Here is a 57,178-nt window from a genome sequence, read left to right on the forward strand (position 1 = left end):
GCGTCCAGGCGGGCGGCGAGCTCGGTGGTGGTGGGGCGGTCGGCGGGGTCCTTGGCGAGGCAGCCGGCCAGGACCGGGAGCAGGGCCGGGGGGACTCCGGTGAGGTCGGGGTCGGCGTAGCGGACCCGGTAGAGGAGGTCGGCGTGCTGTCCGCTGCCGAAGGGCCCGTGCCCGGTGGCCGCGTACGTGAGGACGCCGGCGAGGGCGAAGACGTCCCCGGCGGAGGTGTGTTCCCGGCCGGTCGCCTGCTCGGGGGACATGAAGGCGGGCGTGCCCGCGGCGGTGCCGGTGCGGGTGAGGCGGTCGTCGCCGATGGCGCGGGCGATGCCGAAGTCGATGACCTTGGGGCCGTCCGCCGTGATCATGATGTTGGAGGGCTTGAGGTCGCGGTGGACGACGTCCGAGGCGTGGAGCTGGGCCAGCGCCGCGCAGAGCAGGGAGCCGAGGGCGCGTACGGCGGGCTCGGGGAGCGGTCCCGCGGCGGAGACGGCTTCGTCGAGGGGCGGGCCGAGCACGTACTCGGTGGCCAGCCAGGGGGTTTCGGCGACCGGGTCGGCGTCGAAGACGCGGGCGCCGTGCACGGGGCCGATGACGCGGGCCGCGTCCACCTCCAGGCGGAAGCGGGTGCGGACGGCGGGGTCGGTGGCGATGTGGGCGTGCATCGTCTTCAGTGCCGCCGTACGGCCGGTGGCCGAGCGGGCGAGGTAGACGGTACCCATGCCGCCGCTGCCCAGGCGGGCGATGAGGCGGTAGGTGCCGAGCCCGTGCGGGTCGTCGTGGGTGAGCGGGGAGAGCATCAGCCGTCAGTCCAGGTGAACGGGAACGGGCGGAACGGGAAGAGGAGGAACGGGAACGGGGCGTGCAGAAAGCGGGAGTTCGGCCGCGAGCACCCGCGCCGACCGGCGTGCGAGCTCGGCGACCACGGGCGCCGGAAGCGGCATCGGCGCTGCTGGGTCCAGGACGGTGGCCCGGTGTGCCGCGGTCGTGCCCGTGCCCGACTCCAGGAGGGCGAGGACCTGGTGCGCCTCCGGACGCCTCCCGGAGTCGTGGGAGAGGCACGCCGTGACCGGTTCACGCAGGTAAGGGGGGAGTTCGCCGCTTTCGGGGACGGTGTGCCCGGTTGCCGCGTAGGCGAGTACCGCCCCCAGGGCGTACACGTCACCCAGCGGGCGCGGGCGTCCGCCGGCCGCCTGTTCCGGGGCGAGGCAGCCTGAGTCGAGGCCGGGCAGGCCGCTGCGCGGCTCGCCGTCGGGGGCGGCGGCCCGCACCGCGCCGAAACAGCTCAGGCGGGGGCCGTCGAGGGTGAGCAGTACGGCGTCGGGGGACAGCCCCGCGTGCGTCACGCCCTGGGCGTGGGCGCCGGCCAGCGTCCGGGCGAGGGCGGCGCCCAGGCCCCGTACGAACGGCTCGGGCAGCGGCCCGCCGTGGGCCCGCAGGGCGGCGGGGAGCGGGAGGAGGGGCACGTACGGCGCCGTCCACCAGGGGAGTTCGGCAGTGCCGCCCACTTCCTCGACCGCCAGGAACCCGGGGAGCGACAGTCGCCGGGCCCCTTCCGCCTCCACGGCCCAGCGGGAGGGGTCGACGTCGGCGCGCGGCAGGCAGGCGAGGAACGTACGGTCGCCGTCCGCACTGCGGGCGATGAACCGGCGCACGGGTACGGCCCGTTCGGTTTCGGCGTCGAGCCGGCCCAGATTGACGTGGGGCCCGGTCCGCAGGGGGTCGTCGTGGCGCAGCGGCTCCATGCCCGCCCTCCCCTCCCCCGGTCCGCGATGATCCACCGGCAGCCTACGCGGAATCCCGGAAACGCCCGAGCGGAGGGGTCCGCCGGCCCGTGTCCCCGGCCCCCGCCTGCCCCCTTCCCCGGCCTCCACCTCCCCTTTCCTTGGCCCCCGCTTACCGCTTCCTTAAGCGGACCCTAAAGATCCTCCGCAGCCCCCCGGATCCGGCGAAAGCCGTGGTCCGGGGGGCTAGCTTGGCGGGGCCAGGACAGGAAGGGCCCGATGTGGCGCCGCCGGGGGGCGGCGCCGCCGAGCCCGATTCCGCCGGCGCATCCCTGCCTTGTGCCCTAAGGAGGCCCACCCATGCCCGCACGCCCCCGTACCGTGACCCGCATCGCCGGCGTCGCCCTCGTCCCGCTCGCGGTGGCGGCGTACTCGGCGGTTCCCGCGGCCGCGCACGGCTCGATGACGGACCCGGTCAGCCGGGTGGCGGCGTGCTACGCGGAGGGGCCCGAGTCGCCCAAGTCGGCGGCGTGCAAGGCCGCCGTCGCGGCGAGCGGGGCCCAGGCGTTCTACGACTGGAACGCCGTCAACATCGCCAACGCGGCCGGTAACCACCGGGCGTTGATCCCCAACGGCCAGCTGTGCTCCGCCGGCAACGACAAGTATCAGGGCCTGGACCTGGCGCGCGCCGACTGGCCGGCCAGCCCGATGACGGCGGGCCCGCACACCTTCCGCTACAAGGGGACCGCCCCGCACAAGGGCTCCTTCGAGCTGTACGTGACGAAGGACGGGTACGACCCGTCGCAGCCGCTGAAGTGGTCCGACCTGGAGCCCGCTCCGTTCGCGAAGGTCACCGACCCCGGCATGCAGAACGGTGACTACGTGTTCTCCGGCACCGTCCCGAAGAAGTCCGGCCGTCACCTGATCTACAGCATCTGGCAGCGCTCGGACAGCCCGGAGGCCTTCTACACCTGCTCGGACGTCGTCTTCGGCAAGGACGACGGCGGTGACGGGGGCAACGGCGGTAACGGCGGCAACGCAGGCGGGGCCACCGCCAAGCCCACGGCCAAGGCCAGTGCGAGCGCCACCGCGGCCCCCTCGGCGCCGACGGACCAGCAGATCGCGGACGGGGCGGACAAGTCCACTGTGGAGCACAACGGGCACGGCGACAACGACCCGAAGACGAACGGGAACTCGACCCCCGTCCCCGCCTCCGCCGCACCGGTCCCGACGCGCGCCGCCCACAACCTCGCGGAGACCGGCGGCAACAGCGCCACCCCGGTGATCGCGGTCGTCGGGGCCGGTGTCCTCGCCGTGGGTGCGGCCGTGCTGTTCGGGCTGGCCCGCCGCCGTACTTCCCCGACGACGGGCCGCCACGGCCGCTAGTCGAAGACCGAGGCGCAGGTGGTCCGTTCCGCGTGTGCCGGGTCGAGGGCGTTGGCCGCCTCGTGCCAGGCGATCCGGTCGGTGAGTCCGATGGCGACGTGCTCGGAGAGGTCCAGGAAGCAGAGGTCCTGGAGCACGACGTTGCGGACGTTCGGGCCGCTCAGGAACTGGGTCTGGTACGGGGTGACCACCTCGTCGTACTTGGTGGCGATCACCGTGTACTTCACGCCGGGGACCGTGTCGCCGCCCTCGTTCAGCTTCTGCTGGAAGGCGGAGCCGGCGATCTGGTCGGCGAGGCCCGGGGTCGCGGTGGTGATCAGGTCCTCGGCTCCGGGGAAGTACGGGAGCAGCTTGGTGAAGCCGAGCAGGTCGGTGCCGTGGTTGTCGGGGGCGAGCCCCACCAGGGCGTTGACCTTCCCGGCCCCGCCGAGGAACTTCAGGTAGTAGCGCGGCATCATGCCGCCCTGCGAGTGGCCGATGATGTCGGTCTTCGCGGAGCCGGTGGCGGCGAGCACCTTGTCGACGAAGACGGCGAGCTGCCCGGCGGACTTGTCGATGGGCCCGAGCCCGTTGAAGAGGGGTACGCCGGGCAGCTGCCCGTAGTCGAGGGAGTAGACGCAGTAGCCGCGGTTCACCAGGTACGGGGCGAGGCCGAGCCAGTTGTCCCAGGAGTTGCCGAAGGTGCCGTGCACGAGCACGACGGGGCGCGGGTGCGCGGCGGAGGGCTTGCAGGACCAGTTGTTCCAGCCGCTGGTGGGAGCCGTCGAGGCCTGCGCGACGCCGGTGGGGCCGACGAGCGCGGCGGCGGTGAGGGTGAGGACGGCCAGCTGGCGGAGCAGTCGTCTCCAGGGCAGCATCGTGTGATCTCCTTGCGTTCGACTCAAGGGGATGGGGCGTGGGGGTTCGTCCCGTGATCCGGATCACAAGGGGGGAGCTGCTGCCGCTAAATTACGGGCGAGTAGCAAGAGTTGGAAGTTACGCGTCGGTAAAAATTCGCGTGTCGAACGCCCTTCTGTGGCAGCGCCGTCACGCCACCGTCATGCCGCGAGCGTGCCCCGCGCGATGACGTGCGGTCCGAAGCGTGCGCGGAGCCGGTCCGTGACGGCCTCCAGCCGGCGGGCCTTGTCGTCCTCGGGGTCGAGGCTGAGCTGCCGCGCGGCCCCTTCGGCCGGGCCCAGGTCCTCGGCCCGCAGGGACAGCGCGCGGACCCTGGCCCGCTGGAGGCCGAGGCCCTCGTAGAGGGCGTAGGCGGTGGCGGTCAGGGTGGGGGTGTGCGCGGTGGGTTCGCCGAGGGTTCGGGTGCGCGTGAGGGTGGTGCGGTCGGCGCAGCGGACGGTGAGCGAGAGGGTCCGGCAGACCTGGCCCCGGCCCCGTTCCCCCGGCCCTTGTGTACGAAGCCGTGCGCCGAGCTCCTCGGTCAGCGAGAGCAGCGCCCGCCGGTGCCGTACGGGATCCAGCTCGTCCAGGTCGAAGGCCCGCTCGGCGGCGACGGTCCGGGCGGCCGACCCCGGCCGGACGGGGGTCGGGTCGATGCCCAGGGCACGCTCGTGCACCTCACGCCCGAGCCGGGCCCCGAGGATCCGCCGCAGTGCCGCGGGCGGTGCGGCGGCGACCCGGCCGACGGAGTCGAGACCGTAGGAGCACAGCGTGCGGGCGACCTTGGGGCCGACCCCGTCGAGGGCGCCGACGGGTTTGCCGGCGAGGAACTCCCTCACGGCGGCGGGTTCGTCGGGGATCAGCAGGGTCCCCCCGGGCCGGGCCTCGCGGGCCGCCGCCCGGGCCAGCATGGGATTGCCGGCCACGCCGACGGCGACGTCCACCCCGTACAGCGCGAGGGCCCGCACCCGGATCACCGCGGCCAGTCGGTCGGCGTCACAGCCGAAGTAGCGCAGCGCGCCCCGGACATCGGCGAGTGCGGCGTCGGGCGGCAGCGCCTGCACGGCCGGGGTCAACCCGCCGAGCAGCGCGAGCACACCGGCGTACGCCTCGGCCCCGAGCGGTCCCCCGCCGACGGGCCGCAGCCGCAGGCACATGACGGCCCTGCCGACCGCCGCCCGCCCTGCCGCCGCCCGCGAGGAAGCCGGGGATGCGGCCGGGCCCGGCGCCGCGGCCGTGCCGGGGCCGCCCCGCGCACCCGCGCCCCGGCCCGCCGTCATCCCGCGCTCCCCGGGCTGGAGTGCCAGAGCTTGCGGCCCGTCGCCGGACCCTCGCCCGGCGGCTGGAGGTCGGCCCAGGGGTTCATCTCGTACCCCGTGGACATGCGGATCCGACGGCCGGAGCCCTGCCCGCCGACCGCACCGTCGCCATCGCCGTCCCCCTCGGCCGCACCCGCACCCGCACCCGCAGCGGCCTCGCCGGACGCGGCCAAGTGGGCCGCCACCGCGTCCAGGCCGCCCGCGGCCCGCAGTTCCACCAGTTCCGCCAGGTTCCACGCCGCCGCCCCGACCACGCTCAGGCTCTGCGGACCGCGCCGCTGCACGACGCCCCGCACCAGCAGCAGGAAGGAGTGGAAGACGGTGTGCGCGCAGCGCTCGTGGCTGTCGTCGAAGAAGGCCAGGTCGACCAGGCCCGTACCGTCGTCCAGGGTCGTGAAGATGACCCGCTTCCCGGACCGGATCGGCGGGGTCTGGGTGGCCGCCTTGGCGCCCGCGACCAGTACGGTCTGCCCGTGCCGGGTCTCCCGCAGCCGCCGCGCCGGGATCGCCCCCAGCTCGGCCAGGAAGGCGTGGTGGTCCGCCATCAGGTGCCGCGAGGCGTCCATGCCGAGGACGCCCAGCTCGGCGCTGAGCCGTTCCGCGTCGGAGAGGTCCGGCAGCCCGACGGAGGCCGTGGACCGGCCGCCCTCCAGCGGGAGTTGCGCCCCGCCCCGACTGCCGCCCCGGCCGCCACCCCGCACCCCGGCGGCCCGTTGCGCGCCGTGCAGTTCCGTCAAGTGCAGCAACAGATCACGCCGGTTGGCCCCGAAGGCGTCCAACGCACCGACCTGCGCCAGCCGTTCGGCGACCGGCCGCCCCGGGTGGGCCCGGTCCCAGAAGTCGCGCAGGGAGGCGTACGGCTGCCCGGCCTCGATCCGGTCCGCCTCGGCGCCGCTGATGCCGTGGACGTCGGACAGGCCGAGCCGCAGCCCCCACTCCGCCCGAGAAGAAGAAGGAGAAGAAGCATCGGACACCAGTTCGATGCGGTGGGCCACCGCGGACCGGTTCACGTCCAGCGGCAGCACCGGCACGCCCCGCCGCCGCGCGTCCGCCAGCAGCAGCCGCTTCGGGTACATCCCCGGATCGTGCGTGAGCAGCCCGGCGTAGAAGGCCGCCGGGTGGTGCGCCTTGAGCCACGCGGACTGGTACGTGGGCACGGCGAAGGCCACCGCGTGCGCCTTGCAGAAGCCGTACGAGCCGAAGGCCTCCACGATCTCCCAGGTCCGGTCGATCACCTCCGCCGGATAGCCGCGCTCGCGCGCCGTCGCCGCGAACCACGCCTTGATCCGCCCCTGCGAATCGGGGTCGGACAGCCCGCGCCGCACCCGGTCCGCCTCGTCGCGCCCGCAGCCGGTCATGACGTGCACGATCTCGATGATCTGCTCGTGGAAGACCACCACCCCGTACGTCTCGCGGAGCGCGTCCGCGAGGTCCTCGTGCGGGAAGCGCACCGGCGCCCGCCCGTGCCGGGCCTCGATGAACGGCCGCACCATGTCGGCGGCCACCGGCCCCGGCCGGAACAGCGAGATGTCGACGACCAGGTCGTGGAAGGTCGACGGCTGGAGCCGCCCGACCAGGTCCCGCTGGCCCGGGGACTCGATCTGGAAGCAGCCCAGCGTCTCGGCCGAGCGGATCAGCTCGTACGTGGGCCCGTCGCCCGGCGGGACCTGCGCCGGGTCGTCCAGGTCGAGCTCCTCCCCCGTGCCGCGCCGGATCTCGGCGACCGCGTGCGCCATCGCGGACTGCATCCGGACGCCCAGCACGTCGAGCTTGAGCAGCCCGAGCGCCTCCACGTCGTCCTTGTCGAACTGGGACATGGGGAAGCCCTCGCCGCTGGTGGGCACGACGGGCGTACGGGCGAGCAGCGAGGCGTCGGACAGCAGCACCCCGCACGGGTGCATGGCGATACCGCGCGGCAGCGCGTCCAGGGATTCGACGAGCTCCCACAGCCGCCCGTACGACTTCCCCCGTACGTCGCGCAGTTCGGGGAGCTCTTCCAACGCGGCGCGGGCGTCGCGGGCCCGGATGTGCGGGAAGGCCTTGGCGAGCCGGTCGACGGCGGCCGGGTCCATGGACAGGGCGGCGCCGACGTCGCGGATGGCGTGCCGGACCCGGTAGGTCTCGGGCATGGAGACGGTGGCGACGCGCTCGGCGCCGAACCGGCCGATGATCCGCCGGTAGACCTCCAGCCGGCGGGCGGACTCCACGTCGATGTCGATGTCGGGCAGGACGCGGCGGCGCTTGGACAGGAACCGCTCCATCAGCAGGCCGTTCTCGACGGGGTCCGCGTGCGCGATGCCGATGAGGTGGTTGACGAGAGAGCCGGCGCCGGAGCCGCGGGCGGCCACCCGGATGCCCATCTCCCTTACGTCGTCCACGACTTGAGCAACCGTCAGGAAGTACGAGGCGTAGCCGTGGTGGGCGATGATGTCGAGCTCGTGGTGCATCCGCTCCCAGTACGCGGGGTCGTCCGCGTAGCCGCGCAGCACCATGCCGGCCGAGGCGCGGGAGGCGAGGACCCGCTGGGCGGTGCGGTGGGCCGCGCCGACGAGCCGGGCCTCGGGGAAGTGCACGGAGCCGATGCCGAGGTCGTCCTCGGGGTCGACGGAGCAGGCCTCGGCGGTGTGCCTGGTCTCCGCGAGCAGCCGGCGGGCGTCGGCGGGGCGCAGTCCGGCGGCCCTGGCGATGCGGTCGGCGGCCTCGGCCATGGCGGCGGGCGCCTTGAGCCAGCGCTCGCCGGTGTCGAGGGGGCCTCGGGGGTCGATGGGAACGAGCCGGCGGGCGGCGTCGAGGACGTCGGCGACCGGACCCTGGCCGGGGTCGGCGTACCGGACGGCGTTGGTCAGCACGGCCGGGACGCCCTGCTCGGCGGCGAAGCCGACGGTACGGGCGGCCAGCCGCAGCGAGCCGGAGCCGGTGCCGGTGCGGCCGTGGTGGACGGCCTCCAGGCGGACCGCGTCCCCGAACACCTCCCGCCAGGGCGCGAGCAGGCGCGCGGCGCGGTCGGGCCTCCCGGCGGCGAGGGCCCGCCCCACGTCGGAGCCGGGCCCGAGCAGCACGAACACCCCTTCCCCGCGCAACGCCTCCCAGGGCACGACGGGTTGCCGCCCCGCGTCCCGCACGACCCCGGCGCCGCCGGAGCCCGCACCGGGGAACCCCTCCCCGGCGGAACCCGCACCGCGGAGACCCGCCCCGGCCGAACCCGCGTGCGCGGCCGTGATCATCCGGCACAGCTCGGACCACCCGGTGGCCCCGTCCCGGGCCAGGAAGACGGCCCGCGCGGCGGACTCGTCGACGAAGGCCCCGCCCTTGACGGGGTTCCGCCGCCGGTACGAGACCTCACGATCCCCACCCGCCCCGAACCCGGAGCCGGACCCGCCCGCACGGAGGCCGGCCGAGCCCCCCGACCCGGCCGACCCCGCACGGCCACCCCCGCCCGCACCGGCACCGACCGAGCCCGCCGAGCCCGCCGAGCCCGCCGAGCCCGCCGAGCCCGCCGCAGGCGACACGGCAGGCGACACGGCGAGGTCCGCGCCGAACAGCGGCCGGATCCCCTCCTTCGCGCACGCCTTCGCGAACCGCACCGCACCCGCGAGGGTGTCGCGGTCGGTCAGGGCGAGGGCGTCCATGCCCCGCTCTGCGGCACGCTCCGCCAGCCGTTCCGGGTGTGATCCTCCGTAGCGCATGGAGAACCCCGAAACGGTGTGCAGATGCGTAAAACCAGGCACCCGCGGCCTCCTGCTTCGCTCGTAGAACACCTCCCCCGTCTCCACCATAGAGCAATTCGAATACCCGTGCGAAACACTTGTTCGACCATCCGGGCGGGAGATCATCCGTTCGGCCCGCCCCTGCTGCGCCCCACACCCGCCCCGCCGAGCGTGGGGGCATGACCCAGCGCACCGAGAGCACCGACGCAGGCCCGTCCGGCGGCTTCCTCGCCGAGATCAAGGACGCCGTGACCATCCGGGCAGCCCTGCTGGTCGTGGGGGTGCTGGCCCTCCAGCTCGCCTTCATCACCTCGTACATCGGCGCCTTCCACCACCCGAAGCCCAGCGAGATCCCGATCGCCGTGGCCGCGCCCGTGCAGCAGCTCACCGAGCGGACCGTGAAGCAGCTCGACGCCCTGCCCGGCACACCGCTCGACGCCCGTGCGGTGGAGAACAGGGCCGTGGCCGTCGAGCAGATCCAGAACCGGGACGTGGACGGAGCGCTGATCGTCAACCCGGCCGGCACCACCGACGAGCTGTTGGTCGCCTCCGGGGCCGGCGCCTCGCTCTCCCAGGCGCTGGAAGCGGTCGTGGGCCTCGCCGAGAAGGCCCAGGGCCGCACGGTCAAAGTCACCGACGTGGCCCCGGCCGATCGGGGCGACGCCCGCGGCCTGAGCTCCTTCTACCTGGTCATCGGCTGGTGCGTGGGCGGCTACCTGTGCGCCGCGATCCTCGCGATCAGCGCCGGCGCCCGGCCCGCGAACTCCGCCCGCGCCATCATCCGGCTCGGCGCGCTGCTCCTGTACTCGATCGCCGCGGGCCTGCTCGGCACGCTGATCGCGGGTCCGGTCCTGGACGCCCTGCCCGGCAACATCATGGCCCTGTGGGGGCTGGGCACCCTGGTCGTCTTCGCGGTCGGCGCGATCACCCTGGCCTTCCAGGGGCTGGCCGGCGTGGTCGGCATCGGCCTCGCGATCCTGCTGGTCGTGGTGCTCGGCAACCCGAGCGCGGGCGGCGCCTACCCGTACCCGCTGCTGCCGCCGTTCTGGAGCGCCATCGGCCCGGCCCTGCCGCCGGGCGCCGGTACGTACGCCGCGCGCTCCATCACGTACTTCAAGGGCAACGGCGCGGGCGGCCCGATGCTGGTACTGGCCGGCTGGGCGGTGCTCGGCTCGGCGGTCACCCTGGCCTGCGCGGTCTCCCGCAAGGGCCGGCCGGGGGCCGCGGTGGGCAGCGGCCTCCCCGACGACGACCCCTCCGTCCCCGGCTCCACCGGCGACGGAACGAAGGCGTGAGACGCCCTAGCGGAGCGGCCTCAGCAGCGGACCGGCCCCGCGCAGGGCGTGCCGGCCGACGGCCTGGCCGAGGGTGACGCCCGCCTCGTCGGCGGAGCGGCTGTGGATCCCCGAGAAGACGCGCGCGTCGACGTTCTCGCGCGTCAACTGCTCCCAGCTCGTGTACGTCCGCCGGACGCCGGGCGCGGTCGGGCTGGTGAGGGAGAACGGCTCGGTACGGGGCCCGGCCAGCGCGTCCAGCACCGCCTCGGCGGCACCGGCGTACGTGCCGTGGCCGCTCGGGTAGTCCGGGTGGGCCGGGGTACCGTGCAGCGGGCTCCAGGTCGGGTCGGTGTCGATGGAGCCGGTACGGATCGCCGTGACCGGGCGCCAGCGGGTGTACGCGTACTTGCTGTCGGAGGTCGCGATCTGCGTGTCCACCAGGGCGGCGTGGAACAGCGCGACGAGCCCGGCCCGGTCGGCGACCGATCCGTGCGAGCGGGTCAGGGCCACCCGCAGGGGCTCGGTGTAGAGGGTCAGCGAGGAGCCGTACCAGAAAGTGGCGGTCTCCGTCTGGCGCGGGGTGCGCACGGTGCTGTCCGACTTCCCGTACGCGCGCACCTCGGCCAGGTCCGTCCGGTAGCGCTGCGAGTCGAGCGCGGGCGGCGGGCCGACCCGGTACTGGGACGGGGAGTCGAGCAGGAAGGGCTCGGCGACGCGGTTGCCGTACTGCGCGGCGGGGGCGTAGCCGTCGGGCGTCGGCTGCCACACGCCGGGCGCGGCGGCCGGCACGGCGAAGGGCGCGTTCACCGACGCGGGGTCGAGGCCGTCGCCCTGCCGGTCGGCGAGCGCGAGCCTCGCCTGCCGGGCCCCGGCGGCGACACCGCGCCGCTCGGCGGGGCCGTCGGGGATCCGGGCGAGGCTCCCGGCGAGCGCGGCGTCGAGCTCCGCCTTCCGGGTCGGGGCGAGGGCGACGAGCGCGTCGTGCACGGCGGAGGCGACGGCCGCGTCCTGGAACGCGACCCGGCCGCGCCCGCCCGGGGCCTCGCGGGTGGCACGGGCGGCGGCGAGCCAGCTGATCGCCCAGGTGCGGCTGTTGGTGACCTGGGTGGGCGCGCCCGCGGCGGCGACGGTCTGCGCGGTGGTGTCGTACCACTCGCGCACCACCTCACCGGCGGGGGCCGGGACGGCGGCCTGAGCGGAGGGCAAGGCCACCGTGGCGGACAGCACCAAGGCGGACCCGAAGGTGAGCAGGGCAGAGCGGGACGGCTTCACGAACACTCCTGGCTGGCGGAACGACTGCGGGACGGCGGTGACGGACCTCACCGACACATCGCGCCGGCGACCCTCATCAGGTCGATCGCGCGCCGCTTCGTCAGACCGGGGGTACGTGCCATGCGGCGAAGCTAGGGGGTACCGACCCCGACCCGCAACGCCCTTTGCCGCCCACGGCCGTTCGGACACGGACCTGTCGTCCGCCCGTAACACGCGGCCGCGCCCCGAACCCCTGGGGCTCCGCCCCGGACCCCGCGCCTCAAACGCCGGCGAGGCTGGAGCCGCCACGTTCCCGGGACGGGGACACCGCCCCGCCGCAGCGGACCGGCACGCGCTGCCCCCGCCGGGGACACTGCCCGGCGCAGCCGGGGAAGTCCGCCCGCGCGGCCGGCTCCCCTCGCACCCCGCCGGGGAAAGCCTCCTACGCGGCCGGGCCCCCGGCCAGGGAACCGGCACCGGTCCGATGGACCACCTCGCCCGCCACCACCACGGTTTCCGCGACCGTGCCCGGGATCTGCTCCGCCGGGACGGTGAGGATGTCGCGGGACAGGATCACGAAGTCCGCCGCCTTGCCCACCGTCAGGGAACCCCGCTCCTCCTCCAGGAAGTTGGCGTAGGCCGAGCCCATCGTGTAGCCGTGCACGGCCGTCTCCACGTCCACCGTCTCGCCCGGCTGCCACGCCTCGCCGCCCCCGTCGAGGGACCGGCGCGTCACGGCCGTGTAGATGCCGACCATCGGGTCCATCTCGGCGACGTTCCAGTCACTGGAGAACGCCAGCACCGCCCCCGCCTCGTGCAGGCTCCGCATCGGCCACGCCTTGTGCCACCGCTCCTCGCCCACGTTCTCGGCCCAGTCCTGCCCCGGCCCCGCGATCTCCGGTGCGCAGTGCCTCGGCTGCATGCAGGCCACCACGTCCAGTTCGGCGAAGCGCGGCACGTCGTCGGGGTCGAGGCACTCCACGTGCACCACCTGGTGGCGGGCGTCGCGCGGGCCGTTGACCGCGCGGGCGTGTTCCACCGCGTCCAGGACGGTCCGGATGCCCCGGTCGCCCGTCGCGTGCACGAAGCACTGGAAGCCCCGCGCGTCCAGCTTCGCCAGCAGCTCCGCGAACTCCTCGGCCGGGTAGAAGGTCTCGCCCCGGTGCTTGCCGCAGCCCGCGTACGGTTCCAGCAGCGCGGCCGTGCGCGGCTCCACCACGTCGTCGATGTACAGCTTGAGCGGCCCGACCCGCAGCCGCTCGTCGGAGAAGCGGCGGGCGGCCTCCTCGAAGTCGGCCAGGTCTGCGTCGCCCGTCCCCCTGGGGTGGAACAGCGCGGCGACGATCCGCGAGCGCAGCCGGCCCTCCGCGCGGGCCCGTTCGTACAGTTCCAGGTCGTCGAGGGAGTTCTGCGGCTCCACCACCGTGGTGATGCCGAAGCCGATCGCGTCGTCGAGGCTCTTGGCGAGCCGCCCGTACTGCCGGTCCGGCGAGGCCCACGGCACGCCCAGGTCGCGCAGGGCGCGGTGGCCGTCGCGCGAGAGGCCCTTGACGGCGAAGTCCTTGACGAACCCGGTGGGTTCGCCGGTCTCCGGGTCCACCGCCGCCGTTCCGAAGGGCAGGTCCGTACGGTCGCGGGTGACGCCGAGGCGCCGCATCGCGGCCGTGTTCAGCCAGGCCGTGTGGACGTCGTACGAGAGCACGAGCGCGGGGGTGTCCCCGGTGACCGGGTCCAGGTCGGCGGCGGTGGGCATCCGGCCGTCCGGGATCGCGGAGTAGTCGAACGCCTCGGCCTCGATCCATTCGGCGTTCGGGTTGGTCTCCCGCCAGGCGAGGATCCGCTCGTGGATGCCTTCCAGCGTCCGCACGCCGGCGAGCTGCACGCAGGCGTCGTCGGAGCCGAGCCGGACGTGGTTGTGCGCGTCGACGAAGCCGGGGAGGACCAGCTTCCCTGCCGCGTCGATCCGCTCGGTGTCCGGGCCGGCCCAGGCGGCGGCCTCGGCGTCCGGGCCGATCCAGACGATCACCCCGTCGCGGACGGCGAGGGCTTCGGCCTCGGGGAGGTCCTGGTCCACGGTGTGGATCCGGGCTCCGGTGAGCAGCAGGTCGGCGGGGAGGGGGTGGGACATCGGGGTGTGCTCCATTGCGGGTGCGGAGGGGATGCGGATGTGGAGGGGGTGACGGGCGGCGGCCCGGTGTCAGGCCGCCGGAACGGCCTCGGGAACTCGCGGCGCCCGCACCGCGCGGCGGGCCAGGACCCAGTACGTGAGCCCGGAGACGACCGAGCCGAGCAGGGTGAGGTCGGCGCCGCCGAGCGGGGCCACGAGCGGCCCGGTCCACAGCGCGGAGTCGCAGGTCAGGGCGGCGAAGACCATGCCCGCGACGAGGGCGGCCATACCGGCCGGGTGGTAGCCGGCGCGGTACCAGTAGGCGCCCGTGCTCCCGCCGTGCAGCGCGTCGGCGTCGTAGTGGCAGCGGCGCAGCAGCATGTCGGCGAGGAAGACCCCGCCCCAGGGGGCGAACACGATGATCAGGAGGGAGAGGAAGGAGAGCAGGGAGGTGGTGAAGTCGGTGAGGAACAGCGCGGCGAGCGAGCCGACGGCGGTGACGGCGGCGCTGATGCCGAGGGCGCGGGCGCGGCTCCACGGGATGCCGAGGACCTGGAGGTTCAGGCTGGACGAGTAGAGGGTGATGATCGAGTTGGTGACGGATCCACCGAGTACGAGGGCCAGGAACAGCGGCCGGAACCAGCCCGGGAGCAGTCCCTGGGCTCCGGCGACCGCGTCGGTCATGTCGGTCTGGGTGGCGGCGGCCACGCCCGCGACGCCGAGGGCCACGGAGGAGACGAGCCCGCCGAGGGCGCCGGTCCAGGTGATCGACTTCAGCGAGGTGGTGCGGGGCAGGTAGCGGGTGTAGTCGGCGGGCATCGGCAGATACGAGAACGGCCCGGCGAGCATGACCACGAAGGCGAGGCTCCAGCCGGAGAGCCCGGGCGCCGAGGACGGGGCGGAGGTGTCGGCGCCGGGCAGGACGAGGACGAGGAGCACGCCGAATCCGGCGGCCAGCACGTACGCCGCCCAGCGCTCGGCGAACTGCACGGTGGCGTGGCCCCACATGGCGACGGTGAAGGTCAGCGCGAGGGTGATCAGGAGGGCGAGGGCGCGGGCCGGCTTCCCCTCCGCCAGGCCGGTCTGGGCGAGGATCAGCTCCAGCGCCAGGGTGCCCACGACGGTGTTGACGATGGTGTAGCCGATGCTCACCACCCAGTTGAGCACCCCGGCGGGGAAGTTGCCCCGGACGCCGAAGGCGGCGCGGGAGATGACCAGGGTGGCGGTGCCGGTGCGGATCCCGCTGAGCCCGGCGGCGCTGACGGCGAAGAACGACAGTCCGCTGACCACGACCACGGCGGTGGCCTGCCAGAAGGAGAGTCCGAAGGCCACGGCCAGGGCGCCGTTGATCACGTAGGTGAAGGTCAGGTTGGAGCCGAACCAGAGCCAGAAGAGGTCCATGGCACTGCCGTGCCGTTCCTCGTCCGGGATCGGGTCGATGCCGTGCGTTTCGACCTTGAAGACCTCGTCGCTCATCCGCTTACACCCCTGACTGATCTTGAACGGCGTTCTAAGTTGTTGAATGGCATTCAAGATGAGGGGTGGACCACGCGCACGTCAAGACCCTGCTCGGGATAAGGTCTGGCCAGGGCAGACGGAGGGCGGGACCGGTGGCAGGAGCGGCACGGCGGCGCGACGGGCAGATCGCCCAGGAACGCATGCTCGAAGAGGCCATGGCGGCGATCGCCGAGGACGGACTCGCCGCGCTGACCATGTCCAAGCTGGCCGAGCGGCTCGGCACCAGCGGCGGGCACATCCTGTACTACTTCGGCAGCAAGGACCGCCTCCTGCTGGAGGCGCTGCGCTGGAGCGAGGAACTGCTCACCGGGGAGCGCCGGGCCCTCCTCGGCCGCCGGGTGACGGCCGCGCGCAAGCTCGACCAGTACCTGGAGCTCTACCTCCCCGAGGGGCCGCGCGACCCGCGCTGGACCCTGTGGATCGAGCTGTGGGCCCGTACCGCCTCCAACGAACCGCTGAAGGCGGCCCAGGAGGAGATCGACGACAGTTGGCAGCAGGACCTGGAGACACTGCTGGTCAAGGGCGTGGACCAGGGCCGCTTCGCCCCCATGGACGTCCCGGCCCGGGCCTCGGAGCTCCTCGCGCTGCTGGACGGCCTGAGCACCCGGGTCGTCCTCGGCCAGCGCGGCGCCGACCGCACGAGGGCCCTGGCGCAGGCCCGCTCGGCGGCGGCGCTCCTGATCCCCCGCGCATAGCGGAAGGCCCGCCCGGACGTGCTGCCCGGGCGGGCCGTTCCTCGTGCTCGGCGGCTCGGCGGCTCAGCGGTCGGCCGGCGCACCCTCCGCGTTGCCGTAGTACGCCTGGAGCATCAGCCGCTCCATGTCGTCGATCATCGGCATCCGAGGGTTGGCGGGGGCGCACTGGTCGGCGTAGGCGTTCACGGCCTGGACCGGCAGGGCCTCGACGAAGGCCTGCTCGTCGACGCCCGCTTCGGCGAAGGAGGCGGGGATCCCGCACTCGGTGCGGAGCTCCTCGACGGCCCTGGCGTACGACTCGACGCCCTCGGCCGGGGTCGCGGCCGGCAGCCCCAGCGTCCTCGCGATCTCCTGGAAGCGCTCCGGCGCCCGGTAGACCTCGGCCTTCGGCCACGGGGTGGCCTTGTGCGTGACCGTGCCGTTGTGGCGGATCACGTGCGGCAGCAGGATCGCGCTGGTGCGGCCGTGGGCGACGTGGAAGGTGTTGCCGAGGGTGTGCGCCATGGCGTGCACCAGGCCCAGGAAGGCGTTGGCGAAGGCCATGCCGGCGACCGTCCCGGCGTTGTGCATCTTCTCGCGGGCCTCGGGATCGTTCGGCCCGTCGACCACGCACCGCCGGAGGTTCTCGAAGATCAGCTTGATCGCCTGGAGGCAGAGGCCGTCCGTGTAGTCGTTGGAGTACGCGGACACGTACGCCTCGGTCGCGTGCGTCAGGGCGTCGAAGCCGGAGTCCGCGGTCACGGCGGGCGGCAGCCCCATCGGCAGGACCGGGTCGACGATGGCGACGTCCGGGGTCAGCGCGTAGTCCGCGAGGGGGTATTTCCGGGCCGCGGCCGGGTCGGAGATGACGGCGAACGGGGTGACCTCGGAGCCGGTGCCCGAGGTGGTCGGGATGGCGACCATCCGGGCCTTCCCGCCGAGCGGGGGGAAGGTGTAGGCGCGCTTGCGGACGTCGAAGAACTTCTCCTTGGTGTCCGCGAACTCCACCTCGGGGTGCTCGTACATCAGCCACATGATCTTCGCGGCGTCCATCGGGGAGCCGCCGCCGAGGCCGATGATCGTGTCGGGCCCGAAGTCGCGCATCATCGCGGCACCCGCCCGCACGGTCGACAGCTCCGGGTTGGGTTCGACGCCGTCGATGACCTGGACGGCGACGGAGCCCTCGCGGGCCTGGAGGATGTCGGTGACCTTCCGGACGAAGCCGAGGGCGACCATGGTCTTGTCGGTGACGATGGAGACCCGGCCGACGCCCTCCATCTCGCCGAGGTGGCGGAGGGAGTTGCGCTCGAAGTAGATCTTCGGCGGGACCTTGAACCACTGCATGTTGGTGTTGCGCCGTCCGATCCGCTTGACGTTGATCAGGTTCACCGCGGTGACGTTGTCGGACACCGAGTTGTGGCCGTAGGAGCCGCAGCCGAGGGTCAGCGAGGGCAGGAAGGCGTTGTAGACGTCGCCGATGCCGCCGAAGGTGGAGGGCGAGTTGGCGATGACGCGGACCGCCTTGACCCGCCGACCGAACTCCTCGACGAGCTCCTCGTCCTCGGCGTGGATGGCGGCGCTGTGGCCCAGTCCGTGGAACTCGACCATCGCGGCGGCGAGTTCGAGTCCGTGCTCGGTGTCGGACGCCTTCAGGGCGGCCAGCACCGGGGAGAGCTTCTCGCGGGTCAGCGGCTCGCTCTCGCCGACCTCGTCGCACTCGGCGAGGAGGATGGAGGTGCCTTCGGGGACGGTGAAGCCGGCGCGTTCGGCGATCCACCGCGGGGACTTGCCGACGACCGCCGGGTTCAGCTTCGCGCCGGAGACGTCCGCGGCGTGGGCCGTCGTGCCGAAGACGTACTGCTCCAGCTTGGTCTTCTCGGCGGCGGACACCACGTGCGCGCCCAGCCGCCGGAACTCGGCCATGCCCTGTTCGTAGACCTCCCGGTCCAGGATGACGGCCTGCTCGGAGGCGCAGATCATGCCGTTGTCGAAGGCCTTGGAGAGCACGATGTCGTGGATCGCGCGACCGAGCCTGGCGCTCTTGTGGACGTACGCGGGGACGTTGCCGGCGCCGACGCCGAGGGCGGGCTTGCCGCAGGAGTAGGCGGCCTTGACCATCGCGTTGCCGCCGGTCGCGAGGATGGTGGAGACGCCCGGGTGGTTCATCAGCGCGGCGGTCGCCTCCATCGAGGGGGCGGTCACCCACTGCACGCAGTGCTCCGGGGCGCCGGCGGCGACGGCCGCGTCGCGGACGATGCGGGCGGCCTCGGCGGAGCAGTTCTGCGCCGAGGGGTGGAAGGCGAAGACGATCGGGTTGCGGGTCTTCAGCGCGATCAGCGCCTTGAAGACCGTCGTCGAGGTCGGGTTGGTGACGGGGGTCATCGCGCAGACGACGCCGACGGGTTCGGCGATCTCGGTGATGCCGCTCGGCTCGTCGCGGCGGATGACGCCCGCGGTCTTCAGGCCGCGCATCGAGTTGACGACGTGCTCGCAGGCGAAGAGGTTCTTGACCGCCTTGTCCTCGAAGAGGCCGCGACCGGTCTCCTCGACGGCGAGGCGCGCGAGTTCGCCGTGTGAGCCCAGGGCCGCCAGGGAAGCCTTCTTGACGATGTGGTCGACCTGCTCCTGACTGAACGACTCGAACCCGCCGAGCGCGCCCAGTGCCCTCTCGACCAGTTCGTCCACCATCTCGTTGGCCTGCATGGCAGGAACTCCTTCATTTCGAACCCGCCCCGGCCACAAGGCCTGCGCGGGCCTGTTTTCCTGATGCCTCAATTCGACACCCGAAAGCGGAATCGGTGGCGCCGAAAAAGCCCTTTCATGGCGGACCGAAGGTCCGTTCACGCCCGTTCACGCCCCCTGGGGCATCTCCTTGACCTGGGCATATGTGGGAGGACTAAAGACCCGTGGGCACTTGTGAAAACTTTCACAAGAATTTCGCGCGAAGTGCGCCCTACCGCGCTCCTCCGCCGGCGAGCACAATCACGGTGACCAGTCGAATCGACCGCGAGGGAGGCAGTGCGTGCGCAATCAGGTGCGGGCCGCGGACGGGCGGGCGCTCACGGTGGAGCGCTGGGGCGATCCGGACGGCAAACCGGTGTTCCTGCTCCACGGCATGCCCGGCAGCAGACTCGGGCCGGCCCCCCGGGGCATGGTCCTCTACCAGCGCCGCATGCAGCTCATCGCATACGACCGGCCCGGCTACGGCGGCTCCGACCGCCACCCGGGCCGTACCGTCGCCGACGTCGCCCAGGACGTGGCCGCCATCGCGGACGCCATGGGCTTCGACACCTTCGCGGTGGCCGGCCGCTCCGGCGGCGGCCCCGGCGCCCTGGCCTGCGCCGCCCTCCTGCCGGACCGGGTGACCCGCACGGCGGCCCTGGTGCCGATGGCCCCCCGGGACGCGGAGGACCTGGACTGGTTCGCCGGAATGGCCGCGTCGAACGTGAAGGAGTACACCACCGCCTCCAGCGACCCCGAGGAACTGGCGGCCCGGCTCATCCCCCGCGCGGCCGGCATCGCCCGGGACCCCGGGCGGCTCCTCGACGAGCTGCGCCGCGAGTTGACCGCCAGCGACCGCATGATCGTCTCGGACGCCGGCCTGCGGTCGATGCTGCTGCGCAACTACCGCGAGGGGGTGCGGACTTCGGCCTGGGGGTGGATCGACGACATGCTCGCCTTCAGCAGCCCCTGGGGCTTCGACCCCGCCGACATCCGCTGCCCGGTGCTGATCTGGCACGGGGAGCTCGACGTGTTCTCCCCCGTCGGCCACGCCCGCTGGCTGGCCCGCCGGATCCCGGGCGCCACGACGACCTTCGACCCGTCGGCCGCGCACTTCGCGGCCCTGCGCGCGCTGCCCGACGTACTCACCTGGCTCCTGCGCGACCTCCCCGCACCCCCACTCAGCGAACAGCAGCCGGCCTAGGGTTCGTTCGGCCTTCCCGTGCGCACCCCGGGCGCTTCGCCCGGTTTCGGAGGATTGTTGACCGGACGTCATGTCTCGGATGCTCACTGGAGTGTTGCCCAGTAAAGTCCCCGCGAACGGAAGGGCCCGCACTCCACTGGGCGGGCCCTCACGAGCCGCGGAAGGTCCACCCCATGACCCTGCACATCGACAACATCGGCATGGCGATACTCGGCGTCGGGCTCCTCGTCGGCCACGCCGTCCACAAACACACGAGGTCCTCCGGCGGCCCCGGGGCCAAGGGCGACGTCGTGGGCGCGATCGGCGCCGCCACCGCGGTCGTCACCGTCCTCTTCCTCCTGTTCGGCGGAGGCGACCGGCAGCCGGCCGCCCCGGAGTCTCACCCGGCCGGCCGAGCCCTCTCCACGAGCGCGCCGAGCACCTCGGCGAGCCTCGACCTGACCGCGGGATCGGCGACCGTGCCGTCCGGGCCGACCGGCTGCCCGCTCGCCGGGATCCGTACGCAGGCCTCCTCCACGACCGCGGCGCCCGTGTAGCCGAGGACCGTGCGCAGCGTGGCCTCCGCGCCGCCCCCGCGGCCCGGGGCGGCGGCGTTCACCCAGGCCACGGGCTTGTCGCCGATCTCGGTGCCGCCGACCGTCCAGTCCAGCAGGTTCTTGAAGGAGCCCGGCAGGGTGCCCGCGTACTCCGGGGCGCAGATCAGGATCGCGTCCGCCCGGTCGATGGCCGCCCGCAGCGTCGCGACCGGCTCCGGCAGGGGGTCGACGTCGTCGTCCGGGTTGAAGTGCGGAAGGGTCGCCAGCCCCTCGTAGAGGATCGTCCGCACCCGTACGGGGCCCTCGGCGGCCACGGCGTGCGCGGTGCGCAGCACCGCCTCGTTGGAGGAACCGGCGCGCAGACTTCCGGACAACAGCAGGATCAGCGGTGTGGTGGTCATCCGGCCAACCTACCGACCGGACTCCGCGCAGGTCAGACCCATTCCGTGCACGACTCCCGACCGTCCCCGGACCGCCGGAAAGAGAAAAGGATCTTGACGTGCGGCGAACGGGCGATGAGACGACCTCGGGTAATGCCGCGCGCTTTCTATAGAACGGGTGATCAGGCGTCATGTCTCGGTCGCTCAATGGAGTGTGGCCGAGTAAAGTCCCCCTTGACATCAGCACTGGCTGCTGTCATTCACATGACCATTCAACATGGCTTCCCCGAGGACGGTGTCGTGAACACTTCCGCAACCCCCCCGACCTGCACGGTCAAGGCCGACCGGGTCCCCCTCGACCGGATCGACGTCCGCAGCGCTTCCGCGGCCGCCGCACTCGGTCGGGTGCTGAAGACGGAATCCGGCCGCGCCGTCCAGGCCCCCATCTTCAACTCCGCCCTCTGACGGTGGAGTAAGCGCTCTAGACTGGTGGAATGACCGGCCTGATCGCTTTTCGCGAGATCGTCCTGAAAGTTCACAGCAGATGCGATCTTGCTTGTGATCATTGCTACGTCTACGAACACGCAGATCAGAGCTGGCGAGCCCGGCCGAAAGTGATCTCCCCCGAGGTTATCGCGACCACCGCGTCCAGGCTCGCCGAACATGCCCGTGACCATGCACTCCCCTCCGTCACGGTGATCCTCCATGGAGGGGAACCCCTGTTGGCGGGCCCCGCCCGACTCCGCCTCGTGTGCGAGGAGTTCACGCGGGCCCTCGCCGGGACGGCCGAACTCGACCTGCGGATCCACACGAACGGCCTCCAGCTCAGCACCCGTTATCTCGACCTCTTCGACGAGTTCGGCGTACGGGTCGGCATCTCCCTCGACGGGGACCGCGCCGCCAACGACCGCCACCGCCGCTTCGCGGACGGCCGTACGAGCCATCCGCTGGTCCTGGCCGCCGTCGCCCTCCTCCGCTCCGCTCCGTACCGCCACCTCTACCAGGGTCTGCTCTGCACCGTGGACGTGGCCAACGACCCCGTCGCCGTACTGGACGCGCTCGTCGAACTGGAGCCGCCACGGGTCGACTTCCTCCTCCCCCACGCCACGTGGGAAGCGCCTCCGGCCCGCCCCGACGACGCCCCCGACGCCTACGCCCGCTGGCTCCTGCGGATCTTCGACCACTGGGAGCGGCTCGAACGGCCGGTCCCCGTAAGGCTCTTCGACTCCCTGCTGTCCACCCTGCGCGGCGGGCCCAGCCTCACCGAGTCCCTCGGGCTCGCGCCCACCGACCTGGTCGTCGTCGAAACCGACGGGACGCTGGAGCAGGTGGACTCGCTCAAGAGCGCCTTCGATGGCGCCGCGGCGACCGGCTTCAACGTCTTCGACCATGCGCTTGACCAGGTCGCGGCCCATCCCGGGGTCCGTGCCCGGCAGCTGGGCCTGGCGGGCGTCAGCGACGCGTGCCGCCGGTGCCCCGTCGTACGTTCGTGCGGGGGCGGGCTCTACACGCACCGCTACCGGGACGCGAACGGCTTCGACAACCCCTCCGTCTACTGCACCGATCTGCGCGAGCTGGTGGACGGGGTCGAGGGCCGCACCGCCGCCGCCACGACCGCTCCGCAGCTGACCGACCCCGGCCGGCTGGCCCGCTCCCAGGAGGAGCTGACCCGGGTCCTGCTGGCCCGCCTGCACGCCGACCTCGCCGCCGAACCCGACTGGGCCCGCGCCTGGGAGCTGCTCGGCGCGGCGGAGCGGGCCGGGGAGGCGGGCGCGCGGGCGCTGGACGCCGTACTGGACCACCCGTTCACCCGTACCTGGATCCTGGCGGCCCTGGACGGCGACGGCGCACCGGACGGCCCCGAGGCCGCCCGCAGGCTGACCGCGCTCGCGGCGGCCGCGGTGCTGCGCGGCGGACTGGACCTGCCGGCCGAGGTGGCCTTCCGCGACGGCGAGGTGTACCTGCCGACGCTCGGGCTGCTGCGGCTCGGAGAGCCCGGCACCGAGGGCCGGGCCGTGCTGCGCGTCGCCGACGCGGGGTACGTCGCCCGGGACGGCCGCACCGAGCACCGTTTCGGCCCCGCCGCGGGGGACGCGCGCTGGCAGCCCGTACGGACCTGGTCCCCCGGGCCGGACGAGGCCCCGGTCGCGCTGGAGGACCTCGACCCGTACCGCAACTGCTTCGCCCGCCCGCCCCGGCTGCGGCTCGGCGCCGGGGAGGCCGAGGAGTGGCGCGGCCGGCTCGACGGGGCGTGGGCGCTGCTGCGCTCCGCCGCGCCGGAGTTCGCCCGGTCGGCGGCCGGCGGGCTGACCACCCTGACCCCGCTCGCGGGCGGCCCGCGGGCCGGCGACTGGGGCGAGGCGGGCCGGCACGGGCCGGGGGCGCTCGGGGTGCCGTACACGGCGGGGGTCGCGGAGACCGCGCTGGCGCTGCTCACCGGGCGGCGCCGGGCCCGGCTGCGGGCGCTGACCGAGGTGGCCGACCTGTACGCGCTGGACGGGCAGTGGCAGCACCCGTCGCCGTGGCGCTCCCGCCCCGTCCCGGTGTCCCTGCTGCTGGCGGACGTCCACGAGCGGGTGGCGGTGGAGGCCTACCGGCGGGCCGTGAAGTCCCCGGAGCCGGGCGGCTCGGACCACATCCACCAGGCCCTGGACCGGCTCGCGGGGGCGGCGGAACTGACCGTCACCGGCAAGCGGCTGGTCGAGGAGCTCCGCTGGGAACTGAAGGCGGTCGACGCGTGACGGCCCCCGTCCCGGGCAACGGGGGCGACACCGGCCCTGCACCGGCCGCGGGCCGACGACAGGACCCCTCGGCCGACGGCCCCGGCAGGGCGGGGGCGGCCCTGACGTCCCCCGGCGAGCCGCGAGGCGTACTCGCCCACGCCGTGCAGCTGCGGTTGCTCGGGGTGCGGCCGGGGACGCGGCTGCTCGTACACGCCTCGCTCGGGGGGACGGGGCTCGGCGCGGAGCCCTTGCGGGACGCCCTGCTGGGCGTGCTCGGGCCGCGCGGGACGCTCGTGGTCCCCGCGTTCACCCCGGAGAACTCCACCACCTCCGCCGCGCACCTGGCGCGGATCGCCGGGCTGTCGGGCCCCGAGGTGGCGGCCTTCCGGGAGCGGATGCCCGCCTTCGACCCGGCGAGCACCCCCAGTCAGGGCATGGGCGCGCTGGCCGAAGCCGTCCGTACCGCGCCCGGAGCCGCGCGCAGCGCCCATCCGCAGACCTCTTTCGCCGCGGTCGGCGCCGACGCGGAGCGGCTCTGTTCCGGGCACCGACTGGAAAGCCACATGGGCGAGGAGTCCCCACTGGGAAAGTTGTGCTGGGAGGGGGCCCAGGTACTCATGATCAATGTGGGATTTTCCGTCTGCTCGGCGTTCCATCTCGCGGAGTATCGAATTCCGAAGCCCCCCTTGCGCATGTACGAGTGTGTGGTGAAGGTGAACCTTCCAGGGGAAGGGCAGGGGCACCTGCGGGACCGGCAGGGGCACCTGCAAGAGGGGGAGTGGACCTCGTACGAGGACGTCGCGCTGGACGACAGCGATTTCGCCGAGATCGGCGGCGCGTTCCCGGATTCCGGGGTGCGCAGGGGACGGGTGGGAGGGGCTTCGGCCATGCTCTTCTCGCTTCCGGATGCCGTTGATCACGCGCTCGAGTGGATGACCGAAAACCGACGCTGATTGACTGAACGATGAGGGGATGCGGCGAAGCAGCTCCGGAATGATGTTCCTTCGCTCGCAATCTTCGGGACGGGGGTCGTGTGCCCGCAAAAAAAGGGGAGCCGTACTTTTTTCTCAGCTACGCGCATACGCCGAGATTCGGGGCGGGGGGACCCGACCCGGACATGTGGGTGGAGCGCCTCTTCCGTGATCTCTGCGGTCATGTCATGGCGATGACGGACCTGCCCGCCGGATTCCCGGTCGGCTTCATGGACCGGGACATACGCAGCGGTGAGGGCTGGTCGGAACGGCTCGCCGAGGCGCTCGCCAACTGTCGTGTCTTCGTTCCCCTGTTCTCACCGCGGTACTTCACCAGCCAGATGTGCGGCAAGGAGTGGTACGCCTTCGCGCAGCGCGCCATTCACCACGGGGCGGTCAGCCCGGGCGGCCTGCCGCCCGAGGCCATCGTGCCCGCGTTATGGGTACCGGTGCCGCCCGCCCAACTGCCCGGCCCCGCCGAGCGGTTGCAGTTCAACCACAACACCTTCGGCGAGCGCTACGTCACCGACGGGCTGTACGGGCTGATCAAGCTGCGCGGTTACGCGGAGCAGTACGAGAAGGCCGTGTACGAACTCGCCCGGCGCATCGTCCACGTCGGCAAGAACGTCGACCTCGCCCCCGTCCGACCGGTGGACTACCGGGTGGTCCCCAGCGCCTTCGGCACCACGGGGAGTCCCGCCGGCGGCCCCTCCCGCACCCTCCACGTGACGGTCGCGGCAGCCTCCCGGCACGACCTCCCGGAGGGCCGCAGCCCCGAGTACTACGGGGAGAGCGCCCTGGAGTGGAACCCGTACCATCCGGTCGCCCAGCGACCCATCGCGTACGTCGCCGAGGACCTGGTCAAGAACCTCAACTACCAGACCACGGTGGCCTCCTTCGACGACGAGGCCGGCCACTTCGACAGCAAGCAGCCGCCGACCCGCCCCGAGATCCTGATCGTCGACCGGTGGGCGGTGGAGGACGAGCACCGGCGCCAGCGCCTGGCCGCCTTCGACCAGGAGCACCGCCCGTGGATCAACGTGGTCGTGCCGTGGAACCGCTACGACAGCCAGTCCCGCGCCAAGGAGGCCGAACTGGCCCGGCGGCTGGAGGAGACCCTGCCCGTCAAGATGCGGCAGGGCCGGGCCGCGTGCCGGGCCGCCGCCAACGGCGTGGCCAGCATGGAGACGCTGGGCCAGATCCTCCCGCAGGTGGTCGAGGCCGCCGCCCAGCAGTTCCTGAGACACGCCCAGGTGTACCTGCCGGCCGGCAACACCCAGATCGAACGGCCGCGGCTGCTGGGGCCCATGGGAATGAGCGGACCGCCCGCCCCGCCGAGAGTCCCCTTCCCGACCGGGACGCACGACGACGCACACGAGGACGCACACGACGGCGAGCACGAAGAAGACAGCGACGACAGCAACGACACCGATCGGGGGGACGCGGATGACAGCGAGTCGTGACAGCGAAGACAGCCGTGACGGACGCATCGTCACCTTCTACTCGTACAAGGGCGGCACGGGCCGCACCATGGCGCTCGCCAACACCGCCTGGATCCTCGCGGCCAACGGCAAGCGGGTCCTCGCCGTGGACTGGGACCTGGAGGCCCCGGGCCTGCACCGCTTCTTCCACCCCTTCCTGGACCCCTCCACCCTCGGGGCCACCACCGGGGTCATCGACCTCATCAGCGAGTACGCGTGGGCCGCCACCAGTCCGGTGCAGCGCGCCGACGACTGGCACCGGGACTACGCGCGGATCCAGCCGCACGCCGTCTCCCTCACCCCCGAGACCCTCGGCTGGGAGTTCCCGGACGGCGGCACCCTGGACTTCGTCTCGGCGGGCCGGCAGAACCGCGAGTACTCCGCGACCGTCTCCACCTTCGACTGGGACAACTTCTACGACCGCCTCGGCGGCGGGCTCTTCTTCGACGCCTTACGGGAGGACATGAAGAGCAACTACGACTACGTCCTGATCGACAGCCGCACCGGCCTCTCCGACATCGCCGACATCTGCACCGTCCACCTCCCCGACATCCTGGTGGACTGCTTCACCCTCTCCGACCAGTCCATCGACGGCGCCGCCTCGGTGGCCCGGCAGATCGACGAGCGGTTCAACGACCGGGGCATCAAGATCTACCCCGTTCCGATGCGCATCGACGAGGGCGAGAAGGAGAAGGCGGACGCGGGCCGCGCCCTGGCCCGGATCAAGTTCGACCGGTTCCCGAACGGTCTGGTCGGTGACGAACTCACCTCCTACTGGGGCGCGGTGGAGATCCCCTACCGCCCCTACTACGCCTACGAGGAGACCCTGGCCACTTTCGGCGACGAGGCCGGGCTCACCAACTCCCTGCTCTCCGCCTTCGAGCGGCTCACCACCGTGGTCACCGAGGGCGCCATCACTTCCATGCCGGTCATCGGCGAGGAGGTGCGCCTGCGCATCCGGGACGCCTTCACCCGCCGCCGCCCCGCGCTCCCCGCCGACCTGTTCCTCTCGTACGTCGCCGAGAACCGGATGTGGGCCGACTGGATCGAGTCGGTGCTCACCCGGGCCGGATTCCGGGTCGTCCCGAGGGACGTGTCCGCCGAGCGGACCCCCGGCCCGGACTCCGGGGACACCATCGGGGGGACGGGCATCAGCATCGACAACGCCGCCCGGACCGTGGTGCTGCTCTCCAGCGCCTACCTCAAGTCGGCCCGGGCCGTGGACGTGTGGGAGCGGGCCGCCGCCGAGGACCCGACCGGGGGCCGACGCCATCTGGTGGCGCTGCGCGTGGGCGACGTACGCCTCGCCACGCCCTACATCGACCGCAATCCGGTGGACCTCTTCCGCCTCGACGAGGTGCACGCGACGAGCGCGCTGCTGCGCGCGGTGGAGCGGCCGGCGGCCCTGACCGACACCGTGGCCAGTGCCTCCCAGCCCGGCCCGCGCTTCCCGGGGACCGTCCCGAAGATCTGGAACGCGCCGCCCCGCAACCCCGGTTTCACGGGGCGTTCCATGGTGCTGGAGCGGATGCGCGACCAGCTCGGCGGCGGGATCTCCGTGGTGCTGCCGCAGCCGCAGACCCTGTTCGGTCTCGGCGGCGTCGGCAAGACGCAGGTGGCGCTGGAGTACGTCCACCGGTTCATGGCCGACTACGACCTGGTCTGGTGGATCTCCTCGGAACAGACCGACGACGTGGTCGCGGCCCTCGCGGAGCTGGCCGTGCGCCTCGGCGCGCAGACCGGCGAGGACATGGCGGCCGCCTCGCAGGAGGCGATCGACCTGCTGCGGCGCGGGGTGCCGTCCTCGCGCTGGCTGCTGGTCTTCGACAACGCGGACGACCCGGAGACGCTCAAGCGGTTCTTCCCGCCGGGCGGGCCGGGCCACGTGCTGGTGACCTCGCGCAACCAGTCCTGGTCTCAGTACGGCGACGCGCTCCCGGTGGACGTGTTCCTGCGCGAGGAGTCCATCGAGCACCTCCAGCGCCGGGCCCCCGGGCTCAGCAAGGAGGACGCCGAGCAGGTGGCGATAGCGGTCGGAGACCTGCCGCTCGCCGTCGAGCAGGCGGGCGCGTGGATCGCGGAGACCGCGACCCCGGTGTCCGCGTACATCGAGCAGCTGGCCCAGCAGGCGGCCCGGGTGCTCGGGCTGAACCAGCCGCCGGGATACCCGGAGCCGGTGGCCGCCACCTGGAACATCTCCATCGAGCGGCTGCAGTCCCGCTCCCCCGCCGCCGTACGGCTGCTCCAGCTCTGCGCGTTCCTGGCGCCGGAGCCGATCTCGGCGAACCTGCTCTACAGCAAGGAGATGATCGACGCCCTCAAGCCGTACGACTCCTCGCTCCAGGAGAAGCTGGTGCTGGGCCGGGTGATCCGGGAGATCGGCCGGTTCGCGCTGGCCAAGGTCGACCAGGTCAGCAACAGCATCCAGGTGCACCGCCTCGTGCAGGCGGTGATCCGGTCGCAGATGACGGAGGAGGAGCAGCGCGAGGCCCGGCACGCCGTCCACCGGATCCTGGCCGGCGCCCGCCCGGACGACGACGAGCCGATCGACAACCCGGAGACCTGGCCGCGGTTCAACACGATCTGGTCGCACCTGACCCCGTCGGAGGCCCGGTACTGCAAGGAGCCGGAGACCCGCCGCCTGCTGATCGACAGGGTCCGCTACCTGTGGAAGCGCGGTGACTTCAAGGCCGCGTACGCGCTCGGCGAGGAGCTGCGCGAGGCCTGGAAGGAGATGCTGGGCAACGACGACCTCCAGTACCTGTACCTGCGTTTCCACCTGTCGAACATCCTGCGCTCGCAGGGCCGGTTCGTGGAGGCGAAGGAGCTGGACGAGGTCACGCTGGAGCGGCAGAAGGCCGTCCTCGGGCCCTCGCACCCGCACACGTACATGACCATGAGCGGTCTCGCCAACACCCTGGGCGCGCTCGGCCAGTACGGCGAGGCGATGGAGCTGGCGACCGACGCGCACGAGGGCTTCAGCCAGATCTTCCACGAGGCGCACCCGCGCACGCTGGCCGCGGCGAACAACCTGGCGCTGAACCTGCGGCTCGTCGGGCAGTACACCAGGGCCCGCGAGATCGACCAGGAGGTGCACGACCTGCGCACGGAGGTGCTGGGGCCGGAGCACCCGTACACCCTGTCCTCCGCGCAGAACCTCGCCCGCGACCTGCGCGAGGTGGGCCGGTACGAGGACTCGGTGCAGCTGCTCAGCCGGACGTACGAGAGCTACAAGCGCACGCTGGGCCGGGCCTTCCCGGGCACCCTGGCCGCCGCGAAGAACCTCGCGGTGTCGCTGCGCCGGGCGGGCCAGCTGGAGGACGCGCTCCGGCTGACCACGGCCACCCGGGCCCGCTACCGGGCCAAGTACACCTCGGTCAACCCGGACCTGCTGTCCTGCGAGCTGAACCTGGCCTCGGACCTCTTCGCGACCGGGGAGCCGGGCGCCGCCCGGGACCTGGCGCAGGAGGTGGTGGACGAGTACATGAAGGTGCCGGGCGAGCGGCACCCGTACACCCTGGCGGCCGTGAACAACCTGGCGGTCTTCCACTGGGGCACGGGCGCGGCCGAGACGGCGGAGACCATGCTGCGGCAGACGATCCGGCTGATGCGGGACGTGCTCGGCGACAACCACCCGCACACGGTCTTCGCCAACCTCAACCTGGCCAACACCCGGGCCGACCTGGGCGATCCGGAGGGCGCCCTGGAGCTGGAGCGGTTGGCGGTGATGCGGCTGCGCGAGGCGCTGGGGGCGCACCACCCGGAGACCTTGGCGAGCGCCTCGAACATGGCGGTCAGCCTGGACTCGATGGGCCGCAAGGAGGAGGCGGCCCGGCTGCGGAACGAGGCGGTCGGCGAGCTGACGCGGCTGCTCGGCGAGGACCACGGTCTGACCCGGTACGCCCGTGACGAGCGGCGGGTCCACCGCGACCTGGAGCCGCTCGCCGTGTGATCCGCGGGAGGGCGGCGGGGACCGGTGCGGTCCCCGCCGCCCTCCTCCGGATCGATCCGATCGATCCGATCGACCAGGGGGGCGCTGTGCCCGACACCATGACCTTTCGAAACGAGGACCTGCCGGCCCTCTTCCACCACACCGACCAGGCGGCGATCTCCCGGCAGCGCGAGTCCACCCAGGCGACGCGCGCCCAGCTGCTGCTGCTCGTCGCGGCCGCGGCGGCCGCCGCGCTGCCCACGGGGCCCCGGCTGGGCTCGTTGTACCTGTTCGGGCTGCTGAGCGTGCTCGCGTACGCCGGGGTGCTGGGGGTGGGCGTGCGGGCGACCCGGCGCCGGGCCCGCCCGCAGTGGCAGCTCAACCGGAGCGCGGCCGAGTTCATCAAGTCCCTGGCCTGGCGGTACGCCGTGCACGGGGCGCCGTTCGGCAGCGACGGGGCGGGGGCGGAGGCCACGTACCGGACGCGGCTGGAGGCGGGGCTGGACGAGCTGAAGAAGATGGGCTGGGAGGATCCGCGGACCTCCGGGGCGCTCCCGGAGGGCGGGGAGATCACCGGCGCGATGTTCAGGCTGCGCGGTCTGGACTACCAGGTGCGGCGGGAGACGTACGTCCGGGACCGGTTGATCGAGCAGCGCAACTGGTACCAGCGCAAGACGGAGGTCTCGCGGCGGGCGACGGCCCTGTGGTCGTGGACGATCGTGCTGCTGACCTGTCTGGCGTTGCTGTTCGCCGCGTTCGGGGCGTTCGGCTCGGGGCCGGGGCCGAAGCTGACCGGGCTGCTGAGCGCGGCGGCGGCGGCCGGCATCGCGTGGAACGAGGTGCGCCGCCACCATCCGTTGATCGAGGCGCACACCCTGATCGAGCAGGACCTGGCGGCGATGATGGTCGTGATGCAGACCACCATCACCGAGTCCCAGTGGCCGTCGGCGGTGTACGAGACCGAGCGGTACGTCTCTCCGCAGCACACGGACTGGCTCGCCCGACACAGCAGTTGAGGCGGACGCACGGGGGCGTGGCGCGCGGGTTCAGTCCCGGGTCACGCCCTCGCGCCAGATCACGGTGACCGGCTTGCCCAGGGCGCGGGCGTAGGCGACGATCTCGGCGGTGCCGCCGTGCCCGCGCGCGGGCAGCCCGTCCCAGACGGCGACGAGCCGGTCGCAGGAGTCGGCGATGTAGGTGCCGGCGGCGTAATAGGCCTCGTCGGTGGAGCGGGCGAAGTCCATCCGGACCTCCTGCGTGGCCCGCCGTTTGAGGCCCCGGTAGCGGGCGAGGGACGCGGTGTCCTCGAAGGCGTCCTCGTAGTCCCCGCTGGGGATCACCACGGTGAGGCCCGCGCCGTATTCCAGCGCGATGGCGGCGAACATCTGGTCCGCTCCCTCGGCGAGGCTGGAGAGGGCCTCCAACGGGCCTTCGTGGCCGCCCAGTACGTCGCGCAGGCCGCTCTCCACGTGGTCGAGCACCTCGTCCGGGATGCACCGGTGCCCCGTCACGCCGATTCGCTTCATTCGGAACCCTGCCTCCCCCGTGGACACGGACACCCTGGACATCCTCCCAGAAGGCGGGAGGACGTCCAGGGGTGTGGCGGGGGCGCGTGGGTCACCCGTCAGTAGACGCTGACCCCGTAGGCGTTGAGGGCTTCGACCACGGGCTGGAAGTAGGTGGTGCCGCCCGAGGTGCAGTTGCCGCTGCCTCCGGAGGTGAGGCCTACGGCGCGGGTGCCCGAGTAGAGCGGGCCGCCGCTGTCGCCGGGCTCGGCGCAGACGTTGGTCTTGATCATGCCGTAGACGACGTCGCCGCCGCCGTAGTTGACGGTGGCGTTGAGGCCGGTCACCGAGCCGCCGTGGGTGCCGGTGGTGGAGCCGCGCCGGGTCACGGACATGCCGACGGTGGCGTTGACCGCGCTGGTGATGTCCTGGCTGCCGACCGTGCCCGGGTGGGCGAGCGAGGCGTTGTCGTAGCGGATCAGGCCGTAGTCGTTGGTCGGGAAGCTGGAGCCGACCGTCGCACCGATCGTGGTGGTGTGGGAGGAGTTGGTCCACCAGGTGCCCGCGCCGTCGGTGCAGTGCCCGGCGGTCAGGACGTAGTACGTGCTGCCGCTGCGCACGTTGAAGCCCAGCGAGCAGCGCCAGCTCGACGCGTAGATCGCGTCGCCGCCGGAGATCAGCTTGGAGAGCTTGCCGGGGGTGCGCTCGATGCGCAGGGCCCCGGCGTCGGCTCCGGCCTCGCGCTTGATCCTGGCGATGTCGGCGGCGGAGACCGTGGAGTCGGCGGAGACCACCAGGGTGCCGGTGGCGGTGTCGGTGTACCAGGCGGTGCCCGCGACGTCGGCGCGCAGTACGGATGCGCCGGCGGAGGCGAGCCTCGCCTCGCCGAACCCACTGTCCTGCGGTTTGGCGCTCGCCACGGTGGGGGCCGCGAGCGCCGCGACGGCGGCCAGGCCGGTGGCCACCGCGAGGAGCCTGGTACGGGTGATGCGCTTGATCCTCACTTCTCGTCCTCCTGGAGAGGGTTCGGGGGCCCGGCGGCTGTGGGGGTGCCGGCGCCCGTGAGGCGCAGTCGGAGGCATGACGGGCGCGTGAATTTTGGCCGTGCCCCTGACAAGCGCTGTCGGGAGTGTCCTGTCGTCAGATACCGGTCGCAAGGGCGCCTTTCAGCCGCCGCTCGCCGGCCGCCACCTCGAAGGGCAGCGTGTTCCCGGGGGGTGGGAAGGGGCAGATGAAGTGGTCGGCGAAGGCGCAGGGCGGCAGCAGGGACCGGTTCAGGTCGACGGTGACCGAGCCGTCCTCGCCCGGGACGCCCGGCTTCAGGAAACGGAACCGGTAGCTGGAGCGTCCGCCGGTGGCGTCGCCGAAGACGGCCCAGAGGCTTCCGTCGTCCTCGTCGACGGCGACCTGGAGGGTGTGCTCGACCCCGCCGAAGCGGAAGGCCAGCTCGCCGCCGAGGCCGAGTCCGCGCGCCTGCCCGTCGACGTTGTCCACCTGGACGGTCCGCTGTTCGCCGTACGGCGTGAACCGCCCGGGCAGCACGAATGCGGGGTCGTACGGGGTCGCCTCGATGCCGCCGAAGGCCCTGCGGGCCTCGGAGCCGGGGTCGAAGACGCGTACCGCCCACTCCCCTTCGCGACGGATCACGACGAGTCGCATGTCCCCGGCGGTGAGCCGGGAGCGCGAGGGCGGGCCCTCGTCCGCGGCGAGTTCCGCGTCACCGGTGAAGGGCTCGCCGTCGAGCTGAAGGGAATCCCCGGGGGCGGCCGTCAGCGCCACTCCGGCGCCGGTCGTGCGCCAACGCCCCGGAACGGCCGGAATTCGACCTTCCGGGTAATCGGCGAGCCAGTGGGTTCCGATCAGCGCCAGGGGACCGTACGGGGCGGACACGATGGCCACCCGATGCTCGTGCCAGGCGTGCCAGGCGGCCTGCGGATCGTTTTCGTCATCGCTCATGCCGCTCAACCCTTCCACGCCGGTCCGGACGGAAACCCCTGGTGGAGCCGGGGTACGCCGTCCGGACCTGCACGTGCCGGAAGGAGGGCCGATCCTGACCGTGCCTCAGCCCGAGGGCTCAGCAGTCGCAGCCGCAGCCGTCGCAGCAGCAGCCGTCACAGCAGCCGCCGTCACCGCAGCAGTTGCTGCAACAGTCACAGCCGTCGCAGCAGTCGCCGGCGTCGCACCACGGCTCCTTGCGCTCCCGTGACCACGGCCCCTCGTGCTCGGCACAGCACAGCTGGCAGGTGCAGAACAGCCCGATCGCCACCGCGCAGCCCGCCAGCAGCCCGCGCCGCGGCCTCTGCGGGGGCAGACCGCCCCAGCCGCCACCGCCGCCACCGGGCCCCATGGGCGGGGGCATGCCCGGCCCGCTCGGGGCCTGCGGCGCGCCCGGGGCGTACGGGTTCGAGCCGTACGGGTTGCCGCCGGACTGGGGGCTGCCCGCGTACGGGTTCGCGACGTACGGCCCGCCGCCCTGCCCGGCGGAGTTCGTCGCCGCGTGCCCGTGCCCGCAGCTGCTCGTGCCGAAGGCCCGGTCCACCGAGGTGCGCAGCTCGTGCACGAGCAGCCGGTGGGCGAGCCCCGCGTCCGTGAACTCGACCTCGCGCAGTGCGAGCCGGATGCCGTGCAGCGCGTCGTCGCACAGCCTGCGGGCCTCGGTGAGGGAGGTGCCGGTGGCCGTGAGCGGGTTCCAGGCGCCCGCCGCGGCGTCCGCGGCCCGGTCCTCCACCGCGTCGAGCAGGTGCGCGAGCCGTCCGAAGTACCGGCCCGCCTCGGCGAGCGCGGGGGCGTTGCCTGGCCGTCCGGCGAGCTGGGCGGTATGGGCGAAGGCGGCGGCCGTCGCGGTCTCCGTCGGCTCGGTCACGACGAGCACGGGCGTGCCGATGCCCGCCAGCGTCTCGATGCCGGCCTGCCGGTCCACGGCGTCGACGAGCACCGCCGTGTCGAAGCCGAGCGAGGCCCCGGTGCGGGCGCCGGCCCGGTCCCAGCCGCGGGCCACCTTGCGGGCGGCCATGGCGATGGGTGCGCGGGCCAACAGCCCGTCCCGGTCCGCGACGTGGTCCCGTACCTTCGCCGAGGCCAGTACGAGCGAGACGGCCGCGGCGAGCCGCGCGCCCTCGCCGTTGGCCACGGAGGCGGTGCGCATCCCGCGCAGGGGGCAGGGGCCCGCGGTGCGCCGGGAGCCGGCGGCCGGAGCCGACTGAGCGTCCGTCAGAACGGAGACGAGCAACCCGTCGTAGTTGGTGACGATCCTCGCGAACTGGCCGTGGTCACCCCGAAGTGCCAGGCAGAGCCCGCAGAGATGGGCCATCCACTCCGCCTTGAACCGCTCGCCGAGCCGGTGCGTGCAAGGTCTGACAATGCCGAACAAACCGCTTCCCCCGTGAGTCGTACGCGTGCCTGCGGGGCATCGTACCGAGCCCGCGCCGCCACCCGAACGCCGCAATAGCTCACCCATTCGGAGGTAGCAGTCGTATTTTCACTCAGACAGCAGCGGTAGCTGCCAGGATCCTTGACCGTGCAACGGATGTTCTGCACCAGTACCGTCACGAAACCTCTGCGCGGCGGCTATCCACTTGGCGCGTTGTCAGCATCATGGACGAGCATAGGGGCAACGGGGAAAAGACAGACTGGCCGCGATGAAAGGAGGCAGTCCATGGGTTCGGTACGCAAGGCGAGTGCCTGGCTGGGTCTCGTGGAGGACAGCGACGACGAGCGTTACTACGACGACGACTACGCGGAGGCGGTGGAGCGCCAGCACGGTTCGGTGGCCGGCCCCGGCGACGCTTGGGTCACCGACCCCCGGGTCAAGGTGGCTTCCGAGTCGGCGGTGGAGCACGGCCGGCGGATCGCGACGGTCACCCCGGACGGCTTCCGTGACGCGCGCGGCATCGGCGAGCTGTTCCGCGACGGCGTCCCGGTCATCGTGAACCTGTCCTCGATGGACCCGGGCGACGCGAAGCGCGTCGTCGACTTCGCGGCCGGACTGACCTTCGGGCTGCGCGGATCGATCGAGCGGGTGGCGACCAGGGTCTTCCTCCTGACCCCGGCCGACACCCAGATCGTCAACGGCGAGCCCGCCGGCCGCTCACGCGACTTCTTCAACCAGAGCTAGGCAGGGCCCTCACCGGAAGGCGTCGAGCCCGGTGAGCGCCTTGCCCAGCACCAATTGGTGCATCTCGACGGTGCCCTCGTAGGTGAGGACCGATTCGAGGTTGGTGGCGTGCCGCATGACGGGGTATTCGAGGGAGATCCCGTTGGCACCGAGGATGGTCCGCGCGGTGCGACAGATATCGATGGCCTCGCGGACGTTGTTGAGCTTGCCGAAGCTGATCTGCTCCGGCCGCAGGGTGCCCGCGTCCATCCGCCGGCCCAGGTGGTGGGCGAGCAGGATGCCCTTGTGGAGTTCGAGGGCCATGTCCGCGAGCTTGGCCTGGGTGAGCTGGAAGCCCCCGATCGGCTTCCCGAACTGCTCCCGCGTCCTGGCGTAGTCGAGGGCGGCCTCGAAGCTGGAGCGCGCCGCGCCCATGGATCCCCAGACGATCCCGTACCGCGCGTGGCTGAGACAGCCGAGCGGACCCTTGAGCCCGGTCACTCCCGGCAGCACCGCGTCGGCGGGCAGTCGCACGTCGTCCATGACCAGCTCGCTCGTCACGGACGCCCGCAGGGACCACTTGTGCTTGATCTCCGGGGCGGAGAACCCCGGGGTGTCGGTGGGCACCGCGAACCCGCGGATCCCCTCGTCGGTCTGCGCCCACACCACGGCGACCGCGGCCACGGAGCCGTTGGTGATCCACATCTTGCGCCCGTTCAGCACCCAGTCGGTGCCGTCGCGCTTGGCGTGGGTCCGCATCGCGGCGGGGTCGGAGCCGACGTCGGGCTCGGTCAGCCCGAAGCAGCCGATCAGCTCACCGGCCGCCATGCCGGGCAGCCAGCGCTGCTTCTGCTCCTCGGAGCCGTACTTCCAGATCGCGTACATGGCCAGCGAGCCCTGCACGGAGACCAGCGAACGGATCCCGGAGTCGGCGGCCTCCAGCTCCAGGCAGGCGAGCCCGTACTGCACGGCACTGGCCCCGGCGCACCCGTAACCGGTGAGGGACATCCCGAGCGCCCCGATGGAACCGAGCTCCCGCGCCAGCTCCCGGATCCCGGGCAGCTCGCCGCTCTCGTACCACTGGGCGACGTACGGCAGGACCCGGTCGGCGGCCCAGCCGCGGACGGTGTCCCGAATGGCGAGGTCCTCGGGCCCGAGGAGCTCGTCGAGCCCGAGCGGATCAGTGGGTACGAAGGACACGGGGCCTCCCGGCGGGCGGAACGGAACCTAGCAGCGCAAGTTTTTGCACGGCACCGCTGACGCTAGCGACCCCGACGGACCGAATCCAGCCCCGACCGGCCGATGCGGACCCGACCGGCCAATCCAGCCCCGCCGGCGTTTGAGGCGCGGGGTCCGGGGCGGAGCCCCGGCGGCGGCGCCGCAGCCCGCAGACTCAGCCCGCCTGCTCCACCACCGGAGAGGGGCACGGCTCGGCCTTCGCCTGCGCGGGAAGCCGCACCGGCTCTCCGGCCGCCGAATCGGCACCACACTCCATGACCCTCGGCAGCTTCAGCGCCATCACGGCCCCCGCGAACAACAGCCCCGCACTCACCACGAGAGTGACGTGCAGCCCGTGCACGAACGAGTGCCGCGCCGCCGCGTACAGCGAGGCCCCCGCCGGCCCGCCGAGGTGCGCGGCGATCTGGTAGGCCTCGCCCAGAGAATTGGCCGCGCCCGCCGAGTCCGCCGCCGGAACCCCCGGCACGTCCGCCAGCCCCGGCCGGTACGCCGCGTTCATCACGCTGCCCAGCAGCGCGATGCCCATGCCCGCGCCGAGCTGGTACGAGGTCTCGCCGATCGAGGCCGCGCCGCCGGCCGTGGCCACCGGGGCCTCGCTCAGCATCGACTCGTACGCCGCGAACAGCGTGGTCTGCAGCCCGAAGCCGAGGAGCACGAAGCCCACCGTCAGCAGCACGGGCCGGTCGTTCTGCCCCATCAGCGTCAGCAGCAGCACGGCGAGGGCGGTCAGCACGAAGCCCAGGGACACCATCATCCGCGGCCCGATCCGGGCCAGCGTGTACGAGCCGGTGGCACCCGCGGCCATGGCGGCGAAGGTGAGCGGGAGCAGCCGCAGGCCGGTCTCCAGCGGGCTCAGGTGCAGCACCAGCTGGAGGTACTGCACGGCGATCAGCTCCAGGCCGACCAGCGCCAGCATGGCCAGCACGATGCAGCCGACGGAGGTCGAGAAGGCCGCCCGGGAGAACATCCGCATGTCGATGAGCGGGTGCTCGCGCCGCTTCTGGCGCCGTACGAAGAGCACGAGCAGCAGCAGGCCGAGCGCGAGCGGGACCAGCGCCTGCGGGTCGAGCAGGTGCCGCTCCGCGCCGAGCCGCTTGATCCCGAGCACCGCGCCGAGCACGCCGGCGGCGGCCATCAGCGCGCCCAGCACGTCCCACGGCCCGTCCGAGGCGCCGCGCGACTCCGGCAGCAGCCAGCGGCCGAGCGGCAGGATCAGCGCCATCAGCGGGATGTTGATGAGGAAGACGGAACCCCACCAGTAGTGCTGGATGAGGAACCCGCCGAGGACCGGCCCGCTCGCGGCGCCTATCGCGGCGACCGCGGTCCAGATGCCGATGGCCAGCGCCCGCTCGCGCCGGTCGGGGAAGACCTGGCGGAGGATCGACAGCGTCGCGGGCATGATCATCGCGCCGCCGATGCCGAGCAGGGCGCGCGCGGCGATGAGCACCTGGGCGTTGTCCGCGAGGGCGGCGATGGCCGAGGCCACGCCGAAGAGTCCGTACCCGAGGAGGAGGATCCGCCGCCGGCCGACCCGGTCGCCGAGGGTGCCGAAGAGGATCAGGAGCGCGGCGCAGACCAGCGGGTAGGCGTCGACGATCCAGAGGAGTTCCATCGAACCGGGGCGCAGGTCCTCGGTGACGGAGGGCACGGCCACGTGCAGGATCGTCGCGTCGAGCGCGACGAGGACCAGGCTGACGCAGAGGACGGCCAGGACGACCCAGCGGTTGGTTCCGCCGGAGGCCGCGCAGAGCCGCTGCCAGGGGGAAGGGGCCTTGACCCCGGCCGCGTTCGTCCCCGACATGCATGTACCTCCCAGGTGATCCCTCGGGCTCGGCGGACCAGCGTCTTGTGGAGCCACGGGGGGTGGTGCGCTGTGCGGCGTCCAACGGGGTCCGGCATCGACACGCGAGTGAACGATCAGCGTACGCGAGTTCGCCTGCCGGGCACGTGGCCAAGCTCTCATCCCGGCGGGGCCCTCCGTGTGGTGTGCGCCACTCCTTTCCACCCCCCGCCTCCCCCGCGTACACGCGCGCTCACGGTCCGCAGTTCCCGTCGGATCCGCTCCCGGGCCGGCGGCCCGGCCGACCGGCCGCCGCCACCGATAATCATGCCCGTGAAGGATCTTGGATTTCGCCGGGCCGCGCCCGCGCTCGCCGTCTTCGCCGCCGTCCGGTCGCTCGGGCTGGCGGTGCTCGCGGCGTGGTGCGCGGCGGTCGACAGCAGCCCGCACACGCTGCTGTCGGCCCGCTGGGACTCGCTCTGGTACGCCCGCATCGCCGCGGAGGGGTACGGGTACGAGGTGGCCCTCCCCAACGGGGACGTCCACTCGAACCTGGCGTTCTTCCCGCTGCTGCCCTGGCTGGAGCGGCTGGTGTCGGCGCCGACCGGGCTGTCGTACGGCTCCGCGGGCCTGGTGGTGTCGGTGGTCGCCGGGCTCGCCGCGGCCTGGGGGATCTTCGCGGTGGCCGACCTCGTCCACGGCCGGCGCGCCGGGGTGTTCGCCGTCGGGGTCTGGGCGGCGCTGCCCGTCGGGATCGTCCAGTCGATGGCGTACAGCGAGTCCCTCTTCACGGCGCTCGCGGCCTGGGCCCTGTACGGGGCCCTGCGGGGCCGGTGGCTCACGGCGGGGGTGCTCGCGGCGGCGGCCGGGCTCACCCGCCCGGTCGGGGCCGCGGTGGTCGCGGCGGTGTGGGTGGCCGTCGCACTCGCCCTGCGGCGCGGGGAGCGTTCGTGGCGGATGGCGGCGGGCGCGCTGCTCGCCCCGGCGGGTGCGGCGGCGTACGTGCTGTGGGTCGGGGCGCGCACCGGGGGCGGACTGCTCGGGTACCTGGACGTGCAGGGCGGCTGGGGCAACGGCTTCGACGGCGGCTGGGCCTTCGCCCGGTTCATCGGGGGGAAGCTGACCTCGTCCGCCTTCCCCGCCGGGGTGGGGCTGATCGCGGGGGTGGTGCTGGTGCTGTGGCTGTACGCGAAGTGCGTGCGGCAGCGGCAGCCGGCTCCGCTGCTCGTGTACTGCGGGATCGTCGTGGCGCTGGCGCTGTGCGCCTCCGGGTACTTCGGCTCGAAGCCCCGGCTGTTGCTCCCCGCCTTCCCGCTGCTGCTGCCCTTGGCATTGGCCCTGGCCCGGTGGCGGACCGTGCGGGCGTCCGCGGTCCTGGGCGCGGCGGTGCTGGCCTCGGCGGTGTACGGGGCGTTCTGGCTGAACGGCTCGGGACCTCCCTAGAAATGGAAACCACCCGCCGATATAAAACCTGGATAAGCGGGGGAAACAATAACCGGAACGGCCGATCAAGGAAGCCTCAACCGCTGCCGAAATAACCGGAATTAAGTCTCGCGTGAGACCAACTCCACATCACATGGTCATCACAAAGCCCGCGATTCGCCCGGCCTGAGCATCGGCGCGCGGTAACGTCGATTGAGTGCGTACCGATCAAATCCTGACCCGTCTGGAGCGGGTGTTCGCCCGGCTGGACCGGGAACCAGAGCGACCGGCTCATCTGCAAACACCGCAGATGAGCCGGCACCGCGTCGTACTCCTGGGATCGACCCTCGCCTTCTACCTCGCGATCGTGGTGGCCGTACTGACCACGTCCTGGCTCGTCCGCCTGGACTGGCAGGTCATGTTCTTCCGGCCCTACGAGCAGTGGCCGCAGGTGCACGCGTTCCTCGACTACCTCGTCGTGCTCGGCCAGCGCGGGCCCACCGCGGTCATGGTGGCCGCCTGGCTCGGCTGGCGCTCTTGGCGGCAGCACACCCTCCGCCCGCTGATCGCCCTCGGCGTGGCGCTGCTGCTGCTCAACATCACCGTCGGTTCCGTCAAGCTCGGCCTCGGCCGGCTCGGTCCGCACTACGCCACGGAGATCGGCTCGGCCGAGCTCTTCGCGGGCGGCGATATATTTCCTTCCGGCCACACCGCCAACGCCGTTGTGACCTGGGGAATCCTGGCCTATCTGGCCTCCACGGTGGTCACCCGGCGGGTGCTGTCCGTGGTCTCCGCGGTCGTCTCGCTGAGCGTGGGCGCCACCACCGTGTACCTCGGCACCCACTGGGTCAGCGACGTACTGCTCGGCTGGTCCGCGGGTCTGCTGATCCTGCTGGCCCTCCCCTGGTTCGAGCCGCTGATCGCCCGGTCCGAGGCGTACGTCTTCGAGCTGCGCGAGCTGCTGCGCCGCCGCGCCGAGACCGGACGGATGCCCGCGCCGGTCGTCACCGCGCTCACCCCGCTGCTCTCCGCGGGCGGCAAGTGGCAGCTGCGGCCCGTCGGCGACCCGGGCGTGGAGCCGGCCGCCGGACCCGTCCCGCAGCCCGCCGCGGCGGCGACCGCCGCGACGGTCGCCGCGCACTCCCCGGCGCCCCGGCCCGCCGCGCACGTGTCCGGACGGCAGCACGTGATCCGCTCCGAGCGGACGCCGGTCACCCCGGTCGGCAGCCGCCGCCCGGCACACGGCGAGCGGGCTCCCGCCCGCGGGACGACGGCCGCCGCGGCCCGTCCGGTCGCCGGCGGCTGATCGCCCCGGCGCGGGGCGGTACGCACCACCTCACCCCGCAATGCGAAGGCGGGCCGGGTCCAGGACCCGGCCCGCCTTCGCCGTTCGTCAGCGCCACGCCCGGACGTTCGTCCGTCCCGGGTCACGCTTGTGTCACAGAATATCTACAACTCCCAATTGTTTTACGACCCTCGACGCGCCGGCCGTGCAGACCTTCCCGAATTCCTCCCGAGAGCCGACGTATTTCCCCGGGCATTGCCGCCGTCACCGTGACCCCGGCCCTGGACCAGACCAACCGAATGCCCCTCGGGACCGCTACATATCCTTCACTTCTCCCGCGCCCACGGCCCGTCCGAGGAGATCCCGCGCGGCCCTGATCCGGTCGGTCAGCTCCGGCGGCTCGACCACTTCGAACTCACAGCCGAGCAGCATGACGTGAATCACGAGAACGTCCAGGTTCACGGCTCCGGTACGGAGCAGACAGCTGTTCCCGTCGACCGGTTCCAGGGCTCCGTCGCTCGGCCCGATGATCCGTGCCGCGTCCTGCGCCGACACCTTCAGCCGCACCACGGCGCGGGCCGCGTACGCCCGCTGTGCCACCCCCTGGGAGACGTAGGCGGCCAGGTCCTCGGAGGGCGGACGGCGGGGGGTGAACCGCGGGCCGTGCGGGGGTCTGGGCTCGATGCGGTCGGCGCGGAAGGTCCGCCAGTCCTCCCGATCCACGTCCCAGGCGACGAGGTACCAGCGGCGCTCGGTGCACACCAGCCGGTGCGGCTCGACCGTCCGGCGGGTGGCGTTGCCCTCGTGGTCCCGGTACTCGAAGCGGAGCCGCTCGGCGTCCCGACAGACGGCGGCCAGCTCGGCCAGCACCGAGGGGTCGACGGTGGACCGCTCGGCGCCGCGCAGCATCGGCACGGTGAACTCGTTCAGCGCCGACACCCGCCGCCGCAGCCGCGAGGGGAGCACCTGCTCCAGCTTGGCCAGGGCCCGTACGGAGGCCTCCCCGATCCCCTCGACCCCGTTCCCCGCGGCGGTGCGCAGCCCGACGGCCACCGCCACGGCCTCGTCGTCGTCGAGCAGCAGCGGCGGCAACTCGGCCCCCGCGCCCAACTGGTAGCCGCCGCCCGTGCCGGGGCTGGCGTTCACCGGGTACCCGAGCTCCCGCAGCCGGTCCACGTCCCGCCGGACCGTGCGCGGCGTCACCCCGAGCCGGTCCGCGAGGTCGGCGCCGGTCCATTCGCGGTGGGCCTGCAACAGGGACAGCAGGCGCAACAGTCGTGCGGAGGTCTCAAGCATGCCCAGAGTGTGCCGGCGGGCCGTGCGGGCCGTGTGCGACGGGATTCAGCAGGGCGGCGACGGGACCGACGTCCCGCTGAGCTCGATCAGCCCGCACAGGCTCTTCAGCGAGACCTTCCAGACCCCGTCGTCGAGCACCGCGATCCCCTTGTTGCCGGACATCGCCGGCGTACCGGAGACGAGCAGGTCGTAGGTGACGGTCGCCTGGGTCGGCGAGGTGAAGGTGACGTCCGTGACCTTCACGGAGACCTTGTCCGCCTTGGGGAGCTTCGCGAGGCCTCCCAGCAACGGCTCCAGGAAGTCACCGTGCTCCAGCACCGCGGCCTTCTGCTCGGTGGTGGACTTCGGGTCGAAGAAGACGGCCCAGTTCTTCTCGATCTGCGCCTTGGCCGCAGCGGGATCGGCCGGTCCGCCCGCGGCGGGCACGGCCACGACGCCCGGCGCCACCGCCGCTCCGAGGTCCACCGCCGAGGCGGATCCGGCGAGTACCTGCACGACCAGCAGCACCGCGGCCGCCGCCTGCCCCGCGGCACGCACGTTCCTCTTCCGGCCCATCTGGCTCACCACCGTCCAAGCCGCCCGATGCGACCCTTCCAGGTTCAACGCCCACCCCCCATCCCGCAACGCGCACCACCGGGGGCAAACCCCAGCCCCGCCGAACAGATCCAGCGCCGCTGCGGGCACGTCCAGCCCCGCCGGCGTTTGAGGCGCGGGGTCCGGGGCGGAGCCCCGGCGGCGGCGCCGCAGCCGCGACACCCACGGCAGCGGTCAGCGGCGGGGCGACGGGGCGGCAGCCCCGGGAACCGAGGTCGGGACCGGGGCCGGGGCCGGGGCCGGGACCGGGACCGGGACCGGGGCCGGGACCGGGACCGGGACCGGGGCCGGGACCGGGACCGGGGCCGGGACCGGGACCTGGGCCGGGGCCGGGGCCGGGACCTGAGCCGGGGCCGCGGCGGCCACCGGTCCCGGGACCACCAGCAGCATCCCGATCCCGATCACCTCCGGCCGCGCCCCGACCACCGCCCGGTTCGCCGCGTACAGCGCCCGCCAGCCGCCCGCCACCCGGTACCGGCGGGCGATCCCGTACAGCGTGTCCCCCGCCCGCACCGTGTACATCCGGCCCGCCAACCCGTACCGCTTCGAGCACACCGGCCACGCGTCCCACCCCTGCCGGGCGAGGACGTCCTGCGCGACCCGGATCTGCTGCCCGCGGCTCGCGAGGTCGGCCCGCTTCGCGAACGCGAGCCCGCCGTACTCCTCCCACGTCGGCTGCCAGAACTGCAGCCCGCCATAGAAGCCGTTGCCGGTGTTGACCGCCCAGCGGCCGCTGCTCTCGCAGTCGGCCACGCAGTCCCAGGGCCATTCCCCGCCCGGCCCGCAGTCGCCGGGTCCCTTCCCGATCAGCCCGGGCGAACCGGGGTGCGCCACCCCCGCGGGCCCCGGAGCGGGCGGTGGCGGGGCCGCTGCCGCCGCACCGGAGGGGAGTACGAGCGCCAGCACGGCGGCAGCGGTGACGGTGACGGCGGCGCCGATGGCGCCCGGCCGGATCCCGAGGTTGGGCATCGCGTCACGCTACGCGCGGCCCCGCCGCCCGCCCGGCCCGCCGCGCCGCGCGCCCCCGCACCCCACCCGGTCGGCCGACCGTGCCGGCTCCCCCAAACGACCATCTCCGCGCACCAACTGCACACAACCAGAAAAGGGTTGGCACGAAAACAAAGCCCCGGTCGGACGGTTCACTCTTCCGGGGGCCCGGTTCGATTCCGTTCCCTCCAATGGCGTGACCCCGGCCGCCGATCCCACGTTGAGCCCGGCGAGCCGGGATCCGCCCGGCCCGCACCTATGCCGAGGAGCCACCCCGTGCCGCGCATGCTCGACGTCAGTGATGAGGTACGTGCCGAGATCGGTGACGAAGAAGCCGAGAGGCTGCTCGTCGGCGACGACGCACCGCGCAGTTACGACTGCACCTCCTGCCGCACCCCCGGCGACCCGGAGAGCGACCGCACCAGCACGGTGCTGTTCGTCGGCGAGGAGACCGCCGTCCTCGCCTTCGCCCACGCCACCTGCATCCCCTCGCAGGTCGTCACCGTGTCCGAGGAGCAGCTGCAGGGCGCCGTCCGCAGCATCACCGGCGACAGCCCGGCCCCCGCCGTCCCCGTCCTGCCGCTCCCCGGGGAGGGCCCGCAGAACGTCCCCGGCGGCCAGGCCGTCCTCGGCATCACCAGCGGCCTGATCCTGATCGGCGGCGAGCTGCACCCCGCCCTGGTCGTCGAGCCGACCGCGCCGATCGCCCGCCCCGGCACCACGGGCCCCGGGGACGACTTCCTGCCGCTCCTCATCGAGCAGGGCTTCATCCCGGTCACGGACACCGCTGAGCTCCCCACCGCCCTCGGCGGCTGGTCGGTGCTGCTCGCGGGCGGGCAGCTGCACGCCGTGCTGCAGCCGGGTGCCGACGGCGGCCAGGTCGCCTGGTGGCAGGCGCACCAGGCGCTGTCGGTCACCGACGGCTGGCGGACCGCCGTCAACAAGACCCAGCGCGTGCTCATCTACGCCGCCCCGGTCGGCTCCATCGGCCAGCAGCCCCGCGAGGACCTGCTGCGCGACGCCCTGGACAAGGCCGCCGCCGCGGGCAAGCTCGTGGCCGCCTCCATGCCCCTCGCGGGTACCCCGGGGGCCTGACGCCCACCGGCCCCGGAACGGCCGCCGGCCCCCTTCACCCCGGGGGCCCGGCGGTGTGCGCCGGGGGTGCGCGGTCCGTCCCGCGCACCCCCGGCCTCTTGCGTTTTCGCCCCGTTCACCCCGCATCCGCAGGGCAGCGCGTTCGTTGGCTGGTACGTGCACTCATACGACTCCTCCCGCGCCCCCGCCCGTACGAGCACCGTCTCGCACACCCCGATCTACGACACGCTGTACTCGGAGTACCTGCGCGCCTTCCGGGCCCTGCCCGGCGACCGCACGGGCGAGGAGGACCTCGGGTTCACGGCGTTCTCGTACGGGGGCGGCTACACCGGCGGCAGCTCGTACGGCAGCGGCTGGAACGGTTCCGCATGGCAGCGCGTCGACGACTGGCAGCCCTCCTACACCCCGCAGCCGCCCGCCTACTCCTACGCGGGCACCGTCTCCGAGCCCGCCCCCGCATACAGCGGCGGGCGACAGCACCAGACCGGGATGACGCACATCCCGGCGGCACTGCCGCCCGCTCCGCGCCGGGGCTACTGACCCCGGGACCGCTGTTCCCGCCCCGTACTACTTCTTCTTCTTGTACTGGGCGCCGCGCTTCTCGCGCACCCGCACCGACATGTGGATCGGGGTGCCCTCGAAGCCGAACTCCTCGCGCAGCCGGCGCTCGATGAAGCGCCGGTAGCCGTGCTCCAGGAAGCCGGACGCGAAGAGGACGAACCGCGGCGGCTTGCTGCCGGCCTGGGTACCGAACAGGATGCGGGGCTGCTTGCCGCCGCGGATCGGGTGCGGGTGGGCGGCGACGACCTCACCGAGGAAGGCGTTCAGCCGACCGGTGGGGATGCGCGTCTCCCAGCCCGCGAGGGCGGTCTCGATCGCCGGGACCAGCTTCTCCATGTGGCGGCCGGTGAGCGCCGAGACGTTCACCCGGGGCGCCCAGGAGACCTGCTGCATCTCGGTCTCGATCTCGCGCTCGAGGTAGTAGCGGCGCTCCTCGTCGAGCTCGTCCCACTTGTTGTAGGCGATCACGATGGCGCGGCCGGCCTCGACGGCCATGGTGATGATGCGCTGGTCCTGGACGCTGATCTGCTCGGTCGTGTCGATCAGGATGACCGCGACCTCCGCCTTCTCCACGGCCGCGGCCGTGCGCAGGGACGCGTAGTAGTCGGCGCCCTGCTGGAGGTGGACCTTCTTGCGGATGCCGGCGGTGTCGACGAACTTCCAGGTGATGCCGCCGAGCTCGATCAGTTCGTCGACCGGGTCGCGGGTGGTGCCGGCCAGCTCGTTGACGACGACCCGCTCCTCCTTCGCGACCTTGTTGAGCAGCGAGGACTTGCCCACGTTCGGGCGGCCGATCAGCGCGATGCGGCGCGGGCCGCCGATGGCGGTGCCGGCGCCGAAGGTCTGCTCGGGGGCCTCCGGCAGGGCCTCCAGGACGGCGTCCAGCATGTCGCCGGTGCCGCGGCCGTGCAGCGAGGAGACCGGGTGCGGCATGCCGAGGCCCAGGGACCACAGGGAGGCCGCGTCGGACTCGCCGCTCTGGCCGTCGACCTTGTTGGCGCACAGCACCACGGGCTTCTTGGACTTGCGCAGCAGGCGTACGACGGCCTCGTCGGTGTCGGTGGCGCCGACCTTGGCGTCGACGACGAAGACCACGGCGTCGGCGGTCTCGATGGCGTACTCGGCCTGGGCGGCGACGGAGGCGTCGATGCCGAGGACGTCCTGCTCCCAGCCGCCGGTGTCGACGACCTTGAAGCGGCGGCCCGCCCACTCGGCCTCGTACGTGACGCGGTCGCGGGTGACGCCGGGCTTGTCCTCGACGACCGCCTCGCGGCGGCCGATGATGCGGTTCACCAGGGTCGACTTGCCGACGTTCGGCCGGCCGACGACGGCGAGGACGGGGAGGGGGCCGGCAGCGGCCTCCTCGAGGGCACCTTCGACGTCCTCGATGTCGAAGCCCTCTTCCGCGGCGAGCTCCATGAACTCCGCGTACTCGGCATCGCCAAGTGCTCCGTGGTCGTGCTGGTCGTTCATGAAGTCCGTTCCTCGTCGTTCGTGGTGATCGGTGGCAGCCGCGCAGCGCGGTTCCACTACTGGGTCAAGTCTCGCTCAGCGCCCGGTGAGGCGCTTGGCGTCGGCCAGGTGGGCGGTCAGCCGGTCCTGGATGCGTACGGTCGCCTGGTCCAGCGCGGTACGGGTACGGCGGCCACTGCCGTCCCCGGCGTCGAAGGCCGAGCCGAAGACGACGTCGACCCGGCTCTTGAGGGCGGGCAGCCCCTTGACCAGCCGCCCCGGGGTGTCGCCGCTGCCCAGCACGGCCACCGGCACGATGGGCGCGCCGCTGCGGACCGCGAAGTAGGCGAGCCCGGCGCGCAGCGAGGCGAAGTCGCCTTCGCCCCGGGTGCCCTCGGGGAAGATCCCCAGGGCGCCGCCGTTGTCGAGCACGCCGAGGGCGCGGCCTATGGCCGTCCGGTCGGGGCCACTGCGGTCGACCTTGACCTGCCCGATCCCTTCGAGGAAGGGGCCGAGCGGGCCGACGTACGCTTCCTTCTTGATCAGGAAGTGCAGGGGTCGGGGAGCGGTGCCCATGACCATGGGGCCGTCGATGTTGTGCGAGTGGTTCACGGCGAGGATGACGGGGCCCGAGGCGGGCACCTTCCAGGCGCCGAGCACGCGGGGCTTCCACAGCCCGTACATGAGCCCGATGCCGATGCGCCTGCCGACCGCCGCACCCTTGAGGGAGGGCGTACCGCTCACTTGCGGCCCACCCGCTTCTCCTCCACCAGGGTCACGACGCATTCGATCACCTGGTCGAGGGTGAGCTCGGTGGTGTCGACCTCGACGGCGTCGTCGGCCTTGGCGAGGGGGGAGGTCTTGCGGCCGGAGTCCGCGGCGTCGCGCTTGATCAGCGCCGCCTTGGTGGCGGCGAGGTCGGCGGCCTCCTTGCCGCGCAGCTCGCCGCTGCGGCGGGCCGCACGGGCCTCCGCGGAGGCCGTCAGGAAGACCTTCAGGTCGGCGTCGGGCAGCACGGTGGTGCCGATGTCCCGGCCCTCGACGACGATCCCGTCGGCCTCCTGGGCCGCCTCGGCGGCGATGGACCGCTGGAGCTCGGTGATCAGGGTGCGCACCTCGGGGACGGCGCTGACGGCGCTGACCTTGGAGGTGACCTCCTGGGTGCGGATGGGACCGGAGGCATCGAGGCCGTCCACGGTGATGGTGGGCGCGGCCGGGTCCGTACCGGAGACGATGGCGGGCTTGCCGGCGGCGAGGGCGATCGCTTCCGGGTCCTCGGTGTCCACGCCGTTGGTGATCATCCACCAGGTGATGGCCCGGTACTGGGCACCGGTGTCCAGGTAGCGCAGCCCGAGCTTGGCGGCCACGGCCTTGGAGGTGCTGGACTTGCCCGTGCCGGAGGGACCGTCGATGGCGACGATCACGGCTGCCGGAGCTGCGGTTTCCACGGTGCGGGCACCTTCCTGGTTAGCGCGTAGGTACGAGGGCGCGCAAAAACGCCCCTGCTCCAGGTTACCGGCCCCGGGAAGCCCTTGGTCCCGTGCGGGTCAAAGCCCCGGGGCTCCGCCCCGTACCCCGCTCCTCGAACGCGGGAGGGGCTGGTTTTCGCTCCTGCCGTCCGCCAGGCGGGGCCGGATTGCCGGCAGGGCATTCCAGCCCCGCCGGCGTTCGAGGCGCGGGCTCCGGGTCCGGGGCGGAGCCCCGGCAACGGCGCCGCGCCCGATCCGCCCGCCGCCCCGCGAGGCTACTGCTGCCGCAGCGCCCAGCCCCGCTCCCGGAGCTCGGCCGTCAGGCCGGCCACCGCCCGAGGCTCCACCATCAGCTGCACGAGACCCGCCTGCTGCCCCGTCGCGTGCTCGATCCGCACGTCCTCGATGTTGACCCCGGCCCGCCCGGCGTCGGCGAAGATCCGCGCCAGCTCGCCCGGCTGGTCGGAGATGAGCACGGCCACCGTCTCGTAGACCGTCGGCGCCGCGCCGTGCTTGCCCGGCACCCGCACCCGCCCCGCGTTCCCGCGCCGCAGCACGTCCTCGATCCCGGCGGCGCCGCCCCGACGCTTCTCCTCGTCGGCCGACTGCAGGCCCCGCAGCGCCTCGACGGTCTCCTCCAGGTCGGCCGCGATCCCGGCCAGGACGTCCGCCACCGGCCCCGGGTTCGCGGACAGGATCTCCACCCACATCCGGGGGTCGGAGGCCGCGATCCGCGTCACGTCCCTTATCCCCTGCCCGCACAGCCGGACGGCGGTCTCGTCGGCCTCCTCCAGCCGGGCCGCGACCATGCTCGACACCAGTTGCGGGGTGTGGGAGACCAGCGCCACCGCCCGGTCGTGGGCGTCCGCGTCCATCACGATCGGGACGGCCCGGCACAGGGCCACCAGTTCGAGGGCGAGGTTCAGGACCTCGTGCTCCGTGTCCCGGGTCGGGGTCAGCACCCAGGGGCGGCCTTCGAACAGGTCCGCCGAGCCCGCGAGCGGCCCCGACCGCTCCTTGCCGGCCATCGGGTGCGTGCCGATGTAGGCGGTGAGGTCCACGCCGAGTTCCGCGAGCTCCCGCCGCGGCCCGCCCTTGACGCTGGCCACGTCCACGTACGCCCGCGCCACGCCGCGCCCGATCACGTCCGCCAGGGTCGACGCCACGTGGGCCGGCGGTACGGCGACGATCGCGAGGTCGACCTGGCCGTCGAAGGGCTCGTCGGTGCCGGCGCCGAGGGCCGCGGCCGTACGGGCCTGGGCCGGGTCGTGGTCGACGAGGTGGACGGTGATGCCCCGGCCCGACAGGGCGAGTGCTGCGGAGGTGCCGATCAGTCCGGTTCCGATGACGACGGCGGTTCTCACGGGGCTCTCCAGGGGTGCGTAAGGGATCAAGGACTCTGCGTGGCCAGGGTAGCCAGAGAGGGCAGCGCGAGGGCCCGGCCGCCCATCCCGTGGGACGGGGCCGCCGGGCCCTCGTGCGGAACCTGTCGTACCGGGGGGTCGGAGCGGTCAGAGGGCCTGTGCCTTGATGATGTCCTCCAGCGACCCGGACGGCATCTGCCCACTCGGCGTCAGCCTGTCGACCGCCTGCGGCAGCGTCCGCGCGATCTGGTCCGCGGCCTGCTCGGGGCTGACGCCCGCCTCCTGCGCGACCTTCTGCAGGGTGTCGTCCGGCAGCGCCTCCCTGACCTGTGCGCCGCTGACGGGCTGGTTGTCCCCCGTGCCGATCCAGGACTGCGCCTGGTCCGCGAGGCCGGACTTGGTCAGCATGTCCAGGAGCCCGCCGAGCGGGTTGCCGTTGCCGCCGGCCTGCGCACCGCCACCGCCCGCGCCACCGCCCATGAGCGCGCCGAGCAGCGCGCCGAGGATGTTGCCGCCACCCTGGCCGCCGCCGGAGCCGCCGGAGCCGCCGGAGCCGCCGGAGCCGCCGGAGCCGCCGAGGAGGCCACCGAGAAGGGAGCCGAGGTCGTTACCCGCCATGGTGCTGCCTTTCGAAGAGGGACCGGGCCGCGCGGACGGCGTCGTACCCGGCTTCGAGACACGGACAATCTCACCGATGGCGGGTCATGTCGCCACCTGGCACACGGCTCCCCCACCGCTGGGGTAGAACGATCGGCATGATCTTCCACATCGTCCCGCTCGCCGACTGGACCGCCGAGCCCGACCTCCCGTACGCCCCGCCCTCGCTCGACTCCGAGGGTTTCGTGCACTGTTCGGCGGACCGGGCCACCGCCCTGGCGATCGTCGAGGCGTACTACCGGGAGCTGCCGGGGACCCTGCTCGCGGTGGAACTCGACGAGGTCGCCCTGACGGCGGAGGTCCGCCGGGAGGGTGACTCCGGTGGCCGTTACCCGCACGTCTTCGGCCCGCTGAACCGGGAAGCCGTGGGGCGCGTGTGGGAGGTGGTACGCACACCAGGCAGCCCTGCCTCACTGGCCCCGTGGGCACCGGCCGGCCGTTGAGACGGCGCGGCGGGCTTCACCTACGGTCCGGTACAGGCCAGGATGCTGCTCGCCGACTGCCAGACTGCTGAGGAGACACCCATGAGCGACCCCACGAGCACCGCCCGCCGCACCGTCCTGGCGGTGGGAGCGGCCGCCCTCGCGGGCGGCACCCTCGCCGCGTGCGGCACCAGCGAGAAGGAACAGCCGAAGAGCGAGTCGGGCAGCGCGGCCACCCCCTCCTCGGGCGGGTCCGCCTCCGAGCCGGCGGCGGGCGGCAAGGCCATCGCCAAGGCGGCGGACGTACCGGTGGGCGGCGGCACGATCCTCAAGGAGGAGAAGCTGGTGGTCACCCAGCCCACCGCCGGGTCCTTCCGCTGCTTCAGCGCGGTCTGCACGCACCAGGGCTGCCTGGTCAACAAGGTGGAGAACGGCACCATCGACTGCCCCTGCCACGGCAGCAAGTTCGAGGTCGCGGACGGTGCGGTGGCCCACGGCCCGGCCACCAAGCCGCTGCCCGAGAAGAAGATCACCGTGTCCCCGGACGGGAACATCTCGCTCGCGTAGCGCAGGCCGTGGCGCCTAGTCTCCCCTGATGGACGATCTGACACTGGTACGGGACCACACGGTCTACCGGTGCGTGATGGGGTCCCGGGCGTTCGGGCTGGCGACGGAGGCGAGCGACACCGACCGGCGCGGTGTCTACCTCGCCCCCACGCCGCTGTTCTGGCGGTTCGAGAAGCCCCCCACGCACGTGGAGGGCCCTCGGGACGAGGAGTTCTCCTGGGAGCTGGAGCGCTTCTGCGAGCTCGCGCTCCGCGCCAACCCGAACATCCTGGAGTGCCTCCACTCCCCCCTCGTGGAGGAGACCACCCCGGTCGGCGACGAACTCCTCTCCCTGCGCGGGGCGTTCCTCTCCCGCCGGGCCCACACCAGCTTCAGCCGGTATGCGGCTTCCCAGCGCGGCAAACTCCTCGCGGACGTCCGCGTCCACGGCGCCCCGCGCTGGAAGCACGCCATGCACCTGCTGCGGCTGCTCCTGTCCTGCCGGGACCTGCTGCGCACGGGCCGGCTGACCATCGACGCGGGCCCGTACCGCGAGCGCCTGCTCGCCGTCCGCCGTGGTGAGGCCTCCTGGGAGGAGGTCGACGCCTGGATGGCGCGGCTCCAGGAGGAGACCGGGGCGGCCCTCTCCACGACGCCGCTGCCCGAGGAGCCGGACCTGGCCCGCGTCGAGGACTTCCTCCTGCGCACGCGTCGCGCGGCGGTCCCGTAACCCTCGTGACCTCGCGGTGTCAGCCGTGTCGCGTCCGGCGCCGTACGACGAGCTCGTCGAGCGCGTCGTACGCGGACGCCTGCTCGGGCAGCGCCGACGCGGCCTGGGCCGCGTCCAGCACGGCGTGCAGCGCCTCGAAGTCGCCGCGCACCCGGGCGGGGTCCGGTCCTTCGTAGCCGCCGTGCTCGGCGGCCACCTTGGCCTCGATCAGGGCCCCGAGGTACGCGGGCGCCTCCGCCACCTCGCCGAGCAGGGTCGGCAGGTGCGCCTGCACCTCGCCCGAGCGCATCAGCTGGATGCCGGTGAGCAGGGCCCGGAACGCGTAGAGCACCGGCTTGAGTTCGCGGGCCTTGTCGAAGAGCCGCCACTGGGTGTTGGCGAAGCCCCGGTAGTGGTGGGCGTGGTGCGAGGTCAGCACGCCCGGAGCCAGCGCGATCAGCTCCTCGTGCGTCGGCGTCGTGTGGACCACCAGCGGGGACAGCAACTGCTCCAGGACGTAGCCGTTGCGGTTCAGCATGAGCCGTACGAACTTGCGCAGGTCGTGCGTGACCAGGTCCATCTCCACGTCGTCCCGGTCCCACATGCGGGTGCGGGTCTCCTCCGGATCACGCAGTCCGAGGAGGGCGCCCGCCGGCAGCAGGTGCGCGCCGCGCAGGTCGACGTCGGAGTCCCGCGAGGGGAATCCGTACAGGTGGGCGCCCGAGACCGTGGCGAAGAGCAGCGGGTCGGGCTGCTCCGCCACGACGGGGGCGAGGTCGAGACTCAGTGCGTCCAGCATGGATCAAGCATCCCAGAGGGCTCCGAAGGCCAGGAGTTCGTCCCGGTACTCGATGCGGCCCTCCCAGTCGCGGGGCCAGACGTCCGCGCCGAGGTGGGCTCCGGCGAAGGCGCCGGCGAGGCAGGCGAGGGAGTCCGAGTCGCCCTTGGTGCAGGCCGCGCGGCGCAGGGCCAGGATCGGCTCGTCGGGGAAGAGCAGGAAGCACTGGAGGGCGGTCGCGAGGGCCTCCTCCGCGATCCATCCGTCGCCGGTGGTCAGGCAGGGGTCCGTCTCCGGGGACGGGGTGCGCAGGGCCGCCGCCAGCCGGTCCAGGACCCCCAGGCACTCGTCCCAGCCGCGTGCGATGAAGGACTCCGGCGAGGCGTCGGAGGCGGTCCGCATCCACAGGTCGCCGAGCCAGCGCTCGTGGTAGCGGGTGCGGTTCTCCAGGGCGTACGAGCGCAGCAGCCCGACCAGGCCCGTCACCTCGGTGCCCTGCGCCAGGAGGTGGACGGCGCGGGCGGTCAGGTCGGAGGCGGCGAGGGCGGTGGGGTGGCCGTGGGTGAGGGCCGACTGGAGCTGGGCGGCGCCCGCGCGCTCCTCGTCCGTCCAGCCGGGGACCAGGCCGACGGGCGCCACGCGCATGTTCGCGCCGCAGCCCTTGGAGCCGATCTGGCTGGCGTCCCGCCAGTCCCGCTCCGGGTGGTTCAGCAGCGAGCAGGCCACCAGGCAGGTGCGGCCGGGGGCGCGGTTGTTCTCGGGCGAGTGGTACCAGTCGACGAACTCCTCGCGGACCGGGCGGGCCAGGCGCAGCGGGCCGACCGGGCCCCGCTCGGCGGCGGTCCGTATGCCGCGCGCCAGGGCGAGGGTCATCTGGGTGTCGTCCGTGACGATCGCCGGGCGGGGCAGCTTCATCTCCCGCCAAGGGCCGGTCTTCGCGAGGATCGACGGGACGTCGTTGAACTCTGTGGGGAAGCCGAGGGCGTCACCCAGGGCCAGCCCGAGCAGGGCGCCGGTCGCGGCTCGTTTCGTCATCGCGTGGTTCCTTCGGGTCGGAGCAGCGGGGGGTGGAGGGCGGTGGCGGGGCCGGCCCGGTGGAGGGCGGCCGGTTTGCCGCGCCCGCCGGTCAGCCGGGCGGCGCCGGGCACGGCTTCGACGAACCCGGGCGTGGCGAGCACCTTGCGGCGGAAGTTGGGGCGGTCGAGGGTGGTGTCCCAGACGGTCTCGTAGACGGTCTGGAGCTCCCCGAGGGTGAATTCGGGCGGGCAGAAGGCGGTGGCCAGGCAGGTGTACTCCAGCTTCGAACGGATCCGCTCGACCGCGTCGGCGAGGATCACCGCGTGGTCGAAGGCCAGTTCCCGGGCCTCCCCCACGGGCACCCAGCGGGCCTGCGCCGCGTCGCCGCCGCCGTCCGGCGCCGGCTCGGGCAGGTCCGGGACCAGCGCCGTGAAGGCCACGGAGACCACCCGCATCCGCGGGTCGCGGTCCGGTTCGCTGTAGGTGCGCAGCTGTTCCAGGTGCAGGCCGGCCACCAGGGGCTCCGCGAGACCGGTCTCCTCGGCCAGTTCCCGGCGGGCGGCGGTCTCGGCGGACTCCCGGGGCAGGACGAAGCCGCCGGGCAGCGCCCAGGCCCCCTCGTAGGGCTCCTGGCCGCGCCGGATGAGCAGCACGTGCAGGAGCCCGGCCCGCACGGTGAACACCGCGAGGTCGACGGTCACCGCGAACGGCGAGAAGGCGTACGGGTCGTAGCCCGCGGGCGGCGCGCCACTCATCGGGTCTCCGGCAGCGGGTCGGCGAAGTGCCATCCCTCGGCGAGCAGTTCGTCGACTGCCTCGACCGCTGCCGCCAGCCGTTCCTCGCGACTGCCCCGCATGACGAGGAAACGCCTGCCGGTGCGCTCCAGTTCCTCCCGGAACCGTCCGGTCATCCAGGGCCGCAGGTGCGGGCCGTCGCGCAGGCCGTCGTCCTCGAAGGGCACGGCCGCGTCGTCCGTCAGCAGGTACAGGTCGCGCCGGGTGAGGGCGGCGGTCTTCTCCACCTCCTCGTTGCGTCCGCCGACGTAGCGTTCGTGCCAGATGCCGGTGGCGAAGGAGTCGGTGTCGCAGATCAGCAGCGGCGAGCCCAGCCGGGCCGCCCTCTCCTCCTCCGCGTCCTGCCTCCTGGCGATGACCGGGAACTCCTCCGAGGCGAAGGTGACGTCCTCCCAGCCGGCCGCCGGGTCGGCGGCGCGGGCCGCCTCCAGCTTCTCCTCGCTGTACCGGCGCCCGTACTCGGCGACCCAGCCCGTCGCGGACCACACCCCGCCGCGCGCCCGGTAGTGCGCCGCGAGCGCCCGCGAGAGCGTCGTCGTGCCGGTGGACTCGGCGCCCAGTACGACGACCCGCCGGGCCAGGGAGGCCCGTACGGCCGGCCCCAGGAAGTCCCAGCAGCCCGCGGGATCGGCCCGTACGGCCGTCCCGGAGACCGGGAACAGGGTCCGGGCCGGGTCGACGCAGACCTCCTCGGCGTCGAACCGTCGCGCGAGCTCGGTCCCGTACTCCTCCGAGGTGAAGACGGCGTCGACGGGCCGGCCGACCGCTTCCCGGAAGATCGCCATGTGCGCCTCCCAGACCGCCGGGTCCGTCAGGTCGACGGGGATGTCGTCGACGGCGCCGACGACGTCCGCGCCGGGGTGTTCCTCGCGCATCCAGGCGACGCGGTCGGCGAGCGGTACGGATTCCACGGAGGCCGCGCACACGAGCACGGTCAGCCGGTCGCAGCGGTCCTGGGCGGTGCGCACCAGGTGGTGGTGGCCGGCGTGCGGCGGGTAGAACTTGCCGAGCACCAGGCCGTGCGCGTAGCGCCTCATGCCGTCGCTCCCAGGGCCGTGCGGTTCTCCCGCGCGGGAAGGTCCCGGCGCCAGCCGGCCAGGCCGGCCACGCAGAGCGCGAGGAAGCCGACGTAGAGGACCGCGGTGAGGTAGAGCCCCTTGTAGGCGTAGAGCGGGACGTACACGAGGTCGGCGGCGATCCACAGCCACCAGGACTCGACGAGCTTGCGGCACTGGCCGTAGGTGGCCGCGAGCGAGAGCCCGGTCGTCAGGGCGTCCCAGAAGGGCACGGTGGAGTCCGTGACCCGGTCCAGCAGGAACGTGAGGGCGAGGACCCCCACCGCCCCCGCCGCGGCCAACCAGAGCCATTCGGCGCGCGTGGTGCGGCGCACCGGCAGGGCCTGCGCGGTTCCTGGTCCACCCCCGTGGGTCCAGGACCACCAGCCGTACGCGGCGAGGGCGATGAAGACGACCTGCAGCCCGGCGTCGGCGTAGAGGCCGGCCTGGGCGAACAGGACGATGAAGAAGACGTTGTTGGCGATGCCGATGGGCCAGTTGGCGACGTGCTGGCGGGCGACGAGCCAGACGCACAGGGCACCAGTGGCGAATCCGAGTACCTCGGTCCAACTCATGGTCCAGCTCACGAGAATCCCTCACTCCTTTAATAGTCAGGTTGACTATAAACAGAGGGGGCCGTCCGGGACAAGGGAAAAGCCCACGGCGCCGAAGGGCACCGCGGGCTTTTCAGGATCTTCCGGGACGGGGCGGTACTACAGACCGACCTCGCGCATCAGCATGCCGACCTCGGTGTTGGTCAGGCGGCGCAGCCAGCCCGACTTCTGGTCGCCGAGCTCGATCGGACCGAAGGCGGTCCGGACGAGCTTGTCGACGGGGAAGCCCGCCTCGGCCAGCATGCGGCGCACGATGTGCTTGCGGCCCTCGTGGAGGGTCACCTCGACCAGGTAGTTCTTGCCGACCTGGTCGACGACGCGGAAGTTGTCGGCGCGGGCGTAACCGTCCTCCAGCTCGATGCCGTCCTTGAGGCGCTTGCCGATGTCACGCGGCAGGTTGCCGGTGATCGCGGCCACGTACGTCTTCTGCACGCCGTACTTCGGGTGCGTCAGGCGGTGGGCCAGCTCGCCGTGGTTGGTGAGCAGGATGATGCCCTCGGTCTCGGTGTCGAGCCGGCCGACGTGGAAGAGACGCGTCTCACGGTTGGTGACGTAGTCGCCGAGGCACTGGCGGCCGTCCGGGTCCTCCATCGTGGAGACGACGCCGGCCGGCTTGTTCAGCGCGAAGAACAGGTACGACTGGGTGGCGACGGTCAGGCCG

General features: G+C 72.9%; 48 protein-coding genes and 1 pseudogene (2 of these 49 running past the window's edge). 18 read left to right on the top strand and 31 right to left on the bottom strand.

Annotated features, from left to right (window positions below):
• Positions 1–797 carry the beginning of a serine/threonine-protein kinase gene (locus tag ACFYYJ_RS34395; RefSeq protein WP_389138085.1) on the bottom strand. It extends 1,414 nt beyond the left edge of the window, so only the first 797 of its 2,211 coding nucleotides appear in the window; it begins with the start codon at positions 795–797; the stop codon falls past the left edge of the window.
• 6 nt (positions 798–803) lie between these two features.
• A complete protein-coding gene (locus tag ACFYYJ_RS34400; protein WP_389138087.1) occupies positions 804–1,742 on the bottom strand; it encodes a serine/threonine protein kinase in 939 nt (312 codons plus the stop codon).
• Between the two features lie 339 nt (positions 1,743–2,081).
• Between ACFYYJ_RS34400 and ACFYYJ_RS34405 the strand changes: the two genes are divergently transcribed.
• Positions 2,082–3,107 (top strand): lytic polysaccharide monooxygenase, encoded by a 1,026-nt coding sequence (locus ACFYYJ_RS34405; RefSeq protein WP_385129845.1) that lies wholly within the window; start codon positions 2,082–2,084, stop codon positions 3,105–3,107.
• Here ACFYYJ_RS34405 and ACFYYJ_RS34410 read toward each other — a convergent pair.
• The 3 genes from ACFYYJ_RS34410 to ACFYYJ_RS34420 form a co-directional block, all read right to left on the bottom strand.
• Positions 3,104–3,964, bottom strand: coding sequence for an esterase/lipase family protein (locus tag ACFYYJ_RS34410; protein WP_385129843.1), 861 nt, complete (start codon positions 3,962–3,964; stop codon positions 3,104–3,106). The genes ACFYYJ_RS34405 and ACFYYJ_RS34410 overlap by 4 nt on opposite strands.
• A gap of 180 nt (positions 3,965–4,144) precedes the next feature.
• Positions 4,145–5,140, bottom strand: coding sequence for a hypothetical protein (locus tag ACFYYJ_RS34415; protein WP_385129855.1), 996 nt, complete (start codon positions 5,138–5,140; stop codon positions 4,145–4,147).
• Between the two features lie 119 nt (positions 5,141–5,259).
• The gene (locus tag ACFYYJ_RS34420) at positions 5,260–9,078 is read right to left on the bottom strand and encodes a DNA polymerase III subunit alpha (RefSeq protein WP_389138090.1); all 3,819 of its coding nucleotides are present in this window, start codon (positions 9,076–9,078) and stop codon (positions 5,260–5,262) included.
• Positions 9,079–9,188: 110 nt separating this feature from the next.
• On the opposite strand from ACFYYJ_RS34420, the gene ACFYYJ_RS34425 reads away from it, so the two are divergent.
• Positions 9,189–10,304: a DUF3533 domain-containing protein gene (locus ACFYYJ_RS34425; protein ID WP_389138092.1), complete on the top strand. Its 1,116-nt coding sequence runs from the start codon at positions 9,189–9,191 to the stop codon at positions 10,302–10,304.
• Between the two features lie 6 nt (positions 10,305–10,310).
• On the opposite strand, the gene ACFYYJ_RS34430 is transcribed toward ACFYYJ_RS34425, so the two are convergent.
• From ACFYYJ_RS34430 to ACFYYJ_RS34445, 4 genes are all read right to left on the bottom strand, one after another.
• On the bottom strand, positions 10,311–11,558 hold the full coding sequence (locus ACFYYJ_RS34430) for a vanadium-dependent haloperoxidase (protein ID WP_389138094.1): 1,248 nt from the start codon (positions 11,556–11,558) through the stop codon (positions 10,311–10,313).
• 47 nt (positions 11,559–11,605) lie between these two features.
• Positions 11,606–11,680 (bottom strand): putative leader peptide, encoded by a 75-nt coding sequence (locus ACFYYJ_RS34435; RefSeq protein WP_385129853.1) that lies wholly within the window; start codon positions 11,678–11,680, stop codon positions 11,606–11,608.
• Between the two features lie 299 nt (positions 11,681–11,979).
• Positions 11,980–13,665 carry an amidohydrolase gene (locus ACFYYJ_RS34440; protein ID WP_389138096.1) on the bottom strand — a complete coding sequence of 562 codons (1,686 nt, stop codon included), beginning with the start codon at positions 13,663–13,665 and terminating at the stop codon, positions 11,980–11,982.
• A 69-nt stretch (positions 13,666–13,734) separates the two neighbouring features.
• Complete coding sequence (locus ACFYYJ_RS34445) at positions 13,735–15,120, bottom strand: purine-cytosine permease family protein (protein WP_389138098.1); 1,386 nt, start codon at positions 15,118–15,120, stop codon at positions 13,735–13,737.
• A 134-nt stretch (positions 15,121–15,254) separates the two neighbouring features.
• Here ACFYYJ_RS34445 and ACFYYJ_RS34450 point away from each other — a divergent pair, with 134 nt between their 5' ends.
• The gene (locus ACFYYJ_RS34450; protein ID WP_385129832.1) at positions 15,255–15,857 is read left to right on the top strand and encodes a TetR/AcrR family transcriptional regulator; all 603 of its coding nucleotides are present in this window, start codon (positions 15,255–15,257) and stop codon (positions 15,855–15,857) included.
• Positions 15,858–15,920: 63 nt separating this feature from the next.
• Here the strand turns inward: ACFYYJ_RS34450 and adhE are convergent, their stop codons facing one another.
• On the bottom strand, positions 15,921–18,539 hold the full coding sequence (gene adhE / locus ACFYYJ_RS34455) for a bifunctional acetaldehyde-CoA/alcohol dehydrogenase (RefSeq protein ID WP_389138100.1): 2,619 nt from the start codon (positions 18,537–18,539) through the stop codon (positions 15,921–15,923).
• A 319-nt stretch (positions 18,540–18,858) separates the two neighbouring features.
• Here adhE and ACFYYJ_RS34460 point away from each other — a divergent pair, with 319 nt between their 5' ends.
• Positions 18,859–19,761: an alpha/beta fold hydrolase gene (locus ACFYYJ_RS34460; RefSeq protein WP_389138102.1), complete on the top strand. Its 903-nt coding sequence runs from the start codon at positions 18,859–18,861 to the stop codon at positions 19,759–19,761.
• A 379-nt stretch (positions 19,762–20,140) separates the two neighbouring features.
• Here ACFYYJ_RS34460 and ACFYYJ_RS34465 read toward each other — a convergent pair whose 3' ends face one another.
• Positions 20,141–20,698, bottom strand: a complete 558-nt coding sequence (locus ACFYYJ_RS34465; RefSeq protein WP_389138104.1) for an NADPH-dependent FMN reductase — start codon at positions 20,696–20,698, stop codon at positions 20,141–20,143.
• A gap of 279 nt (positions 20,699–20,977) precedes the next feature.
• On the opposite strand from ACFYYJ_RS34465, the gene fxsA reads away from it, so the two are divergent.
• The 6 genes from fxsA to ACFYYJ_RS34495 all read left to right on the top strand — a co-directional run bounded on the left by fxsA (position 20,978) and on the right by ACFYYJ_RS34495 (position 30,799).
• Entirely contained in the window at positions 20,978–21,142 is a 165-nt protein-coding gene (gene fxsA / locus ACFYYJ_RS34470; protein ID WP_384730849.1) for an FxSxx-COOH cyclophane-containing RiPP peptide, read from the top strand.
• Between the two features lie 29 nt (positions 21,143–21,171).
• Positions 21,172–23,418, top strand: a complete 2,247-nt coding sequence (gene fxsBH, locus ACFYYJ_RS34475; RefSeq protein WP_389138106.1) for a radical SAM/SPASM protein FxsBH, inactivated beta-hydroxylase extension form — start codon at positions 21,172–21,174, stop codon at positions 23,416–23,418.
• Positions 23,415–24,353 (top strand): aminoglycoside N(3)-acetyltransferase, encoded by a 939-nt coding sequence (locus tag ACFYYJ_RS34480; protein WP_389138108.1) that lies wholly within the window; start codon positions 23,415–23,417, stop codon positions 24,351–24,353. The genes fxsBH and ACFYYJ_RS34480 overlap by 4 nt, the downstream gene beginning before the upstream one ends.
• 80 nt (positions 24,354–24,433) lie before the next feature.
• Entirely contained in the window at positions 24,434–25,834 is a 1,401-nt protein-coding gene (locus ACFYYJ_RS34485) for a TIR-like protein FxsC (RefSeq protein WP_385129822.1), read from the top strand.
• Positions 25,818–29,804, top strand: a complete 3,987-nt coding sequence (fxsT, locus tag ACFYYJ_RS34490; RefSeq protein ID WP_385129820.1) for an FxSxx-COOH system tetratricopeptide repeat protein — start codon at positions 25,818–25,820, stop codon at positions 29,802–29,804. Before ACFYYJ_RS34485 ends, fxsT begins: the two co-directional genes overlap by 17 nt.
• Positions 29,805–29,902: 98 nt before the next feature.
• Positions 29,903–30,799 (top strand): DUF4231 domain-containing protein, encoded by an 897-nt coding sequence (locus ACFYYJ_RS34495; RefSeq protein WP_385129819.1) that lies wholly within the window; start codon positions 29,903–29,905, stop codon positions 30,797–30,799.
• A gap of 30 nt (positions 30,800–30,829) precedes the next feature.
• On the opposite strand, the gene ACFYYJ_RS34500 is transcribed toward ACFYYJ_RS34495, so the two are convergent.
• The 4 genes from ACFYYJ_RS34500 to ACFYYJ_RS34515 form a co-directional block, all read right to left on the bottom strand.
• Positions 30,830–31,309, bottom strand: a complete 480-nt coding sequence (locus ACFYYJ_RS34500) for a hypothetical protein (RefSeq protein WP_385129817.1) — start codon at positions 31,307–31,309, stop codon at positions 30,830–30,832.
• 98 nt (positions 31,310–31,407) lie between these two features.
• Positions 31,408–32,292 carry a S1 family peptidase gene (locus tag ACFYYJ_RS34505; protein WP_385365859.1) on the bottom strand — a complete coding sequence of 295 codons (885 nt, stop codon included), beginning with the start codon at positions 32,290–32,292 and terminating at the stop codon, positions 31,408–31,410.
• 136 nt (positions 32,293–32,428) lie between these two features.
• Positions 32,429–33,244 (bottom strand): DUF1684 domain-containing protein, encoded by an 816-nt coding sequence (locus ACFYYJ_RS34510; protein WP_389138112.1) that lies wholly within the window; start codon positions 33,242–33,244, stop codon positions 32,429–32,431.
• Between the two features lie 118 nt (positions 33,245–33,362).
• Positions 33,363–34,658 carry a DUF5685 family protein gene (locus tag ACFYYJ_RS34515; RefSeq protein WP_389138114.1) on the bottom strand — a complete coding sequence of 432 codons (1,296 nt, stop codon included), beginning with the start codon at positions 34,656–34,658 and terminating at the stop codon, positions 33,363–33,365.
• 285 nt (positions 34,659–34,943) lie between these two features.
• On the opposite strand from ACFYYJ_RS34515, the gene ACFYYJ_RS34520 reads away from it, so the two are divergent.
• Positions 34,944–35,402: a cell division protein SepF gene (locus ACFYYJ_RS34520; RefSeq protein ID WP_385129809.1), complete on the top strand. Its 459-nt coding sequence runs from the start codon at positions 34,944–34,946 to the stop codon at positions 35,400–35,402.
• Between the two features lie 9 nt (positions 35,403–35,411).
• Here the strand turns inward: ACFYYJ_RS34520 and ACFYYJ_RS34525 are convergent, their stop codons facing one another.
• The gene (locus ACFYYJ_RS34525; protein ID WP_385365857.1) at positions 35,412–36,581 is read right to left on the bottom strand and encodes an acyl-CoA dehydrogenase family protein; all 1,170 of its coding nucleotides are present in this window, start codon (positions 36,579–36,581) and stop codon (positions 35,412–35,414) included.
• Between the two features lie 193 nt (positions 36,582–36,774).
• Entirely contained in the window at positions 36,775–38,421 is a 1,647-nt protein-coding gene (locus ACFYYJ_RS34530; RefSeq protein ID WP_385365856.1) for an MFS transporter, read from the bottom strand.
• A 306-nt stretch (positions 38,422–38,727) separates the two neighbouring features.
• Between ACFYYJ_RS34530 and ACFYYJ_RS34535 the strand changes: the two genes are divergently transcribed.
• Positions 38,728–39,843: a hypothetical protein gene (locus tag ACFYYJ_RS34535; RefSeq protein WP_389138117.1), complete on the top strand. Its 1,116-nt coding sequence runs from the start codon at positions 38,728–38,730 to the stop codon at positions 39,841–39,843.
• A gap of 196 nt (positions 39,844–40,039) precedes the next feature.
• On the top strand, positions 40,040–41,128 hold the full coding sequence (locus ACFYYJ_RS34540) for a phosphatase PAP2 family protein (RefSeq protein WP_385129802.1): 1,089 nt from the start codon (positions 40,040–40,042) through the stop codon (positions 41,126–41,128).
• Between the two features lie 321 nt (positions 41,129–41,449).
• On the opposite strand, the pseudogene ACFYYJ_RS34545 reads toward ACFYYJ_RS34540, so the two are convergent.
• The 3 genes and pseudogenes from ACFYYJ_RS34545 to ACFYYJ_RS34555 all read right to left on the bottom strand — a co-directional run.
• Positions 41,450–42,403: pseudogene (locus ACFYYJ_RS34545) on the bottom strand (helix-turn-helix transcriptional regulator); the annotation flags it as partial.
• Between the two features lie 45 nt (positions 42,404–42,448).
• On the bottom strand, positions 42,449–42,958 hold the full coding sequence (locus ACFYYJ_RS34550; RefSeq protein WP_389138119.1) for a hypothetical protein: 510 nt from the start codon (positions 42,956–42,958) through the stop codon (positions 42,449–42,451).
• Between the two features lie 213 nt (positions 42,959–43,171).
• The gene (locus ACFYYJ_RS34555) at positions 43,172–43,966 is read right to left on the bottom strand and encodes a transglycosylase family protein (RefSeq protein ID WP_389138121.1); all 795 of its coding nucleotides are present in this window, start codon (positions 43,964–43,966) and stop codon (positions 43,172–43,174) included.
• A gap of 294 nt (positions 43,967–44,260) precedes the next feature.
• Between ACFYYJ_RS34555 and ACFYYJ_RS34560 the strand changes: the two genes are divergently transcribed.
• Positions 44,261–45,079 carry a hypothetical protein gene (locus tag ACFYYJ_RS34560; protein WP_385133003.1) on the top strand — a complete coding sequence of 273 codons (819 nt, stop codon included), beginning with the start codon at positions 44,261–44,263 and terminating at the stop codon, positions 45,077–45,079.
• Positions 45,080–45,235: 156 nt separating this feature from the next.
• Positions 45,236–45,619: a hypothetical protein gene (locus ACFYYJ_RS34565; protein ID WP_385133006.1), complete on the top strand. Its 384-nt coding sequence runs from the start codon at positions 45,236–45,238 to the stop codon at positions 45,617–45,619.
• Positions 45,620–45,646: 27 nt separating this feature from the next.
• Here ACFYYJ_RS34565 and der read toward each other — a convergent pair whose 3' ends face one another.
• From der to ACFYYJ_RS34590, 5 genes are all read right to left on the bottom strand, one after another.
• Complete coding sequence (der, locus tag ACFYYJ_RS34570) at positions 45,647–47,113, bottom strand: ribosome biogenesis GTPase Der (protein ID WP_385133009.1); 1,467 nt, start codon at positions 47,111–47,113, stop codon at positions 45,647–45,649.
• 75 nt (positions 47,114–47,188) lie between these two features.
• Positions 47,189–47,878, bottom strand: a complete 690-nt coding sequence (locus ACFYYJ_RS34575; protein WP_384594313.1) for a lysophospholipid acyltransferase family protein — start codon at positions 47,876–47,878, stop codon at positions 47,189–47,191.
• Positions 47,833–48,540, bottom strand: a complete 708-nt coding sequence (cmk, locus tag ACFYYJ_RS34580; RefSeq protein WP_385133012.1) for a (d)CMP kinase — start codon at positions 48,538–48,540, stop codon at positions 47,833–47,835. Before cmk ends, ACFYYJ_RS34575 begins: the two co-directional genes overlap by 46 nt.
• Before the next feature lie 296 nt (positions 48,541–48,836).
• Complete coding sequence (locus ACFYYJ_RS34585; protein WP_385133015.1) at positions 48,837–49,925, bottom strand: prephenate dehydrogenase; 1,089 nt, start codon at positions 49,923–49,925, stop codon at positions 48,837–48,839.
• 147 nt (positions 49,926–50,072) lie between these two features.
• Entirely contained in the window at positions 50,073–50,543 is a 471-nt protein-coding gene (locus ACFYYJ_RS34590; protein ID WP_389138124.1) for a YidB family protein, read from the bottom strand.
• A gap of 137 nt (positions 50,544–50,680) precedes the next feature.
• On the opposite strand from ACFYYJ_RS34590, the gene ACFYYJ_RS34595 reads away from it, so the two are divergent.
• The 3 genes from ACFYYJ_RS34595 (at position 50,681) to ACFYYJ_RS34605 (ending at position 52,280) form a co-directional block, all read left to right on the top strand.
• Positions 50,681–51,025, top strand: a complete 345-nt coding sequence (locus ACFYYJ_RS34595) for a DUF952 domain-containing protein (protein ID WP_389138126.1) — start codon at positions 50,681–50,683, stop codon at positions 51,023–51,025.
• An 81-nt stretch (positions 51,026–51,106) separates the two neighbouring features.
• The gene (locus ACFYYJ_RS34600) at positions 51,107–51,571 is read left to right on the top strand and encodes a Rieske (2Fe-2S) protein (RefSeq protein ID WP_385133021.1); all 465 of its coding nucleotides are present in this window, start codon (positions 51,107–51,109) and stop codon (positions 51,569–51,571) included.
• 28 nt (positions 51,572–51,599) lie between these two features.
• Complete coding sequence (locus ACFYYJ_RS34605; protein ID WP_389138129.1) at positions 51,600–52,280, top strand: DNA polymerase beta superfamily protein; 681 nt, start codon at positions 51,600–51,602, stop codon at positions 52,278–52,280.
• Positions 52,281–52,299: 19 nt separating this feature from the next.
• Here the strand turns inward: ACFYYJ_RS34605 and ACFYYJ_RS34610 are convergent, their stop codons facing one another.
• From ACFYYJ_RS34610 to ACFYYJ_RS34635, 6 genes are all read right to left on the bottom strand, one after another.
• Positions 52,300–53,058, bottom strand: coding sequence for a DNA polymerase beta superfamily protein (locus ACFYYJ_RS34610; protein ID WP_385365453.1), 759 nt, complete (start codon positions 53,056–53,058; stop codon positions 52,300–52,302).
• A gap of 3 nt (positions 53,059–53,061) precedes the next feature.
• Positions 53,062–54,072, bottom strand: coding sequence for an ADP-ribosylglycohydrolase family protein (locus ACFYYJ_RS34615; RefSeq protein WP_385133031.1), 1,011 nt, complete (start codon positions 54,070–54,072; stop codon positions 53,062–53,064).
• The gene (locus ACFYYJ_RS34620) at positions 54,069–54,809 is read right to left on the bottom strand and encodes an NUDIX domain-containing protein (RefSeq protein ID WP_389138132.1); all 741 of its coding nucleotides are present in this window, start codon (positions 54,807–54,809) and stop codon (positions 54,069–54,071) included. The genes ACFYYJ_RS34615 and ACFYYJ_RS34620 overlap by 4 nt, the downstream gene beginning before the upstream one ends.
• A complete protein-coding gene (locus ACFYYJ_RS34625) occupies positions 54,806–55,885 on the bottom strand; it encodes an AAA family ATPase (RefSeq protein WP_389138134.1) in 1,080 nt (359 codons plus the stop codon). The genes ACFYYJ_RS34620 and ACFYYJ_RS34625 overlap by 4 nt, the downstream gene beginning before the upstream one ends.
• Complete coding sequence (pnuC, locus tag ACFYYJ_RS34630) at positions 55,882–56,478, bottom strand: nicotinamide riboside transporter PnuC (RefSeq protein ID WP_385133050.1); 597 nt, start codon at positions 56,476–56,478, stop codon at positions 55,882–55,884. Before pnuC ends, ACFYYJ_RS34625 begins: the two co-directional genes overlap by 4 nt.
• 138 nt (positions 56,479–56,616) lie before the next feature.
• Positions 56,617–57,178, bottom strand: the 3' end of a protein-coding gene (locus tag ACFYYJ_RS34635; RefSeq protein WP_389138136.1) for a pseudouridine synthase. Its footprint extends 758 nt past the window's final position; 562 of the gene's 1,320 nt are visible here — the last part of the coding sequence; its start codon lies off the right edge, out of view; the stop codon is at positions 56,617–56,619.

The organism is Streptomyces sp. NPDC002467 (assembly GCF_042889825.1).
GTDB lineage: Bacteria > Actinomycetota > Actinomycetes > Streptomycetales > Streptomycetaceae > Streptomyces.

Coding starts and splice junctions, on each gene's coding strand:
- ACFYYJ_RS34400 (WP_389138087.1), bottom strand. CDS start 1,742: ATGGAGCCGCTGCGCCACGACGACCCCCTGCGGACCGGGCCCCACGTC.
- ACFYYJ_RS34405 (WP_385129845.1), top strand. CDS start 2,082: ATGCCCGCACGCCCCCGTACCGTGACCCGCATCGCCGGCGTCGCCCTC.
- ACFYYJ_RS34410 (WP_385129843.1), bottom strand. CDS start 3,964: ATGCTGCCCTGGAGACGACTGCTCCGCCAGCTGGCCGTCCTCACCCTC.
- ACFYYJ_RS34415 (WP_385129855.1), bottom strand. CDS start 5,140: ATGTGCCTGCGGCTGCGGCCCGTCGGCGGGGGACCGCTCGGGGCCGAG.
- ACFYYJ_RS34420 (WP_389138090.1), bottom strand. CDS start 9,078: ATGGTGGAGACGGGGGAGGTGTTCTACGAGCGAAGCAGGAGGCCGCGG.
- ACFYYJ_RS34425 (WP_389138092.1), top strand. CDS start 9,189: ATGACCCAGCGCACCGAGAGCACCGACGCAGGCCCGTCCGGCGGCTTC.
- ACFYYJ_RS34440 (WP_389138096.1), bottom strand. CDS start 13,665: ATGTCCCACCCCCTCCCCGCCGACCTGCTGCTCACCGGAGCCCGGATC.
- ACFYYJ_RS34445 (WP_389138098.1), bottom strand. CDS start 15,120: ATGAGCGACGAGGTCTTCAAGGTCGAAACGCACGGCATCGACCCGATC.
- adhE (WP_389138100.1), bottom strand. CDS start 18,539: ATGCAGGCCAACGAGATGGTGGACGAACTGGTCGAGAGGGCACTGGGC.
- ACFYYJ_RS34465 (WP_389138104.1), bottom strand. CDS start 20,698: ATGACCACCACACCGCTGATCCTGCTGTTGTCCGGAAGTCTGCGCGCC.
- fxsBH (WP_389138106.1), top strand. CDS start 21,172: ATGACCGGCCTGATCGCTTTTCGCGAGATCGTCCTGAAAGTTCACAGC.
- fxsT (WP_385129820.1), top strand. CDS start 25,818: ATGACAGCGAGTCGTGACAGCGAAGACAGCCGTGACGGACGCATCGTC.
- ACFYYJ_RS34495 (WP_385129819.1), top strand. CDS start 29,903: ATGACCTTTCGAAACGAGGACCTGCCGGCCCTCTTCCACCACACCGAC.
- ACFYYJ_RS34500 (WP_385129817.1), bottom strand. CDS start 31,309: ATGAAGCGAATCGGCGTGACGGGGCACCGGTGCATCCCGGACGAGGTG.
- ACFYYJ_RS34510 (WP_389138112.1), bottom strand. CDS start 33,244: ATGAGCGATGACGAAAACGATCCGCAGGCCGCCTGGCACGCCTGGCAC.
- ACFYYJ_RS34520 (WP_385129809.1), top strand. CDS start 34,944: ATGGGTTCGGTACGCAAGGCGAGTGCCTGGCTGGGTCTCGTGGAGGAC.
- ACFYYJ_RS34530 (WP_385365856.1), bottom strand. CDS start 38,421: ATGTCGGGGACGAACGCGGCCGGGGTCAAGGCCCCTTCCCCCTGGCAG.
- ACFYYJ_RS34535 (WP_389138117.1), top strand. CDS start 38,728: ATGCCCGTGAAGGATCTTGGATTTCGCCGGGCCGCGCCCGCGCTCGCC.
- ACFYYJ_RS34550 (WP_389138119.1), bottom strand. CDS start 42,958: ATGGGCCGGAAGAGGAACGTGCGTGCCGCGGGGCAGGCGGCGGCCGCG.
- ACFYYJ_RS34555 (WP_389138121.1), bottom strand. CDS start 43,966: ATGCCCAACCTCGGGATCCGGCCGGGCGCCATCGGCGCCGCCGTCACC.
- der (WP_385133009.1), bottom strand. CDS start 47,113: ATGAACGACCAGCACGACCACGGAGCACTTGGCGATGCCGAGTACGCG.
- ACFYYJ_RS34575 (WP_384594313.1), bottom strand. CDS start 47,878: ATGCGTCGTGACCCTGGTGGAGGAGAAGCGGGTGGGCCGCAAGTGAGC.
- ACFYYJ_RS34590 (WP_389138124.1), bottom strand. CDS start 50,543: ATGGCGGGTAACGACCTCGGCTCCCTTCTCGGTGGCCTCCTCGGCGGC.
- ACFYYJ_RS34595 (WP_389138126.1), top strand. CDS start 50,681: ATGATCTTCCACATCGTCCCGCTCGCCGACTGGACCGCCGAGCCCGAC.
- ACFYYJ_RS34600 (WP_385133021.1), top strand. CDS start 51,107: ATGAGCGACCCCACGAGCACCGCCCGCCGCACCGTCCTGGCGGTGGGA.
- ACFYYJ_RS34605 (WP_389138129.1), top strand. CDS start 51,600: ATGGACGATCTGACACTGGTACGGGACCACACGGTCTACCGGTGCGTG.
- ACFYYJ_RS34610 (WP_385365453.1), bottom strand. CDS start 53,058: ATGCTGGACGCACTGAGTCTCGACCTCGCCCCCGTCGTGGCGGAGCAG.
- ACFYYJ_RS34615 (WP_385133031.1), bottom strand. CDS start 54,072: ATGACGAAACGAGCCGCGACCGGCGCCCTGCTCGGGCTGGCCCTGGGT.
- ACFYYJ_RS34620 (WP_389138132.1), bottom strand. CDS start 54,809: ATGAGTGGCGCGCCGCCCGCGGGCTACGACCCGTACGCCTTCTCGCCG.
- ACFYYJ_RS34625 (WP_389138134.1), bottom strand. CDS start 55,885: ATGAGGCGCTACGCGCACGGCCTGGTGCTCGGCAAGTTCTACCCGCCG.
- pnuC (WP_385133050.1), bottom strand. CDS start 56,478: ATGAGTTGGACCGAGGTACTCGGATTCGCCACTGGTGCCCTGTGCGTC.